Origin of the sequence: Acinetobacter sp. NIPH 817 (genome assembly GCF_000368405.1) — a bacterium.
GTDB lineage: Bacteria > Pseudomonadota > Gammaproteobacteria > Pseudomonadales > Moraxellaceae > Acinetobacter.
On sequence record NZ_KB849420.1, the window covers coordinates 681,610 to 730,958 of the forward strand.

Annotated in this window: 54 protein-coding genes and 1 pseudogene (1 of these 55 running past the window's edge); 40 read left to right on the forward strand and 15 right to left on the reverse strand. The window is 36.0% G+C overall.

Annotation, left to right across the window (positions count from 1 at the left end):
- From pepN to F968_RS06965, 9 genes are all read left to right on the forward strand, one after another.
- Positions 1 to 1,836 carry the 3' portion of an aminopeptidase N gene (gene pepN / locus F968_RS06925; RefSeq protein WP_004791612.1) on the forward strand. 771 nt of this gene lie to the left of the window's left edge, so 1,836 of the gene's 2,607 nt are visible here — the last part of the coding sequence; its start codon lies off the left edge, out of view; the stop codon is at positions 1,834 to 1,836.
- 577 nt (positions 1,837 to 2,413) lie between these two features.
- Positions 2,414 to 2,950, forward strand: a complete 537-nt coding sequence (locus F968_RS06930) for a Csu type fimbrial protein (protein ID WP_085944186.1) — start codon at positions 2,414 to 2,416, stop codon at positions 2,948 to 2,950.
- A 72-nt stretch (positions 2,951 to 3,022) separates the two neighbouring features.
- A complete protein-coding gene (locus tag F968_RS06935) occupies positions 3,023 to 3,727 on the forward strand; it encodes a fimbrial biogenesis chaperone (RefSeq protein ID WP_004791617.1) in 705 nt (234 codons plus the stop codon).
- A 9-nt stretch (positions 3,728 to 3,736) separates the two neighbouring features.
- Positions 3,737 to 6,196 (forward strand): fimbria/pilus outer membrane usher protein, encoded by a 2,460-nt coding sequence (locus F968_RS06940; RefSeq protein ID WP_004791619.1) that lies wholly within the window; start codon positions 3,737 to 3,739, stop codon positions 6,194 to 6,196.
- Positions 6,187 to 7,206: a Csu type fimbrial protein gene (locus F968_RS06945; RefSeq protein ID WP_004791621.1), complete on the forward strand. Its 1,020-nt coding sequence runs from the start codon at positions 6,187 to 6,189 to the stop codon at positions 7,204 to 7,206. The genes F968_RS06940 and F968_RS06945 overlap by 10 nt, the downstream gene beginning before the upstream one ends.
- A 227-nt stretch (positions 7,207 to 7,433) precedes the next feature.
- Positions 7,434 to 8,120 carry a glutathione S-transferase gene (locus tag F968_RS06950; protein ID WP_004791623.1) on the forward strand — a complete coding sequence of 229 codons (687 nt, stop codon included), beginning with the start codon at positions 7,434 to 7,436 and terminating at the stop codon, positions 8,118 to 8,120.
- A 7-nt stretch (positions 8,121 to 8,127) separates the two neighbouring features.
- Positions 8,128 to 8,889, forward strand: coding sequence for an SDR family NAD(P)-dependent oxidoreductase (locus tag F968_RS06955; RefSeq protein ID WP_004791625.1), 762 nt, complete (start codon positions 8,128 to 8,130; stop codon positions 8,887 to 8,889).
- An 11-nt stretch (positions 8,890 to 8,900) separates the two neighbouring features.
- Positions 8,901 to 9,584, forward strand: a complete 684-nt coding sequence (locus F968_RS06960) for an SDR family NAD(P)-dependent oxidoreductase (protein ID WP_004791628.1) — start codon at positions 8,901 to 8,903, stop codon at positions 9,582 to 9,584.
- 77 nt (positions 9,585 to 9,661) lie between these two features.
- A complete protein-coding gene (locus tag F968_RS06965; protein WP_004791629.1) occupies positions 9,662 to 10,219 on the forward strand; it encodes a chorismate mutase in 558 nt (185 codons plus the stop codon).
- A 155-nt stretch (positions 10,220 to 10,374) separates the two neighbouring features.
- Here F968_RS06965 and F968_RS06970 read toward each other — a convergent pair whose 3' ends face one another.
- Together F968_RS06970 and F968_RS06975 are read right to left on the reverse strand one after the other, a co-directional pair.
- Positions 10,375 to 10,992 carry a LysE family translocator gene (locus tag F968_RS06970; RefSeq protein ID WP_004791630.1) on the reverse strand — a complete coding sequence of 206 codons (618 nt, stop codon included), beginning with the start codon at positions 10,990 to 10,992 and terminating at the stop codon, positions 10,375 to 10,377.
- 73 nt (positions 10,993 to 11,065) lie between these two features.
- Positions 11,066 to 11,896 carry a sugar phosphate isomerase/epimerase family protein gene (locus tag F968_RS06975; RefSeq protein ID WP_004791632.1) on the reverse strand — a complete coding sequence of 277 codons (831 nt, stop codon included), beginning with the start codon at positions 11,894 to 11,896 and terminating at the stop codon, positions 11,066 to 11,068.
- 1,363 nt (positions 11,897 to 13,259) lie between these two features.
- Here F968_RS06975 and F968_RS06990 point away from each other — a divergent pair.
- Positions 13,260 to 13,814 carry a TetR/AcrR family transcriptional regulator gene (locus tag F968_RS06990; protein ID WP_034596587.1) on the forward strand — a complete coding sequence of 185 codons (555 nt, stop codon included), beginning with the start codon at positions 13,260 to 13,262 and terminating at the stop codon, positions 13,812 to 13,814.
- A 53-nt stretch (positions 13,815 to 13,867) separates the two neighbouring features.
- Here F968_RS06990 and F968_RS06995 read toward each other — a convergent pair whose 3' ends face one another.
- Positions 13,868 to 14,389, reverse strand: coding sequence for a hypothetical protein (locus tag F968_RS06995; RefSeq protein ID WP_004791638.1), 522 nt, complete (start codon positions 14,387 to 14,389; stop codon positions 13,868 to 13,870).
- A gap of 112 nt (positions 14,390 to 14,501) precedes the next feature.
- Positions 14,502 to 15,224 (reverse strand): type 1 glutamine amidotransferase, encoded by a 723-nt coding sequence (locus F968_RS07000; RefSeq protein ID WP_004791639.1) that lies wholly within the window; start codon positions 15,222 to 15,224, stop codon positions 14,502 to 14,504.
- A 267-nt stretch (positions 15,225 to 15,491) separates the two neighbouring features.
- Here F968_RS07000 and F968_RS07005 point away from each other — a divergent pair, with 267 nt between their 5' ends.
- From F968_RS07005 to F968_RS07030, 6 genes are all read left to right on the forward strand, one after another.
- Positions 15,492 to 15,716, forward strand: a complete 225-nt coding sequence (locus F968_RS07005) for a hypothetical protein (protein WP_004791641.1) — start codon at positions 15,492 to 15,494, stop codon at positions 15,714 to 15,716.
- Between the two features lie 149 nt (positions 15,717 to 15,865).
- Positions 15,866 to 16,240 (forward strand): TonB C-terminal domain-containing protein, encoded by a 375-nt coding sequence (locus tag F968_RS07010; protein ID WP_004791643.1) that lies wholly within the window; start codon positions 15,866 to 15,868, stop codon positions 16,238 to 16,240.
- A gap of 289 nt (positions 16,241 to 16,529) precedes the next feature.
- Positions 16,530 to 16,799: a hypothetical protein gene (locus F968_RS07015; RefSeq protein WP_004791645.1), complete on the forward strand. Its 270-nt coding sequence runs from the start codon at positions 16,530 to 16,532 to the stop codon at positions 16,797 to 16,799.
- A 107-nt stretch (positions 16,800 to 16,906) separates the two neighbouring features.
- The gene (locus F968_RS07020) at positions 16,907 to 17,107 is read left to right on the forward strand and encodes a hypothetical protein (RefSeq protein ID WP_004791647.1); all 201 of its coding nucleotides are present in this window, start codon (positions 16,907 to 16,909) and stop codon (positions 17,105 to 17,107) included.
- A 184-nt stretch (positions 17,108 to 17,291) separates the two neighbouring features.
- Positions 17,292 to 17,801: a hotdog fold domain-containing protein gene (locus tag F968_RS07025; protein ID WP_004791649.1), complete on the forward strand. Its 510-nt coding sequence runs from the start codon at positions 17,292 to 17,294 to the stop codon at positions 17,799 to 17,801.
- 15 nt (positions 17,802 to 17,816) lie between these two features.
- On the forward strand, positions 17,817 to 18,389 hold the full coding sequence (locus F968_RS07030; RefSeq protein ID WP_004791651.1) for a lysozyme: 573 nt from the start codon (positions 17,817 to 17,819) through the stop codon (positions 18,387 to 18,389).
- Between the two features lie 84 nt (positions 18,390 to 18,473).
- Here the strand turns inward: F968_RS07030 and F968_RS07035 are convergent, their stop codons facing one another.
- Positions 18,474 to 18,890: a carboxymuconolactone decarboxylase family protein gene (locus tag F968_RS07035; RefSeq protein ID WP_004791652.1), complete on the reverse strand. Its 417-nt coding sequence runs from the start codon at positions 18,888 to 18,890 to the stop codon at positions 18,474 to 18,476.
- Between the two features lie 110 nt (positions 18,891 to 19,000).
- Here F968_RS07035 and F968_RS07040 point away from each other — a divergent pair, with 110 nt between their 5' ends.
- The 4 genes from F968_RS07040 (at position 19,001) to F968_RS07055 (ending at position 21,792) form a co-directional block, all read left to right on the forward strand.
- Positions 19,001 to 19,315 carry a winged helix-turn-helix transcriptional regulator gene (locus F968_RS07040; protein ID WP_004791654.1) on the forward strand — a complete coding sequence of 105 codons (315 nt, stop codon included), beginning with the start codon at positions 19,001 to 19,003 and terminating at the stop codon, positions 19,313 to 19,315.
- Between the two features lie 544 nt (positions 19,316 to 19,859).
- Positions 19,860 to 20,102, forward strand: coding sequence for a hypothetical protein (locus F968_RS07045; RefSeq protein ID WP_004791655.1), 243 nt, complete (start codon positions 19,860 to 19,862; stop codon positions 20,100 to 20,102).
- A gap of 158 nt (positions 20,103 to 20,260) precedes the next feature.
- Positions 20,261 to 21,367, forward strand: coding sequence for a minor capsid protein (locus F968_RS07050; protein WP_004791657.1), 1,107 nt, complete (start codon positions 20,261 to 20,263; stop codon positions 21,365 to 21,367).
- Positions 21,368 to 21,528: 161 nt separating this feature from the next.
- The gene (locus F968_RS07055; RefSeq protein ID WP_004791659.1) at positions 21,529 to 21,792 is read left to right on the forward strand and encodes a hypothetical protein; all 264 of its coding nucleotides are present in this window, start codon (positions 21,529 to 21,531) and stop codon (positions 21,790 to 21,792) included.
- 53 nt (positions 21,793 to 21,845) lie between these two features.
- Here F968_RS07055 and F968_RS07060 read toward each other — a convergent pair whose 3' ends face one another.
- Positions 21,846 to 22,700 carry a DMT family transporter gene (locus F968_RS07060; RefSeq protein WP_004791660.1) on the reverse strand — a complete coding sequence of 285 codons (855 nt, stop codon included), beginning with the start codon at positions 22,698 to 22,700 and terminating at the stop codon, positions 21,846 to 21,848.
- A gap of 225 nt (positions 22,701 to 22,925) precedes the next feature.
- Here F968_RS07060 and F968_RS07065 point away from each other — a divergent pair, with 225 nt between their 5' ends.
- The 5 genes from F968_RS07065 to F968_RS07080 all read left to right on the forward strand — a co-directional run bounded on the left by F968_RS07065 (position 22,926) and on the right by F968_RS07080 (position 25,632).
- On the forward strand, positions 22,926 to 23,795 hold the full coding sequence (locus F968_RS07065) for a LysR family transcriptional regulator (protein WP_004791662.1): 870 nt from the start codon (positions 22,926 to 22,928) through the stop codon (positions 23,793 to 23,795).
- 152 nt (positions 23,796 to 23,947) lie between these two features.
- Complete coding sequence (locus F968_RS19655; RefSeq protein ID WP_004791664.1) at positions 23,948 to 24,079, forward strand: hypothetical protein; 132 nt, start codon at positions 23,948 to 23,950, stop codon at positions 24,077 to 24,079.
- 273 nt (positions 24,080 to 24,352) lie between these two features.
- The gene (locus F968_RS07070; protein ID WP_004791666.1) at positions 24,353 to 24,640 is read left to right on the forward strand and encodes a hypothetical protein; all 288 of its coding nucleotides are present in this window, start codon (positions 24,353 to 24,355) and stop codon (positions 24,638 to 24,640) included.
- 88 nt (positions 24,641 to 24,728) lie between these two features.
- Complete coding sequence (gene alaE, locus F968_RS07075) at positions 24,729 to 25,169, forward strand: L-alanine exporter AlaE (RefSeq protein ID WP_004791668.1); 441 nt, start codon at positions 24,729 to 24,731, stop codon at positions 25,167 to 25,169.
- Between the two features lie 100 nt (positions 25,170 to 25,269).
- Positions 25,270 to 25,632 carry a NirD/YgiW/YdeI family stress tolerance protein gene (locus tag F968_RS07080; RefSeq protein ID WP_004791670.1) on the forward strand — a complete coding sequence of 121 codons (363 nt, stop codon included), beginning with the start codon at positions 25,270 to 25,272 and terminating at the stop codon, positions 25,630 to 25,632.
- 95 nt (positions 25,633 to 25,727) lie between these two features.
- Here F968_RS07080 and F968_RS07085 read toward each other — a convergent pair whose 3' ends face one another.
- Positions 25,728 to 26,234 carry a GNAT family N-acetyltransferase gene (locus tag F968_RS07085; protein ID WP_004791673.1) on the reverse strand — a complete coding sequence of 169 codons (507 nt, stop codon included), beginning with the start codon at positions 26,232 to 26,234 and terminating at the stop codon, positions 25,728 to 25,730.
- Between the two features lie 382 nt (positions 26,235 to 26,616).
- Here F968_RS07085 and F968_RS07090 point away from each other — a divergent pair, with 382 nt between their 5' ends.
- From F968_RS07090 to F968_RS07095, 3 genes and pseudogenes are all read left to right on the forward strand, one after another.
- On the forward strand, positions 26,617 to 27,729 hold the full coding sequence (locus F968_RS07090) for an OmpW/AlkL family protein (RefSeq protein ID WP_004791675.1): 1,113 nt from the start codon (positions 26,617 to 26,619) through the stop codon (positions 27,727 to 27,729).
- Positions 27,730 to 27,777: 48 nt separating this feature from the next.
- Positions 27,778 to 27,876: pseudogene (locus tag F968_RS20815) on the forward strand (hypothetical protein); the annotation flags it as partial.
- A 22-nt stretch (positions 27,877 to 27,898) separates the two neighbouring features.
- Positions 27,899 to 28,327 carry a hypothetical protein gene (locus F968_RS07095; RefSeq protein WP_004791678.1) on the forward strand — a complete coding sequence of 143 codons (429 nt, stop codon included), beginning with the start codon at positions 27,899 to 27,901 and terminating at the stop codon, positions 28,325 to 28,327.
- Between the two features lie 65 nt (positions 28,328 to 28,392).
- Here the strand turns inward: F968_RS07095 and F968_RS07100 are convergent, their stop codons facing one another.
- Together F968_RS07100 and F968_RS07105 are read right to left on the reverse strand one after the other, a co-directional pair.
- Entirely contained in the window at positions 28,393 to 29,979 is a 1,587-nt protein-coding gene (locus F968_RS07100) for an ATP-binding cassette domain-containing protein (RefSeq protein ID WP_004791680.1), read from the reverse strand.
- 261 nt (positions 29,980 to 30,240) lie between these two features.
- On the reverse strand, positions 30,241 to 30,684 hold the full coding sequence (locus F968_RS07105) for a universal stress protein (protein WP_004791681.1): 444 nt from the start codon (positions 30,682 to 30,684) through the stop codon (positions 30,241 to 30,243).
- 290 nt (positions 30,685 to 30,974) lie between these two features.
- Here F968_RS07105 and F968_RS07110 point away from each other — a divergent pair, with 290 nt between their 5' ends.
- From F968_RS07110 to F968_RS07120, 3 genes are all read left to right on the forward strand, one after another.
- Positions 30,975 to 31,202 carry a hypothetical protein gene (locus F968_RS07110; RefSeq protein ID WP_004791683.1) on the forward strand — a complete coding sequence of 76 codons (228 nt, stop codon included), beginning with the start codon at positions 30,975 to 30,977 and terminating at the stop codon, positions 31,200 to 31,202.
- A 175-nt stretch (positions 31,203 to 31,377) separates the two neighbouring features.
- Positions 31,378 to 31,551, forward strand: coding sequence for a hypothetical protein (locus tag F968_RS19665; RefSeq protein ID WP_004791685.1), 174 nt, complete (start codon positions 31,378 to 31,380; stop codon positions 31,549 to 31,551).
- Between the two features lie 262 nt (positions 31,552 to 31,813).
- On the forward strand, positions 31,814 to 32,257 hold the full coding sequence (locus F968_RS07120) for an RDD family protein (RefSeq protein ID WP_004791686.1): 444 nt from the start codon (positions 31,814 to 31,816) through the stop codon (positions 32,255 to 32,257).
- Between the two features lie 56 nt (positions 32,258 to 32,313).
- Here F968_RS07120 and F968_RS07125 read toward each other — a convergent pair whose 3' ends face one another.
- On the reverse strand, positions 32,314 to 33,489 hold the full coding sequence (locus tag F968_RS07125; protein ID WP_004791688.1) for a benzoate/H(+) symporter BenE family transporter: 1,176 nt from the start codon (positions 33,487 to 33,489) through the stop codon (positions 32,314 to 32,316).
- Positions 33,490 to 33,675: 186 nt separating this feature from the next.
- On the opposite strand from F968_RS07125, the gene F968_RS07130 reads away from it, so the two are divergent.
- A complete protein-coding gene (locus tag F968_RS07130) occupies positions 33,676 to 34,149 on the forward strand; it encodes an Lrp/AsnC family transcriptional regulator (RefSeq protein WP_004791690.1) in 474 nt (157 codons plus the stop codon).
- Between the two features lie 51 nt (positions 34,150 to 34,200).
- Here the strand turns inward: F968_RS07130 and leuE are convergent, their stop codons facing one another.
- The 3 genes from leuE to F968_RS07145 form a co-directional block, all read right to left on the reverse strand.
- Entirely contained in the window at positions 34,201 to 34,851 is a 651-nt protein-coding gene (gene leuE / locus F968_RS07135) for a leucine efflux protein LeuE (protein ID WP_034596589.1), read from the reverse strand.
- Between the two features lie 73 nt (positions 34,852 to 34,924).
- Positions 34,925 to 35,914, reverse strand: a complete 990-nt coding sequence (gene tal, locus F968_RS07140) for a transaldolase (protein ID WP_004791694.1) — start codon at positions 35,912 to 35,914, stop codon at positions 34,925 to 34,927.
- A gap of 131 nt (positions 35,915 to 36,045) precedes the next feature.
- Entirely contained in the window at positions 36,046 to 36,939 is an 894-nt protein-coding gene (locus tag F968_RS07145) for an HTH-type transcriptional regulator AceR (RefSeq protein ID WP_004791696.1), read from the reverse strand.
- A gap of 90 nt (positions 36,940 to 37,029) precedes the next feature.
- Between F968_RS07145 and aceI the strand changes: the two genes are divergently transcribed.
- On the forward strand, positions 37,030 to 37,464 hold the full coding sequence (gene aceI / locus F968_RS07150) for a chlorhexidine efflux PACE transporter AceI (RefSeq protein ID WP_004791697.1): 435 nt from the start codon (positions 37,030 to 37,032) through the stop codon (positions 37,462 to 37,464).
- A 62-nt stretch (positions 37,465 to 37,526) separates the two neighbouring features.
- On the opposite strand, the gene F968_RS07155 is transcribed toward aceI, so the two are convergent.
- A complete protein-coding gene (locus F968_RS07155; RefSeq protein WP_004791700.1) occupies positions 37,527 to 39,098 on the reverse strand; it encodes an acetyl-CoA C-acetyltransferase in 1,572 nt (523 codons plus the stop codon).
- A gap of 235 nt (positions 39,099 to 39,333) precedes the next feature.
- Between F968_RS07155 and F968_RS07160 the strand changes: the two genes are divergently transcribed.
- The 3 genes from F968_RS07160 (at position 39,334) to F968_RS07170 (ending at position 42,985) form a co-directional block, all read left to right on the forward strand.
- Positions 39,334 to 40,725 (forward strand): 3-oxoacyl-ACP reductase, encoded by a 1,392-nt coding sequence (locus tag F968_RS07160; RefSeq protein WP_004791701.1) that lies wholly within the window; start codon positions 39,334 to 39,336, stop codon positions 40,723 to 40,725.
- Between the two features lie 74 nt (positions 40,726 to 40,799).
- A complete protein-coding gene (locus F968_RS07165; RefSeq protein ID WP_004791703.1) occupies positions 40,800 to 41,654 on the forward strand; it encodes a MaoC family dehydratase in 855 nt (284 codons plus the stop codon).
- Between the two features lie 71 nt (positions 41,655 to 41,725).
- Complete coding sequence (locus tag F968_RS07170) at positions 41,726 to 42,985, forward strand: serine hydrolase domain-containing protein (protein ID WP_004791705.1); 1,260 nt, start codon at positions 41,726 to 41,728, stop codon at positions 42,983 to 42,985.
- A 47-nt stretch (positions 42,986 to 43,032) separates the two neighbouring features.
- Here F968_RS07170 and F968_RS07175 read toward each other — a convergent pair whose 3' ends face one another.
- Entirely contained in the window at positions 43,033 to 43,611 is a 579-nt protein-coding gene (locus F968_RS07175) for a TetR family transcriptional regulator (protein WP_004791707.1), read from the reverse strand.
- Between the two features lie 125 nt (positions 43,612 to 43,736).
- Here F968_RS07175 and amvA point away from each other — a divergent pair, with 125 nt between their 5' ends.
- From amvA to dnaX, 4 genes are all read left to right on the forward strand, one after another.
- Positions 43,737 to 45,215 carry a multidrug efflux MFS transporter AmvA gene (amvA, locus tag F968_RS07180; protein ID WP_004791708.1) on the forward strand — a complete coding sequence of 493 codons (1,479 nt, stop codon included), beginning with the start codon at positions 43,737 to 43,739 and terminating at the stop codon, positions 45,213 to 45,215.
- 266 nt (positions 45,216 to 45,481) lie between these two features.
- Positions 45,482 to 47,263, forward strand: a complete 1,782-nt coding sequence (gene cpaA / locus F968_RS07185) for a metalloendopeptidase CpaA (RefSeq protein WP_004791710.1) — start codon at positions 45,482 to 45,484, stop codon at positions 47,261 to 47,263.
- A gap of 21 nt (positions 47,264 to 47,284) precedes the next feature.
- Complete coding sequence (gene cpaB / locus F968_RS07190; protein ID WP_004791712.1) at positions 47,285 to 47,917, forward strand: metalloprotease secretion chaperone CpaB; 633 nt, start codon at positions 47,285 to 47,287, stop codon at positions 47,915 to 47,917.
- 123 nt (positions 47,918 to 48,040) lie between these two features.
- A partial coding sequence (dnaX, locus tag F968_RS07195; RefSeq protein WP_004791714.1) for a DNA polymerase III subunit gamma/tau occupies positions 48,041 to 49,349 on the forward strand: 1,309 nt, incomplete at its 3' end.

Here is a 49,349-nt window from a genome sequence, read left to right on the forward strand (position 1 = left end):
ATTGTTGCGGTAAGCCAATTCAACATGGGTGCAATGGAAAATAAAGGTTTAAATATCTTTAATACGTCATGTGTACTTGCTGATGAAGAATACACAACTGACGCAGCAATTATGCGTGTTCAGTCTGTGATTGCCCATGAATATTTCCATAACTGGACAGGGAACCGTATTACTTGCCGTGACTGGTTCCAACTTTGCTTAAAAGAAGGTTTAACGGTATTCCGTGATCAATCTTTCTCAGAAGATTTACAATCTGCTGCGGTTCAACGTATTGATGATGTCGCTGTGCTTAAATCTCATCAGTTCCCCGAAGATGCAGGTCCATTGTCGCATCCGCCACGTCCAGACCACTTTGTAGAAATTAATAACTTCTATACAGCGACAGTCTATGAAAAAGGTGCGGAAATTAACCGCATGATGTCGACTTTGTTGGGTAAAGAAAAATACCGTCAAGGAACCGACGAATATTTCCGCCGTCATGATGGCCAAGCCGTGACTGTAGAAGACTGGGTTGCTGCTTTAACAGCGGGTTCTGGCGTAGATTTATCTGCATTCTTAACTTGGTATAACCAACCAGGTACACCAAAGCTTGAAGCAAAAGGTGAATATGATGCAGCAGCACAAACTTACCGTTTAAGCTTTAAACAAAGCCTGAAAGCACATCCTAAATACCCAAATTTAAAAGCTGTTCCAATTCCTGTGGCTTTAGCTTTATTTAATGCGAAAACAGGTGAGCAATACACCTTGCACAGTGACAGCCTATTCGTAAACGATGTTAAAGATGGCGTTTACTTGTTCGACCAAGATGAAGCAACCATTGAATTTACTGGCGTGACTGAGCAACCAGTGGTGTCGCTACTTCGTAATTTCTCAGCTCCTGTAAATCTTGTGTTTGATTATACCGATGAAGAATTAGCATTCTTAATTCAGCACGAAACGAATGGTTTTAACCAGTGGCAAGCCACCCAAACCTTGCTTGAACGTATCTTGCTAGAAGACCATTCAGCAGATGCTTACATTCAAGCTATTCAAAGTACTTTGCCAGAGTTGGTTGGTCGAGATCCACTTTTAGCATCGCGTTTGTTTGATGTACCAAGTGAAGGTTATTTGGGTAGTCGTATCGATCACAACTATGCACCAGCCGATATTCATGTCAAACGTGAAGCCTTGCTGAATCGTTTGGCACAAGAGTTGGGTTCATTCTGGAAAGATACTTACCTTACACTTGATCCAGACCTGCAAAAAGAATTTTCTTTGGCAATGGGGGTGCGTGCATTAAAGAACATTATGCTGATGATGATGGCTCGTCAGGGCGATCAAACTGTATTTGAACTTGCACACGTGCAATATCAAAACACAGGTAATATGTCTGAACGCTTAGGGGCATTACGTGTGTTGGTTTGGCAAAATGCACCTCAAGCTCAAGATGCACTTGCTGATTTCTATGACCGTTTTAAAGATGAAGCTTTATCTTTAGATCAATGGTTCATGATTCAGGCAGCAAACCCAAATGCGACAGCAGAAACAATCGAGTACCTGACTCAACATCCTGACTATGATTTAACAACTCCAAACCGTATTCGCGCGGTAAGTGGAGGGTTGTCAAATAACCCTGAAAACACTTGGGGCTTTGGTGTAGCTCACTTTATTAACCTTGCACAATACCTTGATGAAAAGAACCCAATTTTAGGTTCACGTCTGTTACAGGTATTGTCACGTTGGTACACACTTGCGGAACCACAACGTACTCACGTGCAGCAGGCTTTACAAGCATTGCAGCCTAAAGTGAAATCAAAAAACGTTTCTGAAACTTTAAATAGTATGTTAAGCGTTTAATTATTTAAATTTACTAAATAAAGGCTTCTTAAGAGGCCTTTGTTTTTTATATATTTAATAGCTATTTAACGCTTAAAATAAACAAAACTATCGTTATTGTAGTTCATGTGTAGCTTTAAATTTTATCATTTTATTGTTGTATAAATTATAATATTTAATAATTTTTTGAAGATGTACCTTTAAGAAATAATATAAAATGAAAATTAAAGAGATAAATAATATAAAAATAAATAAATTAAGAAATAGTATCTAATTTTTTAAGATGAGCTGAATCCTGTAATATTTATTTAAATTTAACTTAATATTTTTTCTAATAATTTTATTAAAACAAGTTGAATCATATATTTAGGTTTTGTAAATATTGTTTTTTGTATCCATAGGGGAAGTTTAGGTAACTTTGTTTTATCGATTGGAAATAAAAATAATAACGTGAACATGCATTTTATTTATTTTTATGTATTATGATGAAAAGTAGATAAAAAAATAAGCTTTAAAAAAGCAGTCAAATAAAAATGATTGTAAGAATAAGGGTTAAATTTTTTATATCTATTAATTCGACAATTTAGTTTAAAAGGTTTTGGCCATGAAAAAGACTTTTTTTTATTTATCAGCAGTTGTTGCGGGAGTATTTTCTCTCAATGCAGCACATGCAGCTACAGCAACAGGTACATTAACTGTTAAGGCAACCGTAACGAATAGTTGTGTCTTAAATACCTCTGCAACCGGAACGACAACAAATGCAGTTTTAGACTTCGGTACTTTAAGTTCACTGGCTAGTAATGTCGATGCTGATACCACCACGACAGGTGGTACCTCAATTAAAGTCCTTTGTAATAATACTGTGCCATGGACTTTATCATTTGATGGTGGTCAAAATGTTTTATCAACCCAACGACGTATGATCGGTGGAGCCACTAGCGATGAATATATTCCTTACAACCTTTTCTCAGACACAGGACGTGCCACTGCAATAGGTATTGCAACCACTGCCTACAGTGGGACTGCGACTGGTAATGTTCAGACAGTGAACGTCTATGGCCGTATTCCTGCTGGTACAACTTTGCCAAGCGCAGGTAGTTATGTTGATAGTGTAACTGTAACAGTAACTTATTAATTTGTATGAATTAAAAATACATTAGCCCTTTTAAAAGGGCTAATACATTAAAAAGTCATATTTGAGCAAATTATGAAAAAAAATATTTTTATTATTACGGGATTATTCTTATCTTTATCTAGCTCTATTAACGCCGCGACAATCCGTCTTTCGCCTGTGAATGTAGAAATATTAAGTAATCAAAATGCAGCTTCAATTAGTTTATATAACCAGTCAAATGAAAGTACTGATTTGCAGATTCGCGTATTTGAATGGACTCAAAAAAATGGACAAGATCAGTTAACACCTACAGATGAGATTGCCATTGGTCCACCATTTTTAAAATTACAGTCTAATGATTCTTATAACTTACGTGTAGTCAGAATTAATCCAGCACCTGTTTCTGGTGAAAAAACTTATCGTATTATTATCGATGAGCTACCAAAACCAGTTGATAGCCGTAAAGCCGCTCAGGGCGTAAATGTATTACTGCGCTCATCCTTACCCGTATTTGTAGTCAATAAAGATGCCATTACCAAATTGAATTGGAAAATTGATACAAATCAGGAAGCACCTTCCTTAAATATTAGTAATATTGGAAACCGGCATGCACTTTTAAATAATTTAATGCTTGTTGATACAACAGCGAATAAAAGTTACCCCATTAAAGTAAATACCGTAAATGGTTATATCCTTGCGGAGCAATCGCGAAGTTACTCGATTAGTAACTTTACCTATCAACCAAATCATAAATACAGCGTATCTCTAACAGTTAATGGTAAGAAAACCACACTTTAAGAGGCTTATATGAAATACATTATAGGTGTCTTATGTGTTACGTATTTTCCTGCATATTCTTTTGCCGAACAGTTACAAGATCATACGAATACTGCAGTTCCCAGTGTTCCTAAATCTGTTGGTAGTAATAATAAATATACACAATTAGAGACGAATGAGCAGGATCAAGATGTTAATTTCATTAAATTATTTTTAAATGTTTCTATTAATTCTAATGCCTCTGAAGACTTAGTTGCTGCGAAGCAATCTAAGGATGGAAAACTATATATTCGTTCAGGTGCCTTAAAAACTTTAAGAGTGAAAATGGATGAGTACATTCCTGATAGCGAATGGTTGTGTATTAATGAACTAAAAGGAATCAGATTTAAATATTTAGAGAATGAACAGGCTCTCAATTTACAAGTTCCTTCCAACATGTTGACGGGTTACTCAGTCGATTTAAGCGGCCAGCAGGCTACTAGCCAACATTTGCTGAAAATGAAGCCCTTAAACGCGGCTATTCTGAACTACAGTCTGTATAACACCGTAACCAATGATGAGAATGTTTTTTCAGGTTCGGCAGAAGGGATCTTTAACAGCGCAATCGGTAACTTTTCTTCGGGTGTTTTATACAACGGTAGTAATGAAACGAGTTATAGCCATGAAAAATGGGTGCGCTTGGAGAGTAAGTGGCAGTACGTAGACCCAGAAAAGATCAGGATATATACCTTAGGGGATTTTATTTCCAATAGTTCTGACTGGGGTAGCAGTGTACGTTTGGCGGGTTTTCAATGGTCGAGTGCTTATACTCAACGAGGTGATATTGTCACTTCAGCATTCCCACAATTTTCCGGTTCGGCAGCACTTCCTTCAACTTTAGATTTATACGTTAACCAACAAAAGATTTATTCAGGGCTTGTGCCATCAGGTCCATTTGACATTAAACAGCTCCCGTTTATTTCAGGCAATGAAGTCACTCTTGTGACCACCGATGCAACGGGTCAGCAGAGCATTACCAAACAGGCTTACTATTTTTCATCCAAAATTTTGGCAAAAGGCATTAACGAATTCTCAGTAGATGTCGGTGTTCCACGCTATAACTACGGATTGTTTTCCAACGATTATGATGATGCCACTTTTGCTTCGGGTGCGATTCGATATGGCTACAGCAATTCGCTGACCTTAAGTGGTGGGGTAGAGGCTTCAACAGATGGCCTATCAAATCTAGGCACTGGTTTTGCCAAGAATCTTTTTGGTTTTGGGGTGATTAATGCTGATATTGCAGCGAGTCAGTATAAAGATGAAAACGGTTATTCTGCTCTAGTGGGTTTAGAAGGACGCATTAGTAAGAATATTTCGTTTAATACCAGCTACCGCAAAGTGTTTGATAATTACTTTGACCTTGCCCGTGTGTCTCAAGTTCGATATTTAAAAGATAACCAGATGACTCCTGAACCACAGAACTATCTGAGCTACAGTGCGCTGGCAGATGAGATTTTTAGGGCAGGCATTAACTATAATTTTTACGCAGGCTATGGTGCTTATCTGGGCTATAACCAGATCAAATATAGCGACAACTCTAATAAATTAGTGTCTGCCAATTTAAGCGGAAGCCTGAACAAAAACTGGGGCTTTTATGCGTCAGCGTATAAAGATTATAAACACCAAAAAGACTATGGCATTTACTTTGCGCTGCGTTACACACCCTCTACCCGAATCAATGCGATTACAAGTGTATCTAATGATGGTGGCAAGCCAAGTTACCGTCAAGAAATATTCGGCTTATCAGAACCACAAATCGGTTCATTTGGATGGGGAGGTTATGTTGAGCGCGATCAGGATGCGAATCAAAACAATGCATCGGTCTATGCTTCTTACCGTGCTCGTGCAGCTTACCTAACTGGTCGATACAACCGAATTGGGGATAACGACCAAGTTGCACTTTCAGCCACAGGATCATTGGTTGCGGCAGCAGGGCGAATTTTTGCGGCTAATGAAATTGGTGATGGCTATGCAGTTGTGACCAATGCTGGGCCGAAGAGTCAGATTATAAATGGCGGGGTAAATTTAGGCGTAACCGATAATTCTGGAAGATTTCTGATTCCAAGCCTCATGCCATATAAGGAAAACCATATTTATTTAGATCCATCGTATCTACCTTTGAATTGGAGCGTGAAGTCTACAGATCAGAAAACAGTAGTGGGTTATCGCCAAGGTGGTCTTATTGACTTTGGTGCTCATCAGGTCATTTCTGGATTAGTCAAACTTGTTGATGCGAACAATTCACCGTTATTACCAGGTTATACGGTTCGCATTAATGGTCAGCAAGATGGTGTAGTTGGCTATGACAGTGAAGTATTTATTCAAAACCTATTAAAGCAAAATAAACTTGAAGTCGATCTTTTGGATCATGGCTCATGCCAAGTTGACTTCACATATAACAGTAATCAGTACTCAACTAAGAAATTGGGACCTTATATATGTCATTAAATATTATGAATAAGGCTCAAATAGAGAGCTATAAGAAATTTTCATTGTCTTTAAAATACTTTATAGGCATTTGCTTATTTTATCTCGTTTATGCTTTTTTTAGCCCAGCACATGCTGCTTGTACAGTAAGCGGAACTACTAATAGTACTTTTACCTACACTGCAGCAAATATTAATAGTGATGCAACTGTAAACCTTTCAGGCACAATTACTTGCACGAATTTAGGACTTTCCCAGATTTCTAATTTCATGTGTATGAAAACCGTATTTACGGGAACCACAAATGCAATTAACAATGTTTCATTACCTTATACGGTAACCGGAATTGTAGGTGGAGCGGGGTCTTCTACCAATAATCTAACCTCTAATGTATGGTATGGACCAGTAGCAACAATCGCATCAAATAATATTGTGAGTTACTCAGTAAATGTGAAAGTACCAGCTCGAACGGGATCACTCATTGCCTATCCTAAAGGAACATATACGGCTTCGGTTCGGTTGTATTGGGATATGGATCTTTTGGGTTTGTCATGTGGTGATTTACTTGGTGGCTGGGATTCAGGCGATACACTGCTAACAGCAAATTTTGTGGTTCCAAGTCTGTGCCAATTAAACTCGACCTCAACTGTAGATTTCGGCAATATAAATGATATTAGTCTAACCAAGCGTGATTACACAGCACAAGGAGCTGTAAATTCGACTTGTAATTATGGAACGCCATATAGCATTTATTTAGGAGATGGAAACAATCGTATAGCGGGTGGATTTAGACGTATGATTAATAGCAATAATGAATTTATTCCCTACCAGTTATATAAAGACTCCAACTATAGTACGGTTTGGGATGCTACAGGAGGCGTGACTAATGTTGGAGGGGCGGGTGGAGTGTCTGGCACAGGAACAGGTAGCGCTCAAACTACGCCAGTCTATGGAAAAATTCCGCAAGGTACTTCCATCGCAAGTAGACCAGGCACTTATTCTGATAGTGTTGTTGTTACGGTGACTTATTAATTTATCAAATATACGCGGTTCTATTTTAGTCGCATGGTTCCGCGTAATTTCAATTATATTCATTAAAAATGACTAAACATAAAATGATATAAATCAAATAATTTTGGCATTTTAAAACTTATTCGTCATTAAAAATGGTTTGACTTAAAAATACATTCTGTATATTTATTGATTAGTTCTAAAAAAGAACTAGCAAGCTAACAGGCAATTAAAATAAAGGTGAACAAATGTCGGATATTATTTTGCATCAATGGGAAATTTCTCCATTTTGTCAGAAAGTTTCAAGAATTTTGAAATTTAAAGGAATCTCATTTGAAACAGTGAACTATAACGGCATTCTAGGGGCTAAAGTTCCTTTACTCAGTAAAGTGGGCAAGGTACCTGTAATTGACCATAATGGACAGCGGATTCAAGACAGTACCCGAATTGCTCGCTACCTAGAAGAAGCTTATCCAGATACACCACGGCTTTATCCAGAAGATCCAAATCAAAAAGCACTTGCAGAGCTGTGGGAAGATTGGGCAGATGAAGCTCTCTATTTTTATGAAGTCTATTTACGTGTAAATGACCCAGAAGCTCTAAAAGAAGCCATTCGTATTAGTAGTATTGGCCGCCCAGCATATGAAAGACCAATGGTAAAAGGATTTATTTTAGCCGAGTTAAAAACACAGCTTTTCTTTCAAGGTTTAGGCCGAATGAAAGCTGAAAATGTTGAAGAGGAGTTTAGAAGACACCTCGACCGTATCGAACAAGTTTTATCGCAAAGTGAATGGTTAGTTGGAGACTCTCAGACCATTGCCGACATTGCTGTGGTCGCTCAACTTGGTGAAGTGGTTCGCACAAGCAAAAAATTTAGTAAAGAAATTTTGGATCGTCCGTTTATTGCATTATGGTATAAAAAACAAACAGGGTGAAAAGACCATGACATTAGCAACATCAGATAAAAAATTAGATTGTGCAGTTGTTATTGGCGTTGGGGCATCACAAGGTATTGGCGCAGCCGTGTGCCATCGTTTTGCAAAAGAAGGTTTAAAAGTTTATGTCGCTGGGCGTACTTTCCAGAAAATTGAAGCGGTGGCTGCCGAAATTCATTCGAAAGGTGGGGACGCTGTCGCATTTCGCCTAGATGCAGAAGATATAAAGCAAGTACAAGCTTTATTTGACACCATCACCAGTCAAAATGAGCGCATTATCGCCGTCATTCATAATGTGGGAGGAAATATTCCCTCAATCTTTTTACGCAGTCCGTTGTCGTTTTTTACTCAAATGTGGCAATCCACTTTTTTATCGGCTTATTTAGTTTCTCAAAGCTGTCTAAAAATCTTTAAAGATCAAAATCACGGTACGCTTATTTTTACTGGGGCGAGTGCTTCTTTGCGCGGAAAACCTTTTTTCGCAGCTTTTACGATGGGTAAATCTGCTTTGCGGGCTTATGTACTCAATCTTGCTCAAATTTATAAATCACAGGGCATACATATTGCTCATGTGATTATTGATGGAATGGTCGATGGCGATAGAGTAAATAAAGCATTATTTGGTCTGGGGCGGCTAGCCCGTCTTACACGTGGCACGGGTGGCCTCAATATTGATGCAATTGCAGACAACTATTGGATGCTTTACCAACAAACACCGAAGCTTTGGACACATGAACTCGATTTACGTCCTTACCAAGAAAAATTTTGAGAGAGACTAAAATGCTAAAAAAAATATGTCAGAGATTTCAAAAAAAGCAAGGTTGTGTTGTTTTTGCTGGTCATGATTTACACCTAATCGAACGTGATTTTGTAATTCTAGACAAAAATGCACAATTTCCATTACACCTTTATCAAGTTGTACATGATTCAGCTGCGCAAAAAATCCAAATTCACTCAATCAACGATGGAGTGACAGCAGTTCATTTGAACTTAGTAAATGCAGATCATTTAAAAAGCTTGGTGCGTTATATCTCTAGCCAAAGACACACAATAGAACTCTGCGTATTTCAGCCGAATTTTTCATCTTCGCCCAATATTGAGGCTTTATCTTTAGAAGAGATTGAGCACAATTGGCAGACCACAGGTTTAAGTGCGGTGAGTGTGGCGCAAGCTGTGATTAAGCCGATGTTAAAGCAGCAGCGGGGCACAGTTATTTTTCTTGGTGCGCCATTTAACAACTCGACTCACTACGATGTCTTAAGCCAAAGCATGTTTGCTGGCGTTCGCGCTTTAGCGCAGTCATTAGCAAGAGAGTTTCAACCTAAAGGTATTCATGTTAGCTATTGCATGGTCGAAAAATGGGATGGGCAGAACCAGCATTTTATTTCATCTGTTAAGCAAGTGTGCCAACACATTTATCAGCAGCCTGATTCGGCATGGAGTCAAGAACTCAGCCTATCTTGAAATTTTACTTTCGCATATTGTTAAAATACAGTACTGATCTGGAATGATGACAGAACAATAATTTCAATAGGTATTACATGGCAAAAATTAAGAGTGCTCAGTCAGCGGTTAAAGTGGTTTGTACGTTGGCAACTTTCATGTGTGTTTCTTCATTAGCGCAAGCATATCAATATGATCAAACTGCTCGTTTAATTAACGAGCGTTTATCTTATATGAAGGATGTCGCGGGTTATAAAGCAGAACAGCATTTACCGATTGAAGATTTAACTCAAGAAAAGAAAGTTCTTGATCAATCACTTTCTGAAGCCGATTCTTTTGGTCTAAGTAGTGAAACAGTGAAGCCATTTATTGTGACTCAAATGAACGTTGCCAAGGCAATTCAGTACCGATATCGCGCAGACTGGTTGTCGAGTCCAGAAACCAATTGGAAACCGCAAGATTTAGCCGAAGTACGTTTAAAAATTAGTACACTAAATACTGAGCTTTTAAAAAATATTGCCTATGAACTTAAGAAAAATAATAACAAAGCACCTCATAGCTGTAGCTATATGTGGTCTGTACAGCATCCTCAACTTAAGGAGGCCGATAAAAAAGTTTTATGTATGACATTAAATAAAATTAAATTAAAACAATAGGTTTATAAAGCAGGGCATATAGATTGCTGATTCAATCCAGATTAAATCAGCAATCTCTTCAAGCTTAAATTTGTAGAACAGACGTCGGATGAGTGCGGAAATACTTTAAAGGATAAACGCTTTTAGCTTAAAAGCGTTTATAACTGTTTTTTCATTTATTGAGTAATCAGTAAAACAGCGAGAATAAAAAAGATACAGCCACTGATTTTATTTAATCTGGCAAAGTTATTTCCAGACAGCATTTTTTCTTTAAAAATTGAAGAAAAATTAGCGTATACCAAATGAATTAAGAAACCTATTAAACAAAAAGTTAAAGAAAGTATTAAAAATTGGTTTATTATTTTTTCTTTTATATCAATAAATTGTGGAAATAGAGCAATAAAGAAAACAATGGTTTTTGGGTTGAGAAGTGACGCAAATAATCCTTGATAGAATAATTTAGATTTACTTACCGCTTTTTCACTTGTTTCAGTGTCTAATAAATCTTGAGAAGGTGATGTTTTTACAAAGTTTTTATAGCCTAGATACATTAAATAAAATGCACCAACAAATTTTAATACAGTAAAAATAGTGGGATTACTGGTAATGATTAAACCCACTCCACTCGCCGAAATGACCGCAATGACAAACATGCCAATAATTAACCCAATAATTCCAAATAGGGCCGTACGTACTCCATAATTGATTGAGTTTGTAACTGTAAATAAAACGCCTGGTCCGGGACTAGATAGTGTAAGAAAGGCAATTGTTATGAAAACTAGTAAACTACTCACTTAATATATCCTTTTAAAAATGAATTATTTAAATTTAAAAAGCCTTCTGATGTTCCTCAGAAGGCTTTTAGTTTTATGCGCTTGCCAATTCTTTAACTGAATCTAAAGTAGTTTTGTCTCTTACTTCAAAGGCAACAAGACCTTTCCAATTGTGGCGGTTAATTGTTTCGATAAAATCAGAATAATTTACAGTACCGCGACCAATACTAAAGTGTTGATCTTGTTCACCATTGTTATTACTAAAAGAAATACCTTTAATTTTGTCATGGTATTTGTCTACAACAGCAATTGGATCGCCTTCACCCACATTTGCATGTCCTGCATCTAAGAAGAAATAGACATTTGTGTGGTCAATTTTATTAAAAACATAATCGTATTCTTCCATGTGAGTAAATACATAATGGAAAGGGCGATAGTTTTTATAATTTGATAAATTCTCTAAATAAATATCAACTGATTTTTCAGCCGCATATTCAGCTAATTCTTTAACAGATAAAATATAGTTATCGAGAGCTTTTTGTTTAGCCAATACAATTTTCTTTGGTTCTACAATACCACCACCGTGAATAACTAAAGGTGCCCCAATTTTTGCGGCAATATCAATTTCTTTTTTAACATATACAACCGCTGCTTCTCGTAAATAATCGACATCGCTACCTAATGGTGCTTTGAAGTTACCGTGGAAAATCGGTTGAATATTATATTTTTTTATTAAGCTATTTAGATTTTCGATTCGTTCAGAAGACCAGTCTGGAACCATTTCCCCATGTAAACTTCCATCCACATACCAATGGGTACAACCATCGTTAAATGCTCTAAGAATACCTTCTTCAGCTGGCAAATACTGCTGATGGGCAATTCCAGAAGCAAAGTTAAGGTAATTATTCATTAAAGGCGAAGTCATTGTTATGTTCCTGATTTATTAATGATATTTTGGGTGTAATTATTTATTCACTCGTTACCCAGCCGACATCTTATTTTTATTTTGCCACAAAAACATTAGACTAAAGTATAATATATTTGAGTAGGGAATATGTTTATACAGACAGATCTGTATATTGCATAATTTATCAAAAAATCTAAGTTTCATTTTTATTATACTATTTTGGAATTCGTTAGATATACTCAAAAATAACTGGTTTTTAATATATATAGTTACTAATTATTATTATTTAAATTTTACCGATTTTTTCTTATTAGCATTATATTACAGATTTTACTCTGTATGTTTAATAGGCTAATAAAACTTTTAATAGTCTATTGGTTCGAATTATAGTCATTATATAAATAATAATATTGTTAAATAAATTGAATTATTAAATAGTAGTTTGAATTATAATCGCCGTTTACTATTTTTACGGGGATAAAATGAAAATTATTTTTTTAACGATATTAGTTTTATTACAAATTATCTTTTTAACTCAGGCTGAGGCACGAGGAGGCCGTGGGGGAGGGAAATCTTTTAGTGGTCATAGTTACTTTTCAAAGAGTAAACCATCACATGCACGAAGTAGCTATAGAGGTTTTGGTAGTAGTTCGTCTAGTAGTAGTTCTTCGGAATGCCCTTGTAGTGGAAACAAAAATTGTGTGGGGCCGCGTGAAGACAAATATTGCATTACTTCGGATGGCAACAAACGCTATCGCTAATCAGCAAATTTAGATGCAATATAATTCAAAAAAGCTCTTGTTATTTAAAGAGCTTTTTTATATCAAATGTTTTGATTCTTTCTTTTTGAACATTGACACCCAAAACCGCTCCGATTATTCTTTGCCTGCTGGCCACATTGCCAGTCGGCTTTGACAGGCTGTATACCCAAAGCACACGAAAAAGTCTTTCTTTTTTGTGGGCATCCCTGCGTGCCCCCTCTGCGGCGGAACGGGAGGGGGACACCCTCGGGTGTGCTGATCTTTTGGGTATCAGTCTGTCAACCCTCTCTCGTTTCGCCACCATTATTTGACAGTAGTGTGGTGAAGCTTCTTTATTACCCAAAGGAGTTCGCTCATGCGTACTATTTCTTCTTTATTGGTCTTTGCCAAAATTTCTTTATTCATATCATTTAAACGGTCTTTAAAAAGGTTTAATCGACTATAGGTTTTAACCTTTAAATCAATTACGACTAAAAATCATAGCAACAATAAACCTGAGATAGGCGAGCACACCTTTTTTGTGCCGTTTTTGCATGCCTGTATTTAGCACTCATTTTAAGAGTGACGGCATTTTTATCTCTTTTTATAAACAACAAAAAATTATTTTAAACGGTATGTCTATGCCAACTTTAGAAGCATCATTTAAAGCACTGCGAGTGCTGCACGTGGCAAGAAACTTATTTAATCAATATGGCTTTAATAATGTCGGTGTAGACCGAATTGTTAGCGATGCCAAAATACCCAAAGCCACTTTTTATAACTGCTTTTCATCTAAAGAAAAACTTATTGAGATGTGTCTGACTTTTCAAAAAGATGCGTTAAAAGACGAGGTGTTTTCGATTATCCATTCGTACCGTGAACTTATGGTTTTCGATAAATTAAAGAAAATCTTCTTTTTGCATGCTGATTTAGAAGGGTTTTATCATTTGCAGTTTAAAGCCATTTTTGAAATTGAAAAGCTTTATCCCGCCGCCTATAAGGTCGTCAGTGACTATCGAAATTGGTTTATTAAAGAAATTTATAAGCTGATTTTAACCGTAAAAGTTACCGCTACACTTGAAGATGCCTACATGTTTTTGTTTGTGATTGATGGGGCAATGGTTCAGCTTTTAAGTGCAAATAAGATCGATGAAAGAGATAAGCTATTAGAATATTTTATGTCGATGCTCGCTTAGGTTGAGTAGGAGTTTAATACTTATAAAAAAGCCCTCCGAAGAGGGCTTTTAACTTATCGAATAGAAGGCTGACTTAAGATTTTGTAGACTTTTTCTTTATATACATCATTTGAAATCATGCCTTTATCACGCTGTTGTTTTAGCGACTTAAACTGCTGACCATTAATTTCTCTTTGAATACCAACATTATCGTGGTTTCTAATGTAGTAAAGACTACGCTCATGATCACTCATATTGACTGTTTCATCAGTAGAGTAAGACGGCTTAGCTTCCTTTTCTTGATATTGTTTTGCAATTTCAAAAAAATCTACATTTTGAGGATTAGTGCCAGAATTAGAAAACTCTTTTGGTTGCCCATTAAATTTATGTTCTTGAGAACTCGCGTTTACTGCAAGCATGCTCTTATGCTGATTAAAGTTAGGAGGGGTATATTCTTGTTTCATTTGAAATGTGTTTGTTTCAGAAAAAGCTACGGGAGAAAAAAGACTAATATTTAAAGATAAAAAAATTAATAACAATCTATTCATTTCTTTTGAAGTCCAATTGAAATTGAGTAAATCACTGTATTGTAACATTAAAGTTGATTTTTTGGAGATTAAATTTTGAGTGGATTTGATCATCTAGTAAATAATAAGATCTATAGGCGAGTGTAAAAACCAAGTTGAGAAAGCTTTTTACACTCATTTTTTAATGTTGTTTTGAGTATTCTTCTTTCAGTTTATCTAGAAAAATAAAGAGGTTTTGATTCATCTCTTGGTAATCGTGATTCCGTAATTCTTCACGACTATTCACGAATTTATAATGTTGAGCCTGATTTAACTCGGCTTCTGAGTGTTGAATCAGCAATTCAACAACTTCTGTAGTTAATTCCATGTGACATTGCAATCCATACACTAATTTTGAATATTCAATAATTTGTCTTGGACAACCTGCACTAAAAGCAATGATTTTTGCGTCGGGAGTTAAACCCGGCATATCATTATGCCAATGACCAACTTCGGTCATTTTTCCTAAGTGTGAAAACTTGGAGTTTGTTATGCCATATTCTGTAAGCATAATTGGAAATTTGCCAATTTCTCTTTCAGGGCTATGCTCAAATTTGGCCCCTAAAGCTTGGCCAATCAATTGAGATCCTAAACATACCCCGATAACTACTTTGTTTGCTTCAATCGCTTTTTTAATGATTGATTGTTCAGCTAATGAATTAAAGTGAGGGCACATCTCTGGGCGCGTATCTGGATCTTGTGGACCACCCATCACAATAAGGAAATCTATATCTTCAGCAGAAGCTGGCAAAGCTTCATTTAAATATACTCTTGAATATGTAATTTTGAAGTCATTATTTTGAGCCCATATTTCATATGCACCGGGTGCTTCAAAATCTTCATGAACAATAAAATGTAGGCGCATGTTAGTCCTCAAAATCTAAGCGTTAATTAATAGATCATTCGTTATAAGTCGAGGATAGATTAAAAGCTGTAGGCTTTATCTAATACATCCAGTTTTTAAAAGTTATATGGTCCAGGTGTATGGATTTTATATGATTTAAAAAGAGTTACTCATTTTATTAATGCGAGTTTTATAAATTTATTGTTAAGTATTGCTAAATAGTTTCGGTGTGACAATAGCTGTTCAATTTGTTAAGTTGTGTGGCTTTTATAACGGTAGTCAAAATTTATGAAGACATTTCTACTTATATCTTTATTGGGTTTTGGGCTGATTGGCTGTGCTTCATCTCCATATAACTCTCAAGAAAACTATTTAAATAACGCTCCAACTGTTCCAGTCAATAAAGCATTTAATAGTTTTAAAACACCTGAACACGGAATTTTTACTGATCAAGATGTCTATAATGTACCGGAAAATTCAAATATGAATTTTCGTTACGAAGTCCCTTTTTAAAGAAAAATAAAACATAAATCTAAACAAAGGTAGATCAGGATGACCTACTACCTTTACTGGCTAGGGATAATCAGTGATTAATACCGCCTTTGGGTGGTTTTTTCAAATTTAAACTGTTAAATTTTAATTATTGAAAAAAGGTATTTTAAATGAAAAACTTCACTATTATTGCTTCTTTATTTTTATTAGTTGGGTGTGAGACTGGCCATAAACAGGTTACATCTGTTCAAGTTACCGATAATAAAATTACTTCAGAAGCTGAAAAATATAAAAAGCAATATCAAAAGAAAATTTATAAAATATGGGATATTCCAGCGTCTTCGGCTGGTATGAGTGCAAGCGTTAAAGTATTTTTAACTGACAGTGGAGAAATTGAGCAAATCATCTTTTTAGATAAAGAAGAACAAAAATTTAAAACAAGTATTGAAAAGGCGATCTGGCGTGCAAGCCCATTTGCTTTGCCTTCAAACCCTGAAGTAAGAAAGCAAGCAAGAAAATTCAATATGAAATTTCAGGCTAAATAAGTAAGTTCTTCTTCAGCATGGGAAGCAAATTTAAAACTATTAATGTATATAAATTTGCTCTCTTATTTTATAAATAGCGGAGGTAGCTAGTTAAAACTGTATATAAATTTCTTTCAAAATTAAAAGCAACATATTATCTTAAATTGAAAATAAGACAGTTCATGTATAGGTAAACAAAATATAAAGATTACTTACATTGCTATCAAAATATAACATAAACAAAACTTTAAAAAGGCCTTAAATTAATATAAAAAATTGATATGAGTCCTAAAATGTGACATGAAAAAGTATGAGTCAAGTAAGCAAACCCCATAGTGAAAGTAAGGCTACCTCAATTGTCGCGTGGGGCATAATTTTATTTGGAATTGTTTTGGGAATAGCCTTTATTTTGTCATATGGGCAAGTTGAAACAAGAAATGATAATTTAGACATTATTCAAGTCTGGTCTAAAGAGATGGTTACAGTCGGTCTTTTTATTATATTTAATGGACTACTGTTTGGTTACTTGCTTTTAAAAATTAGTAGTATTTTGAACCATCTTGAAAATAACAAAAACTAAAACGTATCCGAAAGTGTCAGTTACACAAATGATGATTGTTTGGTGTTGAATGTAGCCGTTAATTATTTAAGCATGGAATGACACAAGTTAAGCAGAGGATGAATCTCATGATAGATGAAGAAAAACCCTTAAATTTTGACGATGATGAAGAGCCTCTCGATTTTGCCGATGAAGAATTTATCGATGATAAAAAAGAGGATGAGTTGTATAACAGCATTACCAAAGATGGCTCGAGTGTAGATCCGGCCGATGATGGTGAGCGTCACATTCGCCCTGAAGATGGTGATCCCATCGAAATTGAAGAATAATTTAAAGCCCAATTCAATATTGGGCATTTTTAATATTTGGGATTTCTAGTCAAACAGTACGCTACGTTCGAGGTTATTTAATCATTATCATTAATGACTAAAAAAATTGAGAACTAAGCAATGAGTGTAGAAGTAGGTACATATATATTTATTGAATGATTTATTCTCGAATTGAAGTAAAACTATGAGTAATTATATTTCTACATTTACCAACAAAATCAAAAATAAAGCACTTCCACCGGTCAATGATGTTCTGCTCGCATTTAAGACTTTGAAAAATGTACCAGGCGGATTAACGCTATTATCAAAAGTTGTTAGTCGAGAGGCTCCATATTTTCAGACTGTAAATCCAATGATTCAAAAATTAGATTTAAATGTGTGTGAAGCCTCAATTAAAAAAAATAAATCAATCGAAAATCATATCGGGACGGTACACGTTATTGCCATATGTAATGGTCTGGAATTTGTGATGGGCGTGTTAGCTGAAGCATCAGTACCTCAACATTTAAGATGGTTACCTAAAGGTATGAACGTAAATTATGTAGCTAAGGCAGATTCTGATATTAAGTTAGTAGCAACAATTGATGACGAGTGGAAAGTTGGAGATATGCAAGTAAAAGTTAATGCTTATAGAGCGGATGGGCAGCCAGTAGTTCAAGGGTATATTACGCTTTGGGTTACAGAGAAAAAGTAAATAACAGGGCATTAAATGCAAAAAATATTGGATTATCTCCGCAAATTTTTTACTGCTAAGCTTCAGCGAGATGCAGCAGCGGATCAGATTGCTACAGCAATTGATCATGGTGATGAATTGATAGGTGTCGCTGTTGATGAGATGTCTCTTAGTTTAGACGGTGTAAACCTAATCTGTAATTTTGAAGGATTAAAACTCAGTGCTTATGATGATGGTACTGGGGGCTGGACTATTGGATATGGTACGACGCGATATCCTCATGGTCAGCGTGTAAGTGAAGGAGATCGATGCACACTTGAACAAGCTAAAGCTTATATGCAGCATGATCTAAAGATATTTGAGCGCGCAGTAAATAGTGCCGTAAAAGTATCTTTAAAACAAAATCAATTCGATGCATTAGTCTCTTTAGCTTATAACATTGGAGTAGGGGCTTTTAAAAACTCGACCTTACTCAAAAAGTTAAATTTAGGTGATTACAAAGAGGCTGCAAACCAGTTTGATGTTTGGGTCAATGCTGGCGGTAAGCGTTCGCAAGGGCTGGTGAATCGCCGTGTAATCGAAAAGAAATTATTTTTATCGTCAAAATAGTACTTTCAATTTTTATTAAACTTTGTCAAAAAATCATTAAAAGCCCCAAATAATTAGGGCTTTTTCATATAGGAAGTGAATAAATTAACTTTTATCACCTAAAGTGATTCTGAGTCGGTTTAATGCTCCCATAAGTGAAATGCTAGTCGTTAACTCTACAATCTCTCTTTCACTAAAATATTCAGTTAAATGAGCTTTTACAGTTTCAATTTTGTCAGATAGAAAAGTCACTGCCTCCGCAAGTTCAAGAGCAAGAAGCTGCTTCTTTGAAAACGCATTCGAATGTTTATAGCCCGGAATTTTATCAATGACTTCTTGGCTTACTCCCATATCTCTTAATTCCTGAGCATGAAACGCGCAGCAGTAAGCACAGCCATTGATTTGTGATACATACAACTCAGCTAAAGCAATGATTTGAGGGTCGATGCCTGAGGTACGAATAGATGCATGTGCTGAGTACAAATGATTAATCGTTTTTTTAGCAACTTCTTTATATTCCATAATATTGGTCAGTCTTTTCGTGATAAAAAACTATTATTTACCACTAGGTATAGATTGTAAATTAGGCACTATTTTGTTATATAGGTATATTTTTTATACCTAATTAAACAATGAAAGATAATATTTCTGGCTGTTCTGTAGAAGAGGCAATGACAGTATTGGGTGGTCGCTGGAGAATGTTAATTATTTCATTTCTCATCGAAAGACCTATGCGCTTTAATGAACTCAGACGCGCAATACCTAATATTTCTCAAAGAATGTTAACTTTAGAATTACGTTTTCTTGAAGAAGAAGGGTTTATTAACAGAGAGGTTTTTGCAGAGGTTCCTGTTAAAGTTGAGTACTCATTAACGGAAGATGGCAAGAAATTAAATGGTTTAGTTGATGTATTAAAAGAAGTCGGCACTTGGCTAAAAGTAAGATAAGGCAAGATCATTTATACAAATTTTAGGCATAAAAAAAGCCTGATGCTACGAATCAGGCTTCAGTATTCATCGACAATAGGAGTTGATGAACAAGACCAATCTAACAGACCTGATCTATAAAGGCAAACCAATGGCCGACCGGACAGTTCATATAAGTGTAAGTTTTCTCAAATTTTAGGTATTAAAAAAGCCCTTGCTCGAAAGCGAAGGGCTTAGTCGTTCATTGATCTAGCAATGAACTATATAAGGCTCATCTCATACTAAGTTTAGTATATCTGAAATTGAAGCAACAAAGTAGAAAACATTCTAAATATCTTCATCATTCTATTTAAACTCAATTTATTCATTCCTATAGCAACTTACATGTTTGATAAATCAATACACAAAATTTGCACTTTGCATTTTTGAAGGCATGTTATTTGTGTGTAGCCTTAATTGGATCGGTTTAGGGAATAAACAATAGCCGTCTATAGATTATTCAAAATGAAGCTTTGTATGAATTAATTGAAGAGTGAGGATGCTAAAGGGAAGTAAGGAAGTAAAGATGAACTTGATTAGATTAGAAGAGCTTTCATTGATAAGTAATGCTGTTTTGACACCTCAATTAAACAATTGGCCGTGTGTACGATCTGAAAATATGCGTGATGCTTGCTATAACAAGCCTAAAGATAACTTCTCGGAACAATCTGATAAAAAATTTTATAAAGAATGGCTGAGACAACAAAAGAAAATACTGAAAAGTATTCCGAGTAATGCTGTTTTACTCAACAGGAAAAATCCTATTTAGATTAGGTTTAAGGTACGTTTATAAAAATGTATTACAAGGATGAGCGTTTAGCTAAATAATTTTACGTAGGTGTGCTTGTTAGTCATAACTTATTCTGGTGATACTGGAAATATAAATAGCAAAACAATAAAAAAGCACTTCTGTAGAGGTAAATTTTTATGGCTAATCTTCATCAAAAAACACTTTTTGATATTCTGACTCAGCATCAGGCCTATCTATATCGAGCATCATCAAGATCGGTCAATGAACTTATTAATTTATTTAATTCTGAAACGGTTACCATGCTTGCTAAGTTGGCTAACTTATTAGATGAGCTAAATGAAAAGGAAAAAGCAGCATTGGCCGGAGGAATTTATTCAACAGCTAATTTAAGAGAGATACGTGCGTTAATTTCTCAGTGGTTTAATTTGATTAATGAAGCTCTCATTGACACTTTTACAATATCTGCTGTGGCATTGGCTTTCTATGAAGTCAAATATATGTCAAAAATTTTTGGTGGCCAACATAAAGAGTTAAAAGGCGAGCAACTCTATAAGGCGGCTAAACGCGTTCCTTTAGCGGGTGGAGCATTAGTAGATGAATTACTCTCGAAAATCGCTGAGGTAGCTCGTCAAAGAGTTGAATATGCGATTCGAGATGGGCTTAATATTGGTGCTACAACCCAACAAATTATTCAGCGTATTCATGGAACTAAACGTCTTAAATATGAAGATGGGCTACTCAATAGTACTAAAACAGATATTGAACGAACTGTACGTACAATTCGAAGTCATATATCCAATCAGGCATATTTAAATAGCTATAAACAATTAAAGTTTGAATATGTCCGATTTGTAAGCGTTCTTGATGGAAGGACATCGAAAACATGTGCCTCACTTGATGGTTCAGTATGGCAGCTTAACGATCCGGCAAAAAAAGTTCCTCCTTTACATCCTCATTGCCGCAGCATTTTAGTTCCAACACTTGAGGATGGTCAGCTAGTGGGTAGTCGAGCTTTCATTATGGATGAAAGGAAATTTAAAGATATTCCTAAAGATGAGCGCGAACAATTAACTGGTCAGCTAGATGCAAATACTTCTTTTAAAGAGTTTTTTAAACTGACAGATGATTTCTTTCAAAAAGAATGGTTAGGACCTAAACGATATAAATTATATAAAGAAGGGCAATTCGATTTTGTTAAGTTTTTTGATCCAGAGGGACGGTTATATACACTTGAGGAACTAAGAGAACTTGATGAGCGGGCTTTAAAATTTTTAGATTTGTGAGTGAGAGCAGAAGCATTTCAAATAGGATTTTTATCTTAAATAACATTTTTAGTTTTAACCAAAGATACACACTTAAACAATTAGTTAAAAAAGTTTCAGTAATCTAGCCAGATAGCATGTTAAGTTTTTCTCAATCATAAAAATTTAGAAAGGATTAACACATGAAATTTTCCTACCAAGATCTTGCCGGAAATAATGTTGAAGTAGAGTGTGAAAGTTATACTCATATACCCTCAGGAACAGCAACAAAATCAATAGAAGGGGGGAATTATCATCTTAATGAAAACTTCAGTTTCTTTAAGAAAACTGAAGCTGATTCTATGCCCATTTATCGATTTGCAATTGATCGTAATTCTAATGTTTTTAATAGTGATGAGCTTCCAGCATTAGCTCAAATTGGTACAGACTGGAAAAACTTAGATTAAATTTTTACTCAAAATAAGACCCTCAGTTGAGGGTTCTATATTATTTGTATGAGTTATTTCTTTTTAAATACAAGCAATAAGCCTAGTAAAATTGCAATCATTCCAATTAAACCTGCCAGAGGTAATGTATTTTTTAAAATTAGAAAATCTAAGAGCGCAGTAACAATGGGAACCAAATAGAACAGGCTTGTCACGTTGACAATATTGCCCTGACTTAAAAGTCGATAAAGTAAAAGCTGCGCAACTACAGAAATTAAAATTCCAAGAAATAAGACCGAAATAATCAGTTGTGAATTCCACGTTATTTCAAAATGTTCAAAAGGAACTATCAATAAGCAAACTACAAGGCTAACTACATATTGTAGCGGTAAGACATCTGTCGGAGCCTGTTGAATGTTCTTTTGCATGATAGCCCCAAAGGTTATACAGATGAGGGCAGCCAAGGCAAAGAATATGCCGATTGGCGCAATAAACGACATCGTCAGGCTTTTCCAGACTAAAAGAATGAGTCCAGCTAAAGCAATGACTAAACCGAAAAGCCTTTCTTTTTGTAAACTCTTTTCTAAAAGGCAGAGCGTTAAAATGGGTTGTATTCCCATAATTGTGGCCATCAAACCAGGCGTAACCCCATGAGCCATAGCTTTAAAATAGCAGATTGAATAACCTGCGATCATGAGTAATCCAGTCAGTAAAACTTGCTTTCGGGTTCCCTGCTTGGGTAAAAGTCGTTTTCTAAAAATAGCTAGTAGCGACAGAGCAATTAAAGCAGTTGAAAAACGCAGAATTAATAATGCTATGGGTGAGGCATTATCGAGTCCCCAACGAGTAAAAATTGCGGCACTTCCCCAAAGTAAAACGAAAATGGATGTCGCACTTTGTGATGCAAGCATCTGTTTATTTAGGCACATAAAACCTCCTCCTAGTGCGTAATACCTAAGAAATACTAAGTGATGAAATTGTGAGTAGGTGTCGCTATTAACGTGTTATTCAGACATTAATCAATTCACGGATAGCTTCTTTTAGAAAAATGAATTGTTTTAACTTCTTCTAATTTCAGTATGGGAGAGAGAATAGATAAAGAAAAGCGCATAATTCTTTTATATACTATTTGAAAATCGAATAGATAAATCGTAATGAATATAAAAAACTTACAGATTGATTGGTTAAAGTGTTTTGTCACAGTCGTTGATACAGGCTCATTGTCGAATGCAGCACCTGAGTTATATCGCTCACAGTCTGCGGTTAGCATGCAACTGAAAAAGCTAGAAGAAGCGCTCCATTGCCAACTTTTAATACGAACACATCGGCAAATTGAATTAACCTCACAAGGACAACTACTTTTAGGTTATGCACGCCGAATTCTCGACTTACATGCTGAAGCTCAAATGGCATTTCACGGAGATGAATTAAAGGGCCGTATACGTCTTGGGGTACCTGATGACTATGCTGCTAAATATTTAACGCCCGTACTTAAACGTTTTGCACCACGTTACGGAGGTGTTGAAATTGAATTGATCTGCGAGCAGTCGACTTCTTTAATTCCACGAGTAGAAAGTGGTGATATAGACTTGGCATTAATTTCAAGAGATAACGCTCGTCAAGGAACACTGTTATTTCATGAACCAATGGTATGGGTTGGTTCTCCACAATTTGAACTCTGGCGAGAAGATCCGCTTCCAATTGCAGTTTACGAAAGTACCAGCCAAGCTAAAAAGAGTGCTATTCATTCTTTGGCATTACAAGGGCGCCGTTACCGTGTGGTGTACAATAGTTCAAGTTTGGCTGGTCAAATTGCAGCAGTTGAAAGTGGTTTAGCAATCGCTGTGTTTACACAATGCAGTGCACCTGAGCATTTAACTATATTAGGTGCAGATCATGGACTTGGACCATTAGAGCCAATGGAGGCTGCTGTTTATCGGAGTAGGTCTTCTTTAGAGTCAAAAGCTGTAGACCACCTATATGAATTACTCATTAAAACGCTCAGACACTCAGTTAATGTTTAATGATCAATTTTTAAGTCGATATTGAAAGGTGAAACTAAAGCGCTTTACATTTTTGCGTTAAATCTACAAAAAAGCCTAGAAACCTATGCTGATCGTAAAACTAATAAAAAGTATTTATTAACTCACTATCTGAATAATTCATGAGGTGAAACATGACAAAAATTATGGCTACCTTAGGTTTAGCTACCATTATTTCTTTAAGTGTGAGTGCTTGCCAAGGTGAAAATGACACCAAGCAGCAAGATAAAACGACTACTCCTCATTCAATGGACAAAGATTCATAATCCAAATGAATTTCGAAACCCATCGTAAGATGGGTTTTTTTATATCTTTTTATTTTAATCTTAAAGTGTGATTTAAAACTCGAAATATTTATTTTTAATGGCACTGTTCAAAAATATGTTGACTAATATACTTAGTTTTAAATATATTTAATTCAACACGAATCACTTTAAATATAACTCTATATTTAAAGTGTGTTGGTTTAAACACCATCAGATCAGAAATTTAACCTTTAAATTTGATTATAAAAATATTAATTAATCAAGGAGGTAGGTATGGACGCTAAATTTCATTCTGAAAATGAATATGGTTTTATTCTAAATATTTTGAACACTTATATGGTCATAAAGAAGACATTAAAAGATGATCATTATCCTTATGATTCATTTGGTTATCTTCTTGCTCTTTATCAACCGCTCAAAGTTTATATCCCTCAACTTCCTCATCCAAAAATTTATATTGAGATTGGTGGAATTTCATATGACAGAATGATTGCTGGGCAAACAGAGGATGAGACAGAAGCCATAAATATTTTATTGAATTTAGGCCAACTTGTTGCTTAACAATTAAGTGTTATTTTAATGCTGAGTTTAATTTACTTAAGAAACACGGTTTCTTAAGTAAATTCATGACAAAACTATAGGCTATAAAATGGTTGTCGGAAGTGAAAGCTTAAAAAAATTCCTTGCAGACACATTCGCAATGGTTTTGTTCTCACTTATTGTTGGTGGTTTCGTTGAGTTAGTTATTACGGGCTTAACCCTTGAACAAACGATCAAAATACGGGTCACTGCAATACCTATTTCTCTTATTATTGGTCGGCCATATGGACTTTACCGCGACTGGATTTTTAAAACAATAACTTCAAAGAATAAAACAGCATTACAAACTTTTTTGCTCGATACCTTTGCTAATTTAACGTTTCAAATTCCCTTATATATTTTGATACTGCTTTTGAATGGAGCAACTTTAGTACAAGTATTTACGGCTGCGAGCTCTATCTTAATCATTGTAAGTATTTCTGGAAGACCTTACGGAATTTTTCTGAATTTTTGCCGTAAATTATTTGGTGTTTCTATTCATTCTCATTAAACAAAGGCTCGAATAAGATACAAAAAACCACAAAAGCTAAATCTATAACTTTAAAAGAATTTATTTATATAGCTAAGAACATTAAAAGTAGGTCATCGTAATGAAAAAAATATACTTAGCAACTTTCGCTGGGTTGGCTTTATTGGGTACTAATGCGGTATTTGCTAAACCAGATGCAGCCTTATTAAAAGAAGCGACAAAAAATGTAGTCACTGTGTCTAAAGCAAAAACTTTGGCTGATGAATCTGGAGTAACTTTAACTGGTACGATCGTAAAGCATATTGCTGGTGATCATTTTGAGTTTAAAGATGCTACGGGTTCGATTGTAATTGATATTGATGATGACTTGTGGAAGCCTTTAAAATTAAAAGCAGGCGATAAAGTACGTGTTGTAGGAGAGGTGGATACACATCGAGTTAAGCCTACCGATATTGAAGTTTTTAAGATTGAACGTGTTAAATAAACTAGATTATTTATATTGTTCAAAGTAAACAAAAAGAAAACAAAAAGAAAACTCCTATTTTTAGGAGTTTTCTTTTGAAAGGCGAGAACTTTTTGTTAATGCGTTGCATTAAATGCTTCATGATAGCTTACATATCCTGTAGCAATATTCCCTGAAAAACTTAAGGCTTGGAAATACTCACTCGGTACATCAGGTAAAATTAACTCAGGATAATTTTTAAAACCAAATCGGCTGTAATAGTTGGGATCACCTAATAAAACACATCCTTTTGCACCTAAGTTTTTTAATTTTTCTAGTGATTTATTCATCAGAAGGGAACCAATACCAAACCCCTGTTTATTTGGATGAACGGAAATAGGGCCTAAACCATACCAATCCATTTCTCCTGAACTTATTTGAACTGGAGAAATAGCAACATGCCCAATAATAGAACCATCTTCAACTGCCACCAGAGAAATAGTGAGTTGACCGTGGTTTCTTAAACTATTAACAATAAAATGTTCGGTATGACTCGTGTGCTCAGCATTTTGAAAAGCTGCTTTAGTTAGGTTTTCGATCGCTTCGATATCCTCATTTCCTTCATCACGAATAATAATATTCATTAAAAATTCTTCCAGATTTATTGATTAGCTATACGAGGTAACTTCTTTAGATAAGCTCTCTTCGTAGGTTTTTATTGAAATGTCTATAAACGAAAATTAAAAGTCTAGTTAGATTCTAATTTAAATAACTCAAGCATAACAGCTAGTCAAATAAGACTAATTCTATTTAGTTATTTTACCGTTTGTTAAATTGTTTTTAATTTTAATTATGTCATTCGTCAGAAAAATTTGATAACTATTTCATGTAATTAAAGAGATAAATTGATAGATTTATCTAAATCAATTTTGTTTAAAAATTATACTGATTGATAAAAAAGGCAACTTGGCTATATTCCATATCTATATTGCAAAATCAGCAATATATTTCTAGGATGGAATAAAAATGAAAAAAAGAGTAATAAAAATAGCAATATTGAGTTCATTATCTGTAATCACAAGCATGAGTTATGCGCAGGAATTTAAAAGATTCTCTGTCTCTGCTGGTTGGCTACATGTAATGCCACAGGGTAAAGCTAATCCATTTAATATTAATACCGCAGTTAAAAATGGAACAGAAGCTAAAGTCGGCACTATTTCAACAACAAGTTTTTTAAACTCTATTGATCCCAATGCCACTATGACTGATATGGGTGGAGAGGTTTGGAATTTAAAAGAAACCCTTACAGAGTTTCTAGCCCAACCCGAAATCCAAGAGCAACTTACCGATGGTAAGGGTAATATTCTAGCTGAAGTTGCTGGTACAGCACGAATTGAGGGATTGGAAAACTGGCAACAGCAAGATGCGGGACTAGAAGTCCATGATGTAGACACATTAGGTTTAACATTTAACTATTATCTGAATGACAATGTGTCTTTACAATTTATTGGCGGAATTCCACCTAAAGTTGATGTTAAAGGAAAAGGAGAGATCCTAGCACCGTTAAGTGGAATCGCAATGTCTCCTAATGACTTAGTGAAATACCTTTTCCCTGATGGCTTTACTTTAGGTCAGGCGATTCCTATTACCAACCTAGGCAATAAATCTAAAGCTGCAACTATTCGAGCATGGACGCCAACCATAGAAGCACAATATCAGTTTGGTAAAAGTGGGGTAAATAAGTTTAGACCGTATGTTGGAGTGGGTTTAATGTATGCTCATTTTAATGATATTAAACTCAACGATGGAATTCGTTCTGATTTAGTGTCTGCAGGCCATATGATCCAAAACGTGTTGGATGGCAAAGCTGGAGCGGCTTTAGACCGAAAAGAATCGAGTGGAAAAATGGTCGTTAATGTCGATGCAGATGATTCGATAGCGCCTATTTTTACCGCTGGTTTTACCTATGATTTTAATGATTCATGGTATACGGTAGCTTCTGTGTCTTATGCAAAGTTAAGTAACAATGCCCAAATTGATGTCATCAATCAAAATACGGGGACTCGCTTAATACATGCCACAACAAAAGTTGATATTGACCCACTGATTACCTATTTAGGGGTAGGTTATCGATTCTAATATTTTTTAAAAAAGGGTATCTCGGAGTTAATCATATTTAAACTTTGAGATACCTTATTTGTTACTAATTATAAAAAATAACTATTACTTGTTAAACTCATACATAAAGTAAAATTCTATAAAAAATATTTTAATATAATAATTTAAAAATATTTTTGAGGATTATAAATTGAAAAAAATCATTAAAACTTTATTGTTATCTACGCTAATTTCAACTGCATCATTCACAGTTTTAGCTAAAAATGTTGAGCAAAAAGTTAATTTTTTACAAGGTTCTACTCATACCACATTAACTGGAAAATTTCATAGTTATGATGATGTGAGATATAGAGTTTATGCAAAGAATGGTCAAATATTGAAATTCAATATTAATAGTCTTGGTAATTTAGCCTATGTTAATATTTTTGCCCCAGGTAAAAAGCCCAGCAAGGATAAGGCATTATTAATTGGTTCAACTGTAGGATCTAAAGGTGAACTTACTTTACCAGTTGATGGAGATTATATTGTTCAAGTTTATCAAATGCGAAATAGTGCTCGTAAAAATAAAACTGTGACATATAATTTAGAAATTGAAATATTAAATAAAGTAAAAAAATAATGGTTGCTAGAATTTACTAGTTCTCAAAAGAGAACTAGTAAATTTGAAAAAGACATCAATAAAGATTAATCGGCTAAAGAAAAAGACTCATGAATAGCACAACTTTCAACAAAAGTTTGATCATGTGAAATGAGTAATACAGCGCCTTCATAGCTTTGAATAGCGGTAGCTAATAGTTCTCTAGATTCAATATCTAAATGATTTTCTGGTTCATCTAATAACAAGAGTTCAGGGGTAGGATGTATCTGGCTAAGCGCCAATAAGGCTACTTTGAGTTTTTCACCACCACTGAGCTGAGATAAAAGTTGTGTACCTTTATCACCTCGAATTCGAAGTTGACCTAATAGATTTCGCCATTCTAGTTCTGAAAGCTCACTATTCATGTGGGTTAGATTTTCAATCACCGTCATTTCATCACATAAAAAGCTAAAGTTTTGGTCCAGATAAAAGCACTCTACAAATAAGTGAATGCTGTCACATGGCTGTTTGTTTTGAGCTTGAATTGCTTTGAGTAGTGTCGATTTACCAATACCATTTTGACCGGTTACGTGAATTTTTTCGGCTGCCTGTACCGCTAAATCTATGGGTTTTTGCGTTCCATATTTCAGTTTAAGTTTTTTAATGCGAAGAATTTCTCCAGATTTCTTGTGAAAAGTGGGGAAGACAAACTGTTGTGGCTTGACGGTTTCAAGACGCATTTTTTTGTCTGTTAAATCATTTTGACTGTTCGAAATTTGTCGTTGGTGCTGAGACTGTATAGCAGCAATACTTTGGCCTGCTTGTTCCTTTTTAAAGTCGAGCAAAATTTTGGCTTGAGAATTTGATTCTCTTAACTTATTGCCAGCACGTTCACGTTTTTGAGCTTTCATTAATACTTCATGCTGCTTTTGCTTCATGTGTTTAACGTCGCGTTGGCCTTGTTGAACAGATTGCTCTAAAGCTGCAACATGAGTTTGGTACTGGCCATAAAATTTTTCATAGTTTCCCGTTGTGTGATGTAACCCATGTTCATTCAAATGATAAATATGGTCTACTTCATTCAGTAAACTACGATCATGACTAATGATAAGCACACCTGCTGGGTGTTTCCTCAAATGATCAATTAACCATTTTCTAGATTGCTGATCTAGATGATTACTAGGTTCATCAAGTAGCAAGTAGTGATCTGATTTTAGAAATAAACAGCTTAATGCCAATTTGGTTTTTTGACCTTCGCTTAGATTTTTCACTGGAAAGTCTAAATCTGTTGGTAAACCCGCAGACTCCAATAAATTATTCCATAAGGTTGGCAGATCCCATTTACCGTCTAACAAATCATAATCATCGAAGTTAGCAACACCTTGTTCAACTCTTTTAAAAGCATGATAAACATCTAAGATATCTAATGCTTCGGCAATGGTCTGTGCTGCTAAACGATGCAACTGAGGTAAATATACATGCTTTACATGCCAAGATATTTGCCCAGATGTTAGAATTGAATCTGATTTAAGCGTCTGATTTAACATTTGCATAAGCAAAGATTTGCCTTGACCATTACGGCCAATTAAAGCAGATACTTGATGCGATTCAAGATTAAAATTTAGTTGTTGAAACATGACTTTAGATGGAAATTCTAAAGAGAGTTGTGATATTACACATGCCTGCTGAGTCATAAAAAAACCTCATAAATACAGGATGTACAAAATAGGAAAAGTAGTTTTAAGCAGAGACGTTAAATCACAAAAAAATAGTCTATTTTGCACATCAAAAAAAGAAAAATTGATGAGAAAAAAGACTTACTTCATTGGTGTGACTCACGAAATTGGAAGAATAAGAAACTATTCTAGCTGGATTTTTGATTAGTGTAAAATTTATGCAATCTATTTTGTTAAAAAACCCAATCGTTGGATTGGGTTTTTTTGCATCTAAAAAGTTTATTCTTTTACAACCAATACCTGAATTTTTGTACTGTTTAAAACATCTTGAGCAAAACTACCCAAAATAAGTTTTTGGAAGCCTTTGCGACCATGAGAACCAATCACAATCAAATCGGAACCTAAGCCTTCTACAGCTTTTAAAATACCATCTGAAGAAATTTCACCTTGGATGATTTGAGTTTCGGCATCAATACCTTCTTCGGCACATAAAGCTTTTACAGTTGCGAGTGTTTTTTCTGCATTTGCTCGTGCTTCAACAAAATAATCTTTTACAACAGGTGAGATGTAATAAAAATCTACACCGCTAAAAGGATCTACCGCAACTAAGCTAATAGCGGTCAATTTGCTCCCAAAAGCTTTTGCAATATGAGCTGCTTGTCTTGCTGCCGCTAAAGAAATTTCCGAACCATCGACTGGTACAATAATATGTTGGTAATTCATAATGTTATTCCTCTTATTTACAGTTGTTATATGTATGAAGCATTTATTAATTAAAGATTAACATATTTCATTCACGGTAAACATCTATTCAGTCATTGGAAAGAGAAATTAAATAAATTTATTTTAAATCATATGTTTGTGTTTATTTTTTTATTGGTTGAGATGGCGTTTAGGTGGCATTGCTAAATAATCGATAATATTTACATGAAAATTACAAAAAATTACTGTTCATCTTTCTGTCATATAGAAAACGTATAACAAAATAGTGAATTAAGGGGAGAGTAAGGAAGATGGCTGATTTAACAGCAAAGAAAGTTAATAAACTTATTGAAGAGTTCCGTCAAACAGGCAAAGAACCCGAAAAGTTAGTTATCGGTTATAAAACTTATGCCAGATTGATGACCGAAGATAAATTTGCAGAAAAAGTTGTTCCTTCACTTGAAGATTCAAAAGAACGCTTATATAAAAATCTAAAAATTAAACTTGTCACTGAAAAACACTATTTTGAAATTAAATAAAAATTATGTGAACTTCATCACTTGTTATTAAAGCAAAGTAACACTAAATATATTTAATAACATGATTATTGTATGATGATACAAATTAATAGTGTAGCCAACATTTGAAAACAGCAATCGTTTATAAACTCGATAGAATAAATTGCTTTTATTTTAAGTAGTGGAATAAATTGAAATGCCGACATTCAGTGTAATTATATTTTATGTTTTAGCTATATTAGGCAGTGTAGCTATTGTTTATGGAATAGTCACTTTAAGTGTTTTTTTAATTGTTATTGGTTTAGCTCTATTATTTGCAGCATTATTATTAAAAAAAGAGTTTAAATTAGATATTTTATTTTGGAAATAAATATAATATGATTTTATATTTTAATTTCCTGTAATATTGTTCCAATAGAACTGAAATGAAAAAATTTAGTTCTAAAAATATTAGTTTTTTTGATGAATATTGATGCAATAACGTTTTTTTGATCAGCATTATTACAATAAAATATAAAAGTAGAATATTTTAAATTTATTTAAGTATTTAAAAATAAAAAAGTTTCATTTAGGATAAAAGTAAAATTGTAAAAGCGTTTTTAGCTATTAAACAATAACAAAGCGAGGTGAGCATGACTTATAAGTATGAGTATGCAGGGTTCTGGTTAAGATTTGGTGCAATGATCATTGATACTCTTATTCTTTTTTTGGCTATTATTCCTGCAGCATGGATTTTTTATCAAGGGGATTACGATTTAGTCTTTGCAACAGGTTTAAGTGCTAAGCCACAAAATTATTGGTTCGATTTGATTGTGAACTATGCATTTCCTTTATTGTATTCAGTTTTATGTTGGCTGTATTTTGCAGGTACTCCAGGTAAGCGTTTGATGCGATTAAAAGTTTTAGATGAAAAAACAGGTAATAAGCTAACAGTTACGCAGAGTATTATTCGATATGTTGGCTATATTCCGTCAATTTTAGTGTTTGGTATTGGTCTTTTTTGGGTGGCATTTGATGCTAAAAAACAAGGCTGGCATGACAAAATGGCAAAATCAGTGGTAGTAAGAGAGCTATAAAAATAAAACTAAAAAGCGTTCATAGCATTGAAAAAAGCGCTATGTGCGCTTTTTTATTAACTTTTTTTGACTTTAAATTTAAGTACTACAAATACAATAAGACCGACAATAAGACCCCAAAAGGCTGAGCCGATACCAAAAAATTGAATGCCCGAAGCACTGCATAAGAAGGTAAATAATGCAGCTTCACGGTCTTCAACAGGGCCAAAGGCAAGTGCAATGTTATGGCTAATGGTACCAAGTAATGCGATGCCAGCTAAAGCTACAATAAAGATATGGGGAAAAGACATCAGTAAGCTTGTGAGTGTTGCTGCAAATAGTCCCATCAATGCATAGAAAAAACCAGAGCTCATGCCAGCAATATAGCGTTTACTTGGGTCAGGATGAACTTGATCGTCAAGGCATACAGCTGCACTAATCGCAGCAATATTAAGGCTATAGCAACCAAAAGGTGCAAGCAAAACTTGGGTTAAACCAGTCCAGCCAATCAGTTGGTTAACATGTGGTTTATAGCCGTAACTTTTGATCATGGCAATTCCGGGTAAATACTGCGAAGCCATACTAATTACAAAAAGAGGTAAGGCTAAGCCCAAAAGAGCCGACCAGCTAAAGACAGGACTAATCCAAACAGGTTTAGCCAAAGACCAGTGAAGCGTAGGCATATGAAATTCTAAAAACACAGGGCAGAGCACAACACCAGCAAGTGCTGTGAACACGATACTATAACGCGGCCATAATCTTTTTGTAATGATATAAATGACGAGCAAAGATAAAACGAATGTCCAATCATTTTGTAAACTTGCGAAAAGTGAAATACCAAATTTAAGTAAAACGCCTGCAAGCATGGCACTGGTTAAGCTTTGCGGAATATAGGAAAGCGCTTTTTGGAAAATTCCTGAAAAACCTAAAATTGCAGTCAGTACACCAACAACTAAAAAAGCACCAATTGCTTCATTTATGCTATATCCACCGCCAGTTGCAATAATTAAAGCGAGACCAGCAGTTGACCATGCAGTTGCTACAGGGTATTTAAATTTCCACGAAAGAATAAGTCCTGATAAACCAAGACCCAAACCTAAAGCCCAAAACCATGAGGTAATTTGTTCAGGTGAAGCACCTAAAGCTTGAGCAGCCTGAATCACTAAAATAGCCGAAACACTAATACCAATAAGAAAGGTAATGAAACCCGCGAATACGGCTGGAATAGAAAAATCTTGAAGAATCTTTTGCATGGCTAAATGTTCTAAGTTCCTGAAAAATTAATATGTTTCTGCCTTTACTTTCAGCTCGCTAAATCTAACAATTTTTTTAAAGAAGGTGCTTTCTATTTTTAACCTAAAATGGAAATAATATTTTTAAAATTTCGAATAATGATATTATTCCTTCCATAAATAACACTAAATTTGGAATATTGTTTTATGGAAGAGCAGGCTGAGAATTTATCACCACTCGAATTGAAAATTATGCGTGCATTACAAGAAAATGGACGCTTAAGTAATGCCGAATTGGCTAAGCTCGTAGGCATAAGTACTTCATCTTGTTGGAATCATACTCAGCGTCTTTTTAAGATTGGAGCAATTCTAGATGTGCGTGCTCGGATTAATCCGAGCATGGTGCAACGTGATACGGTAGTACTCGTTGGTGTAGTTTTAGACCGTTCAACACCTGATAGCTTTCAGGCATTTGAACAAGCATCAGGTGATTTGGAAAATGTTTTAGAGTGTTATCTGGTGGCGGGAGAGGTCGATTATTTTCTAAAAATTCGTGTTAAAGATTTAGCTGCGTTTAACCGATTCCATAGTGAAAAGATTATTGCCTTACCTGGAGTAAGACAAGTCAGAACATTTTTTGTGCTCAATGAAGTTAAAACAGATGGCATGCTGGCATTTTAACAGCTCATCATGTTTTAACTTTATAGTGCATAAACGGATAGGTAACGATGATTAGATTGTTGAGGTTGCTAGTTTTAGACCAAATCCGAAGAATAGAATTCCGACTAAAAAAATACTACTCGCAGCAATTTTATGGTTTTGTTTAAAAAATGCTGAAAGTTTAATTCCAGAGAAGATTAATGCCGTTAAATAGCTAAAACTAATCACCTGTAAAATAACCGCTAAAATTAAAAAGCTTAGAGCAGGATAGGCATAGTCGGGTTCAACAAATTGAACAAAGAAAGATAGGAAAAATAAAATTGCTTTAGGGTTAAGTAAACTAATACTTAAGGCGGTTTTATAAGGGTGAACTTTATCTAAAGCAGGTAAATCAGCCATTTCTGGTTGTGGGTGATTACGTTGTTTCCAGCGTTGAATACTACCTTGTAAGAGTTTAAAGCCTAAATAAGATAGGTAAAGAGCACCTGTTAATTTAAGAATAACAAATACCCATGGAAATGCTTTAAGTAGGGAGGCTGCTCCTAGTACAGTACACAGCATTAAAATGAGATCGCCAGTAAAAATACCCAATGCGCCCATATATCCGGTTTTAATCCCGTAGCGTGAAGCAATTGACATCACATAAAGAGAATTGGGTCCGGGTAATAACACAATTAGGAATGTACCAATAATATATGTTGTTATATCTGTTATGCCGAACACAAGAAACCCAATAAAAAACCGATTTTTGTCATAATAACAAAAATCGGCAATTTTGTATGAAAAGTGCAGTTTTTTAAGGTTTAATTTCTGCATCAATTCCAAAAGATTGACGTAATAAAAAACTTAATTGGTCACGAGCTTTAATAAAGCCATCAACACCACCTTGTAAAAGTTGGAATGCCATTAAGTCATGATTAAGTTCGTCTTTAAAGCTTTGTTCATCTTGAGCAGGTCTAACAATAGCCTCTGCTTGTTTTGATTTAGTCGCATCAAGAGCTGCATCAACTGTACGTGTATCTTGCTCAAGCTGGGTAAGTAGCCCCGGTGAAATCGTTAGCAAATCACATCCTGCAAGGCCAAGCACTTGATCAATGCTACGGAAGCTCGCACCCATCACTTGAGTTGGAATATTTTGCTGCTTGTAGTAAGTGTAGATTTTCTTAACTGAAACTACACCTGGGTCTTTTTCGATTGGGTAGGCATCTACACCTTCAGCTTTTTTGTACCAGTCTAAGATACGGCCGACAAATGGTGAAATTAAAGTTACTTTAGCATCTGCACATGCTTGAGCTTGATGCAAACCGAAAAGGAGAGTCAGGTTACAAGCGATCCCTTCAGCTTCAAGTACCTTAGCAGCTTGAATACCTTCCCAAGTCGACGCGATTTTAATCAAAATACGTGACTGATCAATACCATAACCTTTGTAAAGTTCACATAATTCATGCGCTTTTTTAATGGTTGCTTCGGTGTCATATGAAAGGGCAGCATCAACTTCTGTCGAAACACGGCCTTCAATGAGTTTTAAAATTTCTACGCCAAATTTTACAGTCAAAATATCAATCGTTCTTTCGATTAACTCATCGTTGCTATAGCCTTCTTCTTTGGCTTGATAATAAGCATCTTCAATCAGCTCTTTACTTTCAGGTTGTTCTGCTGCTGCCGTAATCAACGAAGGGTTTGTCGTCGCGTCTAATGGACGAAATTTACGAATTGCATCAAGGTCACTACTATCGGCAACAACGGTCGTTAATGTTTTTAATTGGTCAAGTGCTGTATGAGTCATTGATATTCAACATCTTCAGTAATAAATCTTATGTTTTCTTTTATAGCACAAAGTCTATTCATGCTGTCGATATATCAATTGTTATATTTCAAAGAAAAACGTTTAGGTTCTGCATCTCAATTGAAATAATTTTAAGGTGTCTGTTGCATTCGTTGCTTACGGATATATTCAATTAGGAATCTGGCAGCCGCACCAAGTTCACTTTCACGGCTCCATACTAAGTCGACATAATATTCAAATCTTGGCGTGAAATCTAATAAATCCAATACTTTAAGCTTGTTTTTTAATTCTGGGTTTTCTTTAAACATTTCTTGAGGAAGAACACCCCAACCTAGATTGCGTAAAATCATTAAACAAGCAGAGTGGTGGTTGTCTGTACGCCAATAATGTTTCGAAAATAGCAATTCCGGCTTTAAAGTTTCATCTCGGCTTGCAACTACAATTTGTCGTGTAGTAAGGATTTGTTCATAAGAAACCTGATTTTGGCTTGCGAGAGGATGGCTATTTGAAATAACCGGAATTAAAGCCTCACGTTTAAGTTCTACAAATTGTTCTCTGTTATCTAGGTGTTCACGTTCAAACATCAGTGCAAGTTGGGCAGAGCCATCTAATAACATTTGAAGTGCATCTTCTTGGGGAGCAGACACAATATTAATTTGTAAGTCTGGAAAACGACTTTCTAAAAGACAAATATAGTCGGTCCAATTGGTGTGTAAAAGTTCAGAGACAATCACAAGAGTTAAATTGGCTTCTAACCCTGTACTTAACGCGTGTGCATGCTGTTTCCATTGATTCATCTCAATTAAAAGCTGAGATGTCTTTTCGTATAAGACCCGTGCTTCGTCAGTTGGGACGGGTTCACGGCCTTTACGGTCAAATAAAGTCAGGTTCAGATCAATTTCTAAGTTGGCAATAGACATGCTTACAGCCGAAGGAACTTTTCCAAGTTTACGTGCTGCTGCTGAAAAGGATCCTGTTTCAATTACGGCCTGAAACATGAGTAGTTGTTCTTGATTAATATTCATCTGTCAAAAAAACTGAAAGAACCTGATTGGATTAATCAATATTATAAAAATAAAATGCACATTATCCAAGTTATTATTGAGTATTTAAAAATGTTGATTTCCAAGAGAAGGCTCATTCATGCAATCAGTTATGAAGGAATTTTATTGGTCATCATTGCGATTGCATTAAGTTTTATTTTTGATATGCCAATGGATGTAACCGGAACACTCGGTGTGTTTATGGCAGTTGTTTCAGTTTTCTGGAATATGATTTTTAACCACTATTTCGAAAAAGTAGAGCATAAATATAATTGGGAAAGAACGATCCCTGTTCGGATTTTACATGCCATTGGTTTTGAAGGCGGCTTGTTGATTGCAACAGTACCGATGATTGCATATATGATGCAGATGAGTGTTATTGATGCATTTATTTTAGATATTGGTTTAACCTTATGTATTTTGGTTTATACCTTTATTTTCCAGTGGTGTTATGACCATATCGAAGATAAGTTTTTCCCAGATGCTAAAGCAGCATCACTTCATTAAAAATTAAGTTGTTAAACTAAAAAAGCACCCATCAGGGTGCTTTTTTTAGGTGAATCGTAAAATTATTTCTCTACGATTGCTACAACGCCTTCACCACCTGCTGTACAGATCGAGATTAATGCACGGCCTGAACCTTTTTGATTAATCAATTTAGCAGCAGTTGCTAAAATACGACCACCAGTTGCAGCAAATGGATGGCCTGCACCTAAAGATGAACCATTTACGTTCAGTTTAGAGCGATCAATTGAACCTAAAGGTGCATCTAAACCAAGACGTTCTTTACAGAATTTTTCATCTTCCCAAGCTTTCAATGTAGACAACACTTGAGATGCGAATGCTTCATGAATTTCGTAGAAATCAAAATCTTGAAGTTTAAGGTTTGCACGCTTAAGCATACGAGGTACTGCATAAGCAGGAGCCATCAATAAGCCTTCTTTAGGACCATTTTTACCAATGAAGTCAACAGCTGCTGTTTCAGAGAAAGAAAGGTAAGCTAAAACTTCATGGCCATTTTCTTTTGCCCATTCTTCAGAGGCAAGCAATACAACAGAAGCACCATCAGTTAACGGAGTTGAGTTACCTGCTGTCATTGTTGCAGTTTCGCCTTTACCGAAAACTGGCTTCAATTTAGCAAGTTTTTCAACTGTGCTGTCTGCACGTAAGTTGTTGTCACGGTTAAGACCTAAGAATGGAGTGATTAAGTCGTCAAAGAAACCACGTTCATAAGCAGCAGCAAGTTTTTGATGGCTGCTTGCAGCTAACTCGTCTTGCGCTTCGCGAGTAATACCCCATTCTAAAGCAGTAATTGCTTGGTGCTCACCCATTGAAAGGCCAGTACGTGGTTCACCGTTGCTTGGTGCATCAAGTAGTTTTTTAAAATCAATTTTTGTTAATGCTTTAAGACGGTCTTTACCAGTCTTAGCAACATTGAGCTCAAGTAAAACTTTACGTAAACCATCACCTACAGCAATCGGCGCGTCAGAAGTTGTGTCTACACCACCTGCAATACCTACATCGATTTGACCAAGTGCAATTTTGTTTGCAACAACAAAAGCAGCTTGTAAACCTGTACCACAAGCAATTTGAATGTCATAAGCAGGAGTTTCAGGAGCAAGATCTGTGCTCAATACAACTTCACGAGTCATGTTGAAGTCACGGCTATGTTTTAAAACAGCACCCGCAACGACTTCACCAATACGCTTACCTTGTAAGTTAAAGCGCTCAACCAAACCATTCAATGCTGCTGTCAGCATGTCAGAATTAGACGCTTTAAAATAAGCAGTATTTGAACGTGCAAATGGAATACGGTTGCCACCAATAATTGCAACGCGGCGAACAGTGTTTTGGCTCATGGTTTTATCCTGTTGAACAGAAGTTTTGGTTTTTGTTGCTTTTGGTGCTGCAACTACATTATTAGAAGATGTAGATGAGGTTGCTGTAGCAGCGCTCTTATTACGAGGGCTACGTGCAGGTGCAGTCGTTGAACGAGTACGTGTCGTTTTTGGAGTATTAGTTGCTGCTTTAGGAGTTGTGCTGTTACGCTTAGCCGTGTTAGAAGCCGGCTTTGATGTATTTGACACTTTTTCCTCAGCAGAATTCTCGACTGCTGGATTTTCTTGAGTTGTCTTGCTCATAAGGCTTTTCCAAGCATATTAACGATATTCTTATAAGCTACATTAACACAATTCAAATAGACCTGTATTGACTAGAATGACATTGTAGATAGCATTCAGGTCAAGACATCCAAAGATGAACTCAAGTATGATTTGGAGTAACTCTAATGAACGACTGATTTCATATTGTTGCTATTCATCTCATAACATAATGAAGCCTGTCGTAGAAAATTCATTTCTTTGAGAGATAATAATCATGACTGATCAATACCAAGCATTTACACAATCTCCTATTGGTAAATTCGTTGTTAAAAATCTGGGTTTACCATCACCAGTTGCATTAGAGCGTTTTGAAAGTGCTCAGCCAGTAGTGAATGGTGCAGTATTGGTTGGCGCAGCGCCGTCAAGTGTATTGTCTGGTGCGATTGCACAAGTACTTAGCAATATTCATGCTGACAGCTATGTAGGCAATAATGTTGCATTACAACAAGAAGCTGCAAAAGTTGGTTTAAATTTACGCCCATTCAATGCAGGCGACAAAGAATCAAAATTCAAAGCAGTAGTATTTGATGCTTCTGGTATTCAAAACTCAGAACAGTTAAACGAACTTTATAAATTCTTTAACCCGATTGCACGTCAAGTTGCGACTTCTGGTCGTGTGATTGTCATTGGTACAACTCCTGAAACTGCAAAAACTGTAAAACAGGCAATTGCTCAGCGTGCACTTGAAGGCTTTATCAAATCTGTAGGTAAAGAATTTAAAAAGGGTATTACTGCTCAAGTTGTCTATGTTGACGAAGGTGCTGCTGCAAACCTTGAATCAACTTTACGTTTCTTGCTTTCTCCACGTTCAGCTTATGTGTCCGGTCAAGTTGTCCGTGTGTCTAAAGCAGATGTGGTTGATGTTGATTGGGCAAAACCGCTTGCTGGTAAAACTGCATTAGTAACTGGTGCGAGCCGTGGTATTGGTGAGGCAATTGCACATGTGCTTGCACGTGATGGCGCTCATGTTATCTGTTTAGACGTACCACAACAGCAAGCTGACCTTGACCGTGTAGCTGCTGACATTGGTGGTTCTACATTGGCAATTGACATTACTGCTGCTGATGCTGGCGAAAAAATTAAAACTGCTGCGGCAAAACAAGGCGGTTTAGATATTATCGTTCATAACGCAGGTATTACTCGTGACAAAACTTTGGCAAACATGAAGCCAGAGCTTTGGGACTTAGTAATTAACATTAACTTGTCTGCTGCTGAACGTGTAAATGACTACTTGTTAGAAAACGATGGTCTAAATGCAAATGGTCGCATTGTTTGTGTATCATCAATTAGTGGTATTGCTGGTAACCTTGGTCAAACCAACTACGCTGCATCTAAAGCTGGTGTGATTGGTCTGGTGAAATTTACTGCACCTATATTAAAAGATGGTATTACCATTAACGCAGTAGCACCTGGCTTTATTGAAACTCAAATGACTGCTGCGATTCCATTTGCAATTCGTGAAGCTGGTCGCCGTATGAACTCAATGCAACAAGGTGGTTTACCTGTTGATGTAGCAGAAACGATTGCATGGTTTGCATCAACTGCTTCTACAGGCGTAAATGGCAACGTTGTACGTGTGTGTGGTCAAAGCTTGTTGGGCGCTTAAGCACTTTTAGCTAAAAAGGGGTGCTTGTGCATCCCTTTTTTATTTAAAAATCTATAAATTATAAAAGGTTAGGTATGAATACTCGTCATTTTAGCCAGCTACCAAAAGCGGCATTGGCTTATCCAAAAGTGGTACAAGGTTTAATTTTTAAAAAGCCTAAAGGGCCAAAAATCTTACCGCAAGTTGAATATGTGGTTGATAGTCTAGAAATTGATCAGAGTCATCTTAAAGCTTATAACGAAGTATGTGGCTTTAAAAACAATGGCTTTGTACCCGCAATTTATTTGGCTGTGCTTTCTCAAAGCTTGCAAATGCACATGATGACAGCAGAAGCATTCCCATTTCCAATTTTAGGTTTAGTTCATATCCGTAACCAGATTAAACAAACTAGACCGATTGGTGTGACTGAAAAACTAACCTTGTCATGCAAATTTGGGGAACTAAAACCGCATGATAAAGGTGTTCAGTTTGACTTTATTACCAGGGCTAAAGTTGGCAATGAAGTGGTAATGGAAGGCTTAACGACTTATTTATCTCGCCAAAAAGTTGAGAAAAGAGTGGGTGAGAAAGCCAAAGAAGAACAAGCACCAGCTTATGTTCCAAAGGCTGAGTGGAATATTTTAGAAAACACAGGCCGCCGTTATGCGAAAGTGTCTGGTGATTTTAACTTAATTCATATTCATGCTATTACAGCAAAAGCATTTGGCTTTAAGCAAGCAATTGCACATGGCATGTGGAGCAAAGCTAAAGCACTAGCGAACCTTGAATTACCAAATGCTTATGAAGCAGATGTATGGTTTAAGCTACCAATGTTCTTACCGTCAAAAGTTGAGTTCTTAACTGCAAATGCAGATAAAAAGACTGATTTCTTGATTCGTAATGCCAAATCACAAAAACCGCATGTTGCAGGAACTGTAAAAGCATTATAAAAATATCAGCAGCCTGAACAGATGTTTGGGCTGCTTTTGAGCAAAATAACAAAAAATGCAAGGAACTTCATGTGATTAAACAAATTTTACTGGCCGATACCCATAACTATCATGGTATTTTAGATGAACGTTTTATTGATTTAGCTCACCAGTTCAGCCGTCTTCAAGATGCTAGAACAGGTCAAGGTGGAGCTGCATTAGCGGTTTATTTTAGAGGCCAGAAAGTTGTAGATATCTACACCGGTCTAAAATCACAAAATGAAGCTTGGCAACCTGAAACTTTGGCAGTTTGCTACTCTACAGGTAAAGGTGTACTTGCAACTTTAGCGCATATTTTAGTAAGTGAAGGTTTTTTAGAATACGACAAACCGATTGCGACTTATTGGCCTGAGTTTGCTCAAAATGGTAAAGAGCAAATGACTTTACGTCATGTGCTAAGTCATCAAAGCGGCATGTTTGATGTTCGAAATATTATCGAAAGTGCAAGAGAAATGCTCGACTGGTCTCATATGTTAAATGTGATTGCAGCGACTAAGCCTAGATTCCTTGCCGGAGAGGGTAATGCTTATCAAGCTTTAACATTTGGTTGGCTTGTCGGTGGAGTACTTGAAAAAGCAACTGGTCAATCTTTAGATCAGCTCATGCAAAAATATCTCGTTGAGCCTTTGCAGTTAGACGGTGCTTATTTTGGTACACCTGCAAGTGAACTGGAACGTGTAGCACGTTTAATTATTCAACCCAAACCTGAAAAAACAGCGGCTTCCCAAGTTGAAAAACCTAAAAAGCCTCAAGCACGCAAGAGTTCACTCTCTGAAAGAATGATTACGTGGACTGGACAAGACCCACAAGATTTTCAGGATGCCATGATTCCAAAAGGAATGAAGCATTTTAGTTTCTTTAGTGATGAAGGATTGCAAGCAGTCATTCCCGCGGCGAACGGCACGTTTACTGCAAATAGTCTTGCTAAAATTTATGCGATGTTGGCAAATCACGGTGAATGGGATGGACAGCAAGTTATTCGCCCAGAAATATTTAAAGAGCTCAGTACCATTCAAAGTTATGCACGTGATCGTGTCATGCCAATTCCGATGAATTGGCGCTTAGGATATCACCGCATTATTACTATGGGTAAACGCGCTAAAAATGGCTTTGGACATATTGGTTACAATGGTTCAGGGGCGTGGTGCGATCCTGAGCGTGACCTGAGTTTTGCCTATACTCATAACTTCCAAATTGGTTCAATCACGGGTGATTATCGTTTGTGGGGGCTGACTCAAGAAGCCTTACGTTGCACTGATCAAATTTTAAAAGGCCGTAAAGGCTGGTTCTAATTTTAGTGTTGTAAAGCTGGTATTTTAATTAATGCCAGCTTCTATATTTATAATAATTCTAGGCGAATAATTGCTTCGGTATGGCGCTTAAAGTCTTCTTCAGCTAAACCTTGTAAACCAAGTTGATAAATCCCTTCTAATCCGCATACAAAGGCAATGAGTCGCCAAGCTATGTCTGTTGAATTAGATATATTTTTAAATTCACCTTCTTTTTTACCACATTCAATTGCTTGCACAATTGTTTGATGCCAATTCTGCATGGCAAGGTTATAAGCCTTTCGTATTTCAACATCTTGTTCAATTAAGAGTTCAGCCTCATTCCATAAGCGTAAGTAGGGCTGAAGTCTATCTATGTTTTCTGCGCCTAATAAGATGAAAAGCCTTTGAAATTGGCTAGTCGTTTTTAGGGTTTGTTCAATTTCATCAAGCTGTTCCATAAGCTTTAAAAAAGCTTCAGCTTTTAAATGAGATGCCGAAGAAAAATGATGGTGAACTTGTCCGGTAGAGGTTTGTGCTTCTGTTGCGATTCGGCGTACCGTCATGGCTGTAAAACCTTCAGCCAAAGCAACTTGCATGGCTGCTTGCAGAATCATTTCTCTGCGTTGATCGCGATTAAGATAGGCCATGTTTCTTTCACCTGACTGAATTCGACACAAATTACATTAAAACTAAAAGTTGGACAAGTGTCCAATTGTGTATATAATAACCATGATTTGAACACATGTCCAAGTTTTGGATATTGAAGAGCGTTATGCAAAAAAAATGGTTAATCCTGACAATTATCGTCCTTATATATTTACCAGTTACGATTGATGCAACGGTGATGCATGTTGCTACACCATCTTTAAGTGCAGCATTGAATTTAACTGCCAATCAGCTTTTATGGGTCATTGATATTTATTCACTGATTATGGCGGGTTTGATTTTGCCGATGGGTGCACTTGGTGATCGAATTGGCTTTAAAAAATTATTATTTATTGGAACTGCAATTTTTGGAGTCGGTTCCTTAGCTGCGGCTTTTTCTCCAACGGCTTACGCCTTAATTGCTTCCCGTGCTGTTTTAGGTCTAGGGGCAGCAATGCTTATTCCTGCCACTTTATCAGGCATTCGTAATGCTTTTACCGAAGAAAAGCAGAGAAATTTTGCACTTGGTCTTTGGTCTACAGTGGGTGGTGGTGGAGCAGCTTTTGGTCCATTGGTTGGTGGTTTTGTACTAGAACATTTCCATTGGGGCGCTGTATTTCTCATTAACATCCCGATTATTTTAGTCGTTCTGGTTATGATCGCGATGATCATTCCAAAACAACAAGTGAAAATTGATCAGCCAATTAACTTAGGGCAAGCTTTAGTTTTAGTCGTGGCAATTTTAAGCCTCATCTATTCAATCAAATCGGCGATGTACAACTTCTCGGTACTTACAGTCGTGATGTTTGTGGTGGGTATAAGTACTTTAATCCACTTCATCCGAAGCCAAAAAAGAACGACTACGCCAATGATTGATTTGGAGTTATTTAAACATCCAGTCATTTCTACCAGCATTGTTATGGCGGTAGTTTCCATGATTGCTTTGGTTGGGTTCGAATTACTTTTGTCTCAAGAGTTGCAGTTTGTGCATGGGTTTTCTCCATTACAGGCAGCCATGTTTATTATTCCATTCATGATCGCGATTAGTTTAGGTGGTCCATTAGCCGGAGTCTGTTTAAATAAATGGGGACTTAGACTTGTTTCTACTGTTGGTATTTTAATAAGTGGATTTAGTCTATGGGGACTTGCTCAGCTTAACTTTTCGACTGATCACTTCTTAGCGTGGACGTGTATGGTCTTTTTAGGCTTTAGTATTGAGATTGCCTTACTAGCTTCAACTGCCGCCATTATGTCATCCGTCCCACCTCAAAAGGCAAGTGCAGCAGGTGCGATTGAAGGTATGGCCTATGAACTTGGAGCTGGTTTAGGCGTCGCTATTTTTGGGTTAATGTTGTCTTGGTTTTATAGCCGCTCAATTATTTTACCAGAAGGACTTCCGGCTAACTTAATTGAGAAAGCCAGTATATCGATTGGTGAAACCATGCAATTAGCTTCTAACCTTGAAAGCCCTTTGGGAGGGCAATTAATTGCAGTTGCTCAGCAAGCTTTTAGCTATGCGCATAGTTGGGTGCTTACAATCTCCGCTATTTGTTTCTTCCTTTTAACAGTATTTGTCTGGTTTAGCTTTCCAAAGAAAGTAAATTAGGAAATTCAAAATAGAGGATAAAAAGAGAGATGATCTTTCTTTTTATCCTTAAATATCTTTTTTAATATTTTCTTTATAATAAATTTAGTTATTTAATTCTCATAAACAAACTATTCTTTAATAGGTTTCATGTTTTTATTTTAAAATGATTCAATATTCATGTAATTGAAATTTAATGAAAAATGCATTGATCGAAAATTGACTGTAAAAAAATGGTTTGTTAATCTGCTACACGAAAAATCTAAAAACAAATAAAAGAGGCCGCTGTGAATTTTAAATTAAAAACATCACTCATTATTGGAGCAATTGTTGCATCTTCGCTTGTATATGCCGCAACTGTACTTTCACCAAATCAGAATAATAATAGTGGATCAATTCCATCTGGTTATTCAGATTTAGAATTTTCTTTAGCAAATGGGAATTGGGTCAAAAATCTCTCTTTACCGGCAAGCGCTAATAATTCGGACAAGATTACAATTCGTTCTAGTGCCGCCTATAGTAGTTATTTAGATACTTCTAATACGAATATTCCGTTAGAAGTATTAAAAATAAATAGCGGAGATGTTTATCAATTCATCTTTAATAGCAGTCAAAATAAATGGATCGCTCAGTTAGCGACCGTAAGTCCTACCAATGGTGCGACTTATGAAGTCGTTCCATTAACAACTGCATCGATACAAAAAGTACTCATTCAAAATGACAAATGGGCACAAACCATTGCATTACCGAGTGACGTACGTGATGGAACAACCGTACAAGTTGTTTCTACAGCAAGTGCAAGCTCAGAGATTGATAAAACAAATTTATTATTCCCGAGCAGTTTTACATTAAAAAATGGCTCTGAATATTGGTTTAAATATTATTCTGCCTTAGGAAAATGGGTTCCAGAATATATAAAACCTCAGAAGCTAAATGTTCAGCAAATCGGAACATCTTTAGCCACGGTAAGTAGTCCGCTAACGGAAGTTTCATTTGGAGATGGAAACTGGGTTTCGAATTTCACTTTGCCTACCACTGCAAGTGATCGGGATAGAATTATTATCAAGTCTACAGCGACTTGGTCTGCAAAAATTAATAACAGCAATATTAATAGCCAAGCGACCTTAACACTTAAAACAGGCGATCAATATGAGTTTATGTATGTAAGTGATAAAGGCTATTGGCAGCTGATCTCTTCACCAACAAAGGTGATTGATTCATCGGCAACAATCCCTGCAACTTTACCGAACATGACTCAGCCCACTTTAAAGGTGAAGCTGTCTACATCAAATTGGCAGCCGACCTTGCAACTACCCGCTAAAGCTCAAGTTGGGGATAAGGTGGTTATTGTGTCTAATGCATCGGCAGACACTTATATTAATGCTGCTAATGGCTTGTCTACTGCAATTAAAAATGGTGAAAATCGCCGTTTTATTTACACAGCTCAAGGCTGGACAGTAGATAGTTATACAATTGATATGTTGTTAGTTTCTAGCCCAGAAGTAAATGCAATTTTAGGAGAGAGCGCTGCAAAACTTAGAATGATTGAAGGCGTAAATCTAACAAACTTAACCGCTGAAAATTCAAATGCACGTTTTTACTTAAGAGATGTTGGCTATTTAACTTATAAAATCCCTGCTAGTACTTTGAAAGAAGCAATTTCTACTGGACGAGATGACACGACGGTACAAAATGAGCGTAAACGTGTATTGGCAGACGGTGTTTATTATCAAGGTAATGAACTAGGTGATGGCGGTTGTGGTTGGGCTTGGATTAATGCTTCTGCATATAACATGATTGGTGCAAATGATATTGCAGGTTGTTCTTTCGCTGCTATGCGTCATGAAGTCGGGCACAATCTTGGGTTGTACCATAATGGTTCAACCAATATTGGTTCAGGCTTTGCTCATCCGTTAGGAAGTACAGCAATGGGCGGTAATAATATTAATTTCTATTCGAGTCCATACCTATACAACCCGAAATATGGTGTACGTTTAGGTGAAGAAGGGAAGATCGATGCGGTCAGTGTCATTAACCTGAATGCGCAGAAAATTTCTCTATATAACTAACCTCTATTTTAGCTATAAATAATGAAGAAAAATAAGTTGTTAATAGGAACTGCTATCGCTTGTGTGGCGTTAGCAGTTTTAATCTGGTTTGCCTTTTCACAACAAAGCTCTTCTGCTTTAACGTCGTCTGCAGAAAATGGGCAAGGGGTTGGGCAAAAAATGGCAGAGAATCAGAATGAATTTGCTCGTCAAAATATACTGAATTTAAGTCCATCCGAAAAAGAAAAGTTGTCTAGGCAACAGATTGTTTTTAATGAGATAGAAAAGGATCAACTGCCTTCTAATGTTAATTTTCCGCTAATTAAAAATGCTAAAGGTATAGTCATTAAATATGATCCAAATGTGATTGAACTTAAAAAAGTTGGAGATACTGTTAAGTTTCAAATGTTGGAATATGGCATTAATCGCACGGGAAAAATTCTAGAGATTGAACCTGTTGACCAAGATATTGTTCGATGGACTGGAAAATTTGATCAGGGCGATCCAAATCAGAATTTCTTTACGATTACTCAAAGTCAAAAAGATCACTATACGATCATGCAGATTTTTACCGAGAAAGGAAATTATTCGGCTGAAATTAAGGATGGTGTAGGGTTGGTCCAAACAATGGATGAAGGTGTAACTGATCAAGAGCTACATCATGACCATCCTTAGACAAATAAATGGTTCTGGTAGAGAAAAGAAGTCAGTTCGCAGTTTATCTGTACGGATATGAGCTTTATGCGTTCACACTCTTTTAAAAACAAAGTATGCTTATGCCTGTAACAAGGAGCATACATGTATCAAGTACTTGCTAGAAAATACCGTCCACGTAATTTCAATGAGTTAGTGGGGCAAAACCATGTTTCTCGTGCATTAAGTAGTGCATTGGAACGCGGTCGTCTACACCATGCTTATTTATTTACAGGAACGCGTGGTGTAGGTAAAACTACAATTGCACGTATTTTAGCCAAGTGTTTGAACTGCGAAACGGGTGTGACTTCTACACCATGTGAAGTCTGTGCAACCTGTAAAGCAGTTAACGAAGGGCGTTTTATTGACCTGATCGAAATCGATGCTGCTTCAAGAACAAAAGTAGAAGATACGCGTGAACTTTTAGACAACGTCCCTTATGCGCCAACGCAAGGTCGTTTTAAAGTTTACCTGATTGACGAAGTACATATGCTATCGACGCATTCTTTTAATGCGTTATTAAAAACACTAGAAGAACCACCAGAACACGTTAAGTTTCTGTTTGCTACGACTGATCCACAAAAGCTACCGATTACGGTTATTTCACGTTGTTTGCAATTTACTCTACGACCTTTGGCTGTCGATGAAATTACCAAACACCTTGGTGCTATTCTTGAAAAAGAGCAAATTAATGCCGATCAAGATGCAATTTGGCAAATTGCTGAATCTGCTCAAGGTTCATTACGTGATGCATTATCTTTAACTGACCAAGCGATTGCTTATGGTCAAGGTTCTGTACATCATCAAGATGTTAAAGAAATGCTTGGCTTGATTGACCGTACGATTATTTATGATTTGATTCTAGCGATTCATCAGAATCAACGTGAGAAAGTTAGTCAGCTTTTATTACAATTTAGACATCAAGCGCTAGATGTTTCACTTGTGCTTGATCAGTTGATTTCGACATTGCATGAATTGGCAATTTTGCAATATCTACCTGATTTGAGTTTGAAATATAGCGATGAAATCAATCGCAAAATCATGCAACTGTCTAAGCTGATTTCTGCTCAAGATTTGCAGCTTTATTACCAAATTGCCTGTAAAGGTCGTTCAGACTTGCAACTTGCCGTAACGCAAGAGCAAGGTTTTGAAATGTGCGTTTTACGCTTATTGGCATTCCGTCCTTTAGCGCCAAATGAAATTTTAGTATCAGAGCCTATTCAGCAAAATGGACAAGCGGTGGTGAATCGCCAAGTCCAAGAAAAAGTTCAAGATATTGCTCCTGTGAGTGCTGTTCAGCCTGTTGAAGTTATTAGTCAACCCGCTATGGTTGAACCTGAACCTGAACCTGAACCTGAACCTGAACCTGAACCTGAACCTGAACCTGAACCTGAACCTGAACCTGAACCTGAAC

What these genes read in the sequence shown, in the direction of transcription:
- F968_RS07050 (WP_004791657.1), top strand. Translation starts at nt 20,261, where the DNA reads ATGGCTAATCTTCATCAAAAAACACTTTTTGATATTCTGACTCAGCAT.
- F968_RS07110 (WP_004791683.1), top strand. Translation starts at nt 30,975, where the DNA reads ATGGCTGATTTAACAGCAAAGAAAGTTAATAAACTTATTGAAGAGTTC.
- F968_RS07035 (WP_004791652.1), bottom strand. Translation starts at nt 18,890, where the DNA reads ATGGAATATAAAGAAGTTGCTAAAAAAACGATTAATCATTTGTACTCA.
- F968_RS07125 (WP_004791688.1), bottom strand. Translation starts at nt 33,489, where the DNA reads ATGCAAAAGATTCTTCAAGATTTTTCTATTCCAGCCGTATTCGCGGGT.
- F968_RS06965 (WP_004791629.1), top strand. Translation starts at nt 9,662, where the DNA reads ATGGCAAAAATTAAGAGTGCTCAGTCAGCGGTTAAAGTGGTTTGTACG.
- F968_RS07145 (WP_004791696.1), bottom strand. Translation starts at nt 36,939, where the DNA reads ATGAATATTAATCAAGAACAACTACTCATGTTTCAGGCCGTAATTGAA.
- F968_RS07130 (WP_004791690.1), top strand. Translation starts at nt 33,676, where the DNA reads ATGGAAGAGCAGGCTGAGAATTTATCACCACTCGAATTGAAAATTATG.
- F968_RS07070 (WP_004791666.1), top strand. Translation starts at nt 24,353, where the DNA reads ATGGACGCTAAATTTCATTCTGAAAATGAATATGGTTTTATTCTAAAT.
- F968_RS07005 (WP_004791641.1), top strand. Translation starts at nt 15,492, where the DNA reads ATGAAGACATTTCTACTTATATCTTTATTGGGTTTTGGGCTGATTGGC.
- F968_RS07000 (WP_004791639.1), bottom strand. Translation starts at nt 15,224, where the DNA reads ATGCGCCTACATTTTATTGTTCATGAAGATTTTGAAGCACCCGGTGCA.
- F968_RS07090 (WP_004791675.1), top strand. Translation starts at nt 26,617, where the DNA reads ATGAAAAAAAGAGTAATAAAAATAGCAATATTGAGTTCATTATCTGTA.
- F968_RS06945 (WP_004791621.1), top strand. Translation starts at nt 6,187, where the DNA reads ATGTCATTAAATATTATGAATAAGGCTCAAATAGAGAGCTATAAGAAA.
- cpaB (WP_004791712.1), top strand. Translation starts at nt 47,285, where the DNA reads ATGAAGAAAAATAAGTTGTTAATAGGAACTGCTATCGCTTGTGTGGCG.
- F968_RS06950 (WP_004791623.1), top strand. Translation starts at nt 7,434, where the DNA reads ATGTCGGATATTATTTTGCATCAATGGGAAATTTCTCCATTTTGTCAG.
- F968_RS07030 (WP_004791651.1), top strand. Translation starts at nt 17,817, where the DNA reads ATGCAAAAAATATTGGATTATCTCCGCAAATTTTTTACTGCTAAGCTT.
- F968_RS07080 (WP_004791670.1), top strand. Translation starts at nt 25,270, where the DNA reads ATGAAAAAAATATACTTAGCAACTTTCGCTGGGTTGGCTTTATTGGGT.
- aceI (WP_004791697.1), top strand. Translation starts at nt 37,030, where the DNA reads ATGTTGATTTCCAAGAGAAGGCTCATTCATGCAATCAGTTATGAAGGA.
- F968_RS06960 (WP_004791628.1), top strand. Translation starts at nt 8,901, where the DNA reads ATGCTAAAAAAAATATGTCAGAGATTTCAAAAAAAGCAAGGTTGTGTT.
- F968_RS06995 (WP_004791638.1), bottom strand. Translation starts at nt 14,389, where the DNA reads ATGTTACAATACAGTGATTTACTCAATTTCAATTGGACTTCAAAAGAA.
- F968_RS07175 (WP_004791707.1), bottom strand. Translation starts at nt 43,611, where the DNA reads ATGGCCTATCTTAATCGCGATCAACGCAGAGAAATGATTCTGCAAGCA.
- F968_RS06955 (WP_004791625.1), top strand. Translation starts at nt 8,128, where the DNA reads ATGACATTAGCAACATCAGATAAAAAATTAGATTGTGCAGTTGTTATT.
- F968_RS19665 (WP_004791685.1), top strand. Translation starts at nt 31,378, where the DNA reads ATGCCGACATTCAGTGTAATTATATTTTATGTTTTAGCTATATTAGGC.
- F968_RS07025 (WP_004791649.1), top strand. Translation starts at nt 17,292, where the DNA reads ATGAGTAATTATATTTCTACATTTACCAACAAAATCAAAAATAAAGCA.
- F968_RS07065 (WP_004791662.1), top strand. Translation starts at nt 22,926, where the DNA reads ATGAATATAAAAAACTTACAGATTGATTGGTTAAAGTGTTTTGTCACA.
- tal (WP_004791694.1), bottom strand. Translation starts at nt 35,914, where the DNA reads ATGACTCATACAGCACTTGACCAATTAAAAACATTAACGACCGTTGTT.
- amvA (WP_004791708.1), top strand. Translation starts at nt 43,737, where the DNA reads ATGCAAAAAAAATGGTTAATCCTGACAATTATCGTCCTTATATATTTA.
- F968_RS07100 (WP_004791680.1), bottom strand. Translation starts at nt 29,979, where the DNA reads ATGACTCAGCAGGCATGTGTAATATCACAACTCTCTTTAGAATTTCCA.
- F968_RS07155 (WP_004791700.1), bottom strand. Translation starts at nt 39,098, where the DNA reads ATGAGCAAGACAACTCAAGAAAATCCAGCAGTCGAGAATTCTGCTGAG.
- F968_RS07010 (WP_004791643.1), top strand. Translation starts at nt 15,866, where the DNA reads ATGAAAAACTTCACTATTATTGCTTCTTTATTTTTATTAGTTGGGTGT.
- F968_RS06975 (WP_004791632.1), bottom strand. Translation starts at nt 11,896, where the DNA reads ATGACTTCGCCTTTAATGAATAATTACCTTAACTTTGCTTCTGGAATT.
- F968_RS07020 (WP_004791647.1), top strand. Translation starts at nt 16,907, where the DNA reads ATGATAGATGAAGAAAAACCCTTAAATTTTGACGATGATGAAGAGCCT.
- F968_RS06990 (WP_034596587.1), top strand. Translation starts at nt 13,260, where the DNA reads ATGCCAACTTTAGAAGCATCATTTAAAGCACTGCGAGTGCTGCACGTG.
- F968_RS07015 (WP_004791645.1), top strand. Translation starts at nt 16,530, where the DNA reads ATGAGTCAAGTAAGCAAACCCCATAGTGAAAGTAAGGCTACCTCAATT.
- F968_RS07055 (WP_004791659.1), top strand. Translation starts at nt 21,529, where the DNA reads ATGAAATTTTCCTACCAAGATCTTGCCGGAAATAATGTTGAAGTAGAG.
- F968_RS07045 (WP_004791655.1), top strand. Translation starts at nt 19,860, where the DNA reads ATGAACTTGATTAGATTAGAAGAGCTTTCATTGATAAGTAATGCTGTT.
- F968_RS07060 (WP_004791660.1), bottom strand. Translation starts at nt 22,700, where the DNA reads ATGTGCCTAAATAAACAGATGCTTGCATCACAAAGTGCGACATCCATT.
- F968_RS06940 (WP_004791619.1), top strand. Translation starts at nt 3,737, where the DNA reads ATGAAATACATTATAGGTGTCTTATGTGTTACGTATTTTCCTGCATAT.
- F968_RS07165 (WP_004791703.1), top strand. Translation starts at nt 40,800, where the DNA reads ATGAATACTCGTCATTTTAGCCAGCTACCAAAAGCGGCATTGGCTTAT.
- alaE (WP_004791668.1), top strand. Translation starts at nt 24,729, where the DNA reads ATGGTTGTCGGAAGTGAAAGCTTAAAAAAATTCCTTGCAGACACATTC.
- F968_RS07160 (WP_004791701.1), top strand. Translation starts at nt 39,334, where the DNA reads ATGACTGATCAATACCAAGCATTTACACAATCTCCTATTGGTAAATTC.
- F968_RS07120 (WP_004791686.1), top strand. Translation starts at nt 31,814, where the DNA reads ATGACTTATAAGTATGAGTATGCAGGGTTCTGGTTAAGATTTGGTGCA.
- F968_RS07105 (WP_004791681.1), bottom strand. Translation starts at nt 30,684, where the DNA reads ATGAATTACCAACATATTATTGTACCAGTCGATGGTTCGGAAATTTCT.
- F968_RS07040 (WP_004791654.1), top strand. Translation starts at nt 19,001, where the DNA reads ATGAAAGATAATATTTCTGGCTGTTCTGTAGAAGAGGCAATGACAGTA.
- F968_RS19655 (WP_004791664.1), top strand. Translation starts at nt 23,948, where the DNA reads ATGACAAAAATTATGGCTACCTTAGGTTTAGCTACCATTATTTCTTTA.
- F968_RS07085 (WP_004791673.1), bottom strand. Translation starts at nt 26,234, where the DNA reads ATGAATATTATTATTCGTGATGAAGGAAATGAGGATATCGAAGCGATC.
- F968_RS06935 (WP_004791617.1), top strand. Translation starts at nt 3,023, where the DNA reads ATGAAAAAAAATATTTTTATTATTACGGGATTATTCTTATCTTTATCT.